At 64.5% G+C, this 55,004-nt stretch carries 59 protein-coding genes and 1 tRNA gene (2 of these 60 only partly in view); 39 read left to right on the forward strand and 21 right to left on the reverse strand.

The window, feature by feature from the left end; translation table 11 throughout:
• A protein-coding gene (locus tag QSV46_RS13175; RefSeq protein ID WP_314951348.1) for a hypothetical protein crosses the window boundary here: on the reverse strand, positions 1 to 594 show its 5' portion. The gene continues 333 nt to the left of window position 1, outside the view; only the first 594 of its 927 coding nucleotides appear in the window; the start codon lies at positions 592 to 594; its stop codon lies beyond the left edge, outside the window.
• 271 nt (positions 595 to 865) lie between these two features.
• On the reverse strand, positions 866 to 1,306 hold the full coding sequence (locus QSV46_RS13180; RefSeq protein ID WP_314951351.1) for a nuclear transport factor 2 family protein: 441 nt from the start codon (positions 1,304 to 1,306) through the stop codon (positions 866 to 868).
• 317 nt (positions 1,307 to 1,623) lie between these two features.
• Here QSV46_RS13180 and QSV46_RS13185 point away from each other — a divergent pair, with 317 nt between their 5' ends.
• Positions 1,624 to 2,010, forward strand: coding sequence for a hypothetical protein (locus tag QSV46_RS13185; protein ID WP_314951353.1), 387 nt, complete (start codon positions 1,624 to 1,626; stop codon positions 2,008 to 2,010).
• Between the two features lie 116 nt (positions 2,011 to 2,126).
• Here the strand turns inward: QSV46_RS13185 and uvrB are convergent, their stop codons facing one another.
• The 4 genes from uvrB to QSV46_RS13205 all read right to left on the reverse strand — a co-directional run bounded on the left by uvrB (position 2,127) and on the right by QSV46_RS13205 (position 6,734).
• On the reverse strand, positions 2,127 to 5,096 hold the full coding sequence (uvrB, locus tag QSV46_RS13190) for an excinuclease ABC subunit UvrB (RefSeq protein WP_314951356.1): 2,970 nt from the start codon (positions 5,094 to 5,096) through the stop codon (positions 2,127 to 2,129).
• 104 nt (positions 5,097 to 5,200) lie between these two features.
• Positions 5,201 to 5,428: a hypothetical protein gene (locus tag QSV46_RS13195; RefSeq protein WP_314951359.1), complete on the reverse strand. Its 228-nt coding sequence runs from the start codon at positions 5,426 to 5,428 to the stop codon at positions 5,201 to 5,203.
• Positions 5,429 to 5,481: 53 nt separating this feature from the next.
• On the reverse strand, positions 5,482 to 5,709 hold the full coding sequence (locus tag QSV46_RS13200) for a hypothetical protein (RefSeq protein WP_314951362.1): 228 nt from the start codon (positions 5,707 to 5,709) through the stop codon (positions 5,482 to 5,484).
• 110 nt (positions 5,710 to 5,819) lie between these two features.
• A complete protein-coding gene (locus QSV46_RS13205; protein ID WP_314951364.1) occupies positions 5,820 to 6,734 on the reverse strand; it encodes a LysR substrate-binding domain-containing protein in 915 nt (304 codons plus the stop codon).
• Positions 6,735 to 6,930: 196 nt separating this feature from the next.
• Here QSV46_RS13205 and QSV46_RS13210 point away from each other — a divergent pair, with 196 nt between their 5' ends.
• The 3 genes from QSV46_RS13210 to QSV46_RS13220 all read left to right on the forward strand — a co-directional run bounded on the left by QSV46_RS13210 (position 6,931) and on the right by QSV46_RS13220 (position 8,749).
• Positions 6,931 to 7,710, forward strand: coding sequence for a sulfite exporter TauE/SafE family protein (locus QSV46_RS13210; protein ID WP_314951367.1), 780 nt, complete (start codon positions 6,931 to 6,933; stop codon positions 7,708 to 7,710).
• A complete protein-coding gene (locus QSV46_RS13215; RefSeq protein ID WP_314951370.1) occupies positions 7,707 to 7,937 on the forward strand; it encodes a hypothetical protein in 231 nt (76 codons plus the stop codon). Before QSV46_RS13210 ends, QSV46_RS13215 begins: the two co-directional genes overlap by 4 nt.
• Before the next feature lie 113 nt (positions 7,938 to 8,050).
• Positions 8,051 to 8,749: a glutathione S-transferase family protein gene (locus QSV46_RS13220; protein WP_314951371.1), complete on the forward strand. Its 699-nt coding sequence runs from the start codon at positions 8,051 to 8,053 to the stop codon at positions 8,747 to 8,749.
• Between the two features lie 87 nt (positions 8,750 to 8,836).
• Here the strand turns inward: QSV46_RS13220 and QSV46_RS13225 are convergent, their stop codons facing one another.
• Complete coding sequence (locus QSV46_RS13225) at positions 8,837 to 9,034, reverse strand: cysteine-rich CWC family protein (RefSeq protein ID WP_314951374.1); 198 nt, start codon at positions 9,032 to 9,034, stop codon at positions 8,837 to 8,839.
• Positions 9,035 to 9,147: 113 nt separating this feature from the next.
• Between QSV46_RS13225 and QSV46_RS13230 the strand changes: the two genes are divergently transcribed.
• From QSV46_RS13230 to QSV46_RS13240, 3 genes are all read left to right on the forward strand, one after another.
• Positions 9,148 to 10,704: a DUF1800 domain-containing protein gene (locus QSV46_RS13230; RefSeq protein WP_314951376.1), complete on the forward strand. Its 1,557-nt coding sequence runs from the start codon at positions 9,148 to 9,150 to the stop codon at positions 10,702 to 10,704.
• Positions 10,705 to 10,706: 2 nt separating this feature from the next.
• Complete coding sequence (locus QSV46_RS13235; protein ID WP_314951379.1) at positions 10,707 to 11,924, forward strand: DUF1501 domain-containing protein; 1,218 nt, start codon at positions 10,707 to 10,709, stop codon at positions 11,922 to 11,924.
• Between the two features lie 74 nt (positions 11,925 to 11,998).
• Complete coding sequence (locus QSV46_RS13240; protein WP_314951381.1) at positions 11,999 to 12,322, forward strand: antibiotic biosynthesis monooxygenase; 324 nt, start codon at positions 11,999 to 12,001, stop codon at positions 12,320 to 12,322.
• Between the two features lie 68 nt (positions 12,323 to 12,390).
• Here QSV46_RS13240 and QSV46_RS13245 read toward each other — a convergent pair whose 3' ends face one another.
• The 6 genes from QSV46_RS13245 to QSV46_RS13270 form a co-directional block, all read right to left on the reverse strand.
• Entirely contained in the window at positions 12,391 to 13,332 is a 942-nt protein-coding gene (locus QSV46_RS13245; protein WP_314951384.1) for an aldo/keto reductase, read from the reverse strand.
• 253 nt (positions 13,333 to 13,585) lie between these two features.
• Entirely contained in the window at positions 13,586 to 14,041 is a 456-nt protein-coding gene (locus tag QSV46_RS13250) for a GNAT family N-acetyltransferase (protein WP_314951386.1), read from the reverse strand.
• A gap of 75 nt (positions 14,042 to 14,116) precedes the next feature.
• Positions 14,117 to 14,926, reverse strand: coding sequence for a PAS-domain containing protein (locus QSV46_RS13255; protein ID WP_314951390.1), 810 nt, complete (start codon positions 14,924 to 14,926; stop codon positions 14,117 to 14,119).
• A 157-nt stretch (positions 14,927 to 15,083) separates the two neighbouring features.
• Positions 15,084 to 15,242, reverse strand: a complete 159-nt coding sequence (locus QSV46_RS13260; RefSeq protein WP_314951393.1) for a hypothetical protein — start codon at positions 15,240 to 15,242, stop codon at positions 15,084 to 15,086.
• Positions 15,243 to 15,315: 73 nt separating this feature from the next.
• Entirely contained in the window at positions 15,316 to 15,492 is a 177-nt protein-coding gene (locus QSV46_RS13265; protein WP_212484302.1) for a hypothetical protein, read from the reverse strand.
• Between the two features lie 156 nt (positions 15,493 to 15,648).
• Positions 15,649 to 16,299, reverse strand: a complete 651-nt coding sequence (locus QSV46_RS13270; RefSeq protein ID WP_314951398.1) for a glutathione S-transferase family protein — start codon at positions 16,297 to 16,299, stop codon at positions 15,649 to 15,651.
• On the opposite strand from QSV46_RS13270, the gene QSV46_RS13275 reads away from it, so the two are divergent.
• The 8 genes from QSV46_RS13275 to QSV46_RS13310 all read left to right on the forward strand — a co-directional run bounded on the left by QSV46_RS13275 (position 16,292) and on the right by QSV46_RS13310 (position 24,972).
• Complete coding sequence (locus QSV46_RS13275) at positions 16,292 to 16,636, forward strand: hypothetical protein (protein ID WP_314951401.1); 345 nt, start codon at positions 16,292 to 16,294, stop codon at positions 16,634 to 16,636. The two genes, QSV46_RS13270 and QSV46_RS13275, sit on opposite strands and share 8 nt — an antisense overlap.
• Positions 16,637 to 16,773: 137 nt before the next feature.
• Positions 16,774 to 17,976 (forward strand): pyridoxal phosphate-dependent aminotransferase, encoded by a 1,203-nt coding sequence (locus tag QSV46_RS13280; RefSeq protein WP_314951404.1) that lies wholly within the window; start codon positions 16,774 to 16,776, stop codon positions 17,974 to 17,976.
• Positions 17,977 to 18,366: 390 nt separating this feature from the next.
• Positions 18,367 to 18,846 (forward strand): DUF992 domain-containing protein, encoded by a 480-nt coding sequence (locus QSV46_RS13285; protein WP_314951407.1) that lies wholly within the window; start codon positions 18,367 to 18,369, stop codon positions 18,844 to 18,846.
• A 153-nt stretch (positions 18,847 to 18,999) separates the two neighbouring features.
• The gene (locus QSV46_RS13290) at positions 19,000 to 21,048 is read left to right on the forward strand and encodes an elongation factor G (RefSeq protein WP_314951410.1); all 2,049 of its coding nucleotides are present in this window, start codon (positions 19,000 to 19,002) and stop codon (positions 21,046 to 21,048) included.
• Between the two features lie 156 nt (positions 21,049 to 21,204).
• Positions 21,205 to 21,477 (forward strand): helix-turn-helix domain-containing protein, encoded by a 273-nt coding sequence (locus tag QSV46_RS13295; protein ID WP_314951412.1) that lies wholly within the window; start codon positions 21,205 to 21,207, stop codon positions 21,475 to 21,477.
• Positions 21,478 to 21,587: 110 nt separating this feature from the next.
• Positions 21,588 to 23,327 carry a SulP family inorganic anion transporter gene (locus QSV46_RS13300; protein WP_314951414.1) on the forward strand — a complete coding sequence of 580 codons (1,740 nt, stop codon included), beginning with the start codon at positions 21,588 to 21,590 and terminating at the stop codon, positions 23,325 to 23,327.
• Between the two features lie 104 nt (positions 23,328 to 23,431).
• The gene (locus tag QSV46_RS13305; protein ID WP_314951416.1) at positions 23,432 to 24,271 is read left to right on the forward strand and encodes a shikimate dehydrogenase; all 840 of its coding nucleotides are present in this window, start codon (positions 23,432 to 23,434) and stop codon (positions 24,269 to 24,271) included.
• Between the two features lie 74 nt (positions 24,272 to 24,345).
• A complete protein-coding gene (locus tag QSV46_RS13310; protein ID WP_314951418.1) occupies positions 24,346 to 24,972 on the forward strand; it encodes a hypothetical protein in 627 nt (208 codons plus the stop codon).
• A 110-nt stretch (positions 24,973 to 25,082) separates the two neighbouring features.
• Here QSV46_RS13310 and QSV46_RS13315 read toward each other — a convergent pair whose 3' ends face one another.
• Positions 25,083 to 26,219: an alpha-hydroxy acid oxidase gene (locus QSV46_RS13315; protein WP_314951421.1), complete on the reverse strand. Its 1,137-nt coding sequence runs from the start codon at positions 26,217 to 26,219 to the stop codon at positions 25,083 to 25,085.
• Positions 26,220 to 26,325: 106 nt separating this feature from the next.
• Here QSV46_RS13315 and QSV46_RS13320 point away from each other — a divergent pair, with 106 nt between their 5' ends.
• The 12 genes from QSV46_RS13320 to QSV46_RS13375 all read left to right on the forward strand — a co-directional run bounded on the left by QSV46_RS13320 (position 26,326) and on the right by QSV46_RS13375 (position 37,614).
• A complete protein-coding gene (locus QSV46_RS13320) occupies positions 26,326 to 26,493 on the forward strand; it encodes a hypothetical protein (RefSeq protein WP_314951423.1) in 168 nt (55 codons plus the stop codon).
• Positions 26,494 to 26,706: 213 nt separating this feature from the next.
• Positions 26,707 to 28,050, forward strand: coding sequence for a phosphoglucosamine mutase (gene glmM / locus QSV46_RS13325; RefSeq protein ID WP_314951425.1), 1,344 nt, complete (start codon positions 26,707 to 26,709; stop codon positions 28,048 to 28,050).
• 315 nt (positions 28,051 to 28,365) lie between these two features.
• A complete protein-coding gene (locus tag QSV46_RS13330; RefSeq protein ID WP_314951428.1) occupies positions 28,366 to 29,616 on the forward strand; it encodes an MFS transporter in 1,251 nt (416 codons plus the stop codon).
• Between the two features lie 226 nt (positions 29,617 to 29,842).
• Entirely contained in the window at positions 29,843 to 30,670 is an 828-nt protein-coding gene (locus tag QSV46_RS13335; RefSeq protein WP_314951430.1) for an outer membrane protein, read from the forward strand.
• 168 nt (positions 30,671 to 30,838) lie between these two features.
• Positions 30,839 to 31,717 (forward strand): outer membrane protein, encoded by an 879-nt coding sequence (locus QSV46_RS13340; protein WP_314951432.1) that lies wholly within the window; start codon positions 30,839 to 30,841, stop codon positions 31,715 to 31,717.
• A gap of 66 nt (positions 31,718 to 31,783) precedes the next feature.
• Positions 31,784 to 32,374, forward strand: coding sequence for a glutathione S-transferase family protein (locus QSV46_RS13345; protein ID WP_314951434.1), 591 nt, complete (start codon positions 31,784 to 31,786; stop codon positions 32,372 to 32,374).
• 16 nt (positions 32,375 to 32,390) lie between these two features.
• Positions 32,391 to 32,855 carry a GNAT family N-acetyltransferase gene (locus QSV46_RS13350; protein WP_314951436.1) on the forward strand — a complete coding sequence of 155 codons (465 nt, stop codon included), beginning with the start codon at positions 32,391 to 32,393 and terminating at the stop codon, positions 32,853 to 32,855.
• 173 nt (positions 32,856 to 33,028) lie between these two features.
• The gene (locus tag QSV46_RS13355; protein ID WP_314951439.1) at positions 33,029 to 33,220 is read left to right on the forward strand and encodes a hypothetical protein; all 192 of its coding nucleotides are present in this window, start codon (positions 33,029 to 33,031) and stop codon (positions 33,218 to 33,220) included.
• Between the two features lie 79 nt (positions 33,221 to 33,299).
• Complete coding sequence (locus QSV46_RS13360; RefSeq protein ID WP_314951444.1) at positions 33,300 to 34,472, forward strand: phosphoserine transaminase; 1,173 nt, start codon at positions 33,300 to 33,302, stop codon at positions 34,470 to 34,472.
• A gap of 134 nt (positions 34,473 to 34,606) precedes the next feature.
• The gene (serA, locus tag QSV46_RS13365; RefSeq protein ID WP_314951447.1) at positions 34,607 to 36,196 is read left to right on the forward strand and encodes a phosphoglycerate dehydrogenase; all 1,590 of its coding nucleotides are present in this window, start codon (positions 34,607 to 34,609) and stop codon (positions 36,194 to 36,196) included.
• Between the two features lie 79 nt (positions 36,197 to 36,275).
• On the forward strand, positions 36,276 to 36,449 hold the full coding sequence (locus QSV46_RS13370; protein ID WP_314951450.1) for a hypothetical protein: 174 nt from the start codon (positions 36,276 to 36,278) through the stop codon (positions 36,447 to 36,449).
• Positions 36,442 to 37,614, forward strand: coding sequence for an acetyl-CoA C-acyltransferase (locus QSV46_RS13375; RefSeq protein ID WP_314951452.1), 1,173 nt, complete (start codon positions 36,442 to 36,444; stop codon positions 37,612 to 37,614). The genes QSV46_RS13370 and QSV46_RS13375 overlap by 8 nt, the downstream gene beginning before the upstream one ends.
• 448 nt (positions 37,615 to 38,062) lie before the next feature.
• Here the strand turns inward: QSV46_RS13375 and QSV46_RS13380 are convergent, their stop codons facing one another.
• Positions 38,063 to 38,269 carry a hypothetical protein gene (locus tag QSV46_RS13380; protein ID WP_314951455.1) on the reverse strand — a complete coding sequence of 69 codons (207 nt, stop codon included), beginning with the start codon at positions 38,267 to 38,269 and terminating at the stop codon, positions 38,063 to 38,065.
• 651 nt (positions 38,270 to 38,920) lie between these two features.
• Between QSV46_RS13380 and QSV46_RS13385 the strand changes: the two genes are divergently transcribed.
• A complete protein-coding gene (locus tag QSV46_RS13385) occupies positions 38,921 to 40,924 on the forward strand; it encodes a BTAD domain-containing putative transcriptional regulator (protein ID WP_314951458.1) in 2,004 nt (667 codons plus the stop codon).
• A 3-nt stretch (positions 40,925 to 40,927) separates the two neighbouring features.
• On the opposite strand, the gene QSV46_RS13390 is transcribed toward QSV46_RS13385, so the two are convergent.
• Both QSV46_RS13390 and QSV46_RS13395 read right to left on the reverse strand, forming a co-directional pair.
• Positions 40,928 to 41,422, reverse strand: a complete 495-nt coding sequence (locus QSV46_RS13390; RefSeq protein ID WP_314951461.1) for an MAPEG family protein — start codon at positions 41,420 to 41,422, stop codon at positions 40,928 to 40,930.
• A 72-nt stretch (positions 41,423 to 41,494) separates the two neighbouring features.
• Positions 41,495 to 44,836 (reverse strand): PAS domain-containing sensor histidine kinase, encoded by a 3,342-nt coding sequence (locus tag QSV46_RS13395; RefSeq protein WP_314951998.1) that lies wholly within the window; start codon positions 44,834 to 44,836, stop codon positions 41,495 to 41,497.
• Positions 44,837 to 45,502: 666 nt separating this feature from the next.
• On the opposite strand from QSV46_RS13395, the gene QSV46_RS13400 reads away from it, so the two are divergent.
• The 5 genes from QSV46_RS13400 (at position 45,503) to tenA (ending at position 48,161) form a co-directional block, all read left to right on the forward strand.
• Complete coding sequence (locus QSV46_RS13400; RefSeq protein WP_314951463.1) at positions 45,503 to 45,937, forward strand: phasin; 435 nt, start codon at positions 45,503 to 45,505, stop codon at positions 45,935 to 45,937.
• 192 nt (positions 45,938 to 46,129) lie between these two features.
• Positions 46,130 to 46,206, forward strand: a tRNA-His gene (locus QSV46_RS13405).
• Positions 46,207 to 46,384: 178 nt separating this feature from the next.
• Positions 46,385 to 46,873, forward strand: coding sequence for a hypothetical protein (locus QSV46_RS13410; protein ID WP_314951466.1), 489 nt, complete (start codon positions 46,385 to 46,387; stop codon positions 46,871 to 46,873).
• A complete protein-coding gene (locus QSV46_RS13415; protein ID WP_314951468.1) occupies positions 46,833 to 47,255 on the forward strand; it encodes a hypothetical protein in 423 nt (140 codons plus the stop codon). The genes QSV46_RS13410 and QSV46_RS13415 overlap by 41 nt, the downstream gene beginning before the upstream one ends.
• 231 nt (positions 47,256 to 47,486) lie before the next feature.
• Entirely contained in the window at positions 47,487 to 48,161 is a 675-nt protein-coding gene (gene tenA / locus QSV46_RS13420) for a thiaminase II (protein WP_314951470.1), read from the forward strand.
• Positions 48,162 to 48,269: 108 nt separating this feature from the next.
• Here the strand turns inward: tenA and QSV46_RS13425 are convergent, their stop codons facing one another.
• Positions 48,270 to 48,674, reverse strand: coding sequence for a nuclear transport factor 2 family protein (locus tag QSV46_RS13425; RefSeq protein ID WP_314951472.1), 405 nt, complete (start codon positions 48,672 to 48,674; stop codon positions 48,270 to 48,272).
• Between the two features lie 255 nt (positions 48,675 to 48,929).
• Here QSV46_RS13425 and QSV46_RS13430 point away from each other — a divergent pair, with 255 nt between their 5' ends.
• From QSV46_RS13430 to QSV46_RS13455, 6 genes are all read left to right on the forward strand, one after another.
• The gene (locus QSV46_RS13430; RefSeq protein WP_314951474.1) at positions 48,930 to 49,595 is read left to right on the forward strand and encodes an antitoxin Xre/MbcA/ParS toxin-binding domain-containing protein; all 666 of its coding nucleotides are present in this window, start codon (positions 48,930 to 48,932) and stop codon (positions 49,593 to 49,595) included.
• Positions 49,596 to 49,604: 9 nt separating this feature from the next.
• The gene (locus QSV46_RS13435) at positions 49,605 to 50,081 is read left to right on the forward strand and encodes an RES family NAD+ phosphorylase (protein WP_314951476.1); all 477 of its coding nucleotides are present in this window, start codon (positions 49,605 to 49,607) and stop codon (positions 50,079 to 50,081) included.
• A gap of 216 nt (positions 50,082 to 50,297) precedes the next feature.
• The gene (locus tag QSV46_RS13440; RefSeq protein WP_314951479.1) at positions 50,298 to 51,287 is read left to right on the forward strand and encodes an ABC transporter substrate-binding protein; all 990 of its coding nucleotides are present in this window, start codon (positions 50,298 to 50,300) and stop codon (positions 51,285 to 51,287) included.
• Between the two features lie 186 nt (positions 51,288 to 51,473).
• Positions 51,474 to 51,644: a hypothetical protein gene (locus QSV46_RS13445; protein ID WP_314951481.1), complete on the forward strand. Its 171-nt coding sequence runs from the start codon at positions 51,474 to 51,476 to the stop codon at positions 51,642 to 51,644.
• 361 nt (positions 51,645 to 52,005) lie between these two features.
• Positions 52,006 to 52,368 (forward strand): hypothetical protein, encoded by a 363-nt coding sequence (locus QSV46_RS13450; protein ID WP_314951484.1) that lies wholly within the window; start codon positions 52,006 to 52,008, stop codon positions 52,366 to 52,368.
• Between the two features lie 351 nt (positions 52,369 to 52,719).
• On the forward strand, positions 52,720 to 53,397 hold the full coding sequence (locus tag QSV46_RS13455; RefSeq protein WP_211377753.1) for a ParA family protein: 678 nt from the start codon (positions 52,720 to 52,722) through the stop codon (positions 53,395 to 53,397).
• 78 nt (positions 53,398 to 53,475) lie between these two features.
• Here the strand turns inward: QSV46_RS13455 and QSV46_RS13460 are convergent, their stop codons facing one another.
• From QSV46_RS13460 to QSV46_RS13470, 3 genes are all read right to left on the reverse strand, one after another.
• Positions 53,476 to 53,640 carry a hypothetical protein gene (locus QSV46_RS13460; RefSeq protein WP_314951492.1) on the reverse strand — a complete coding sequence of 55 codons (165 nt, stop codon included), beginning with the start codon at positions 53,638 to 53,640 and terminating at the stop codon, positions 53,476 to 53,478.
• A gap of 131 nt (positions 53,641 to 53,771) precedes the next feature.
• Entirely contained in the window at positions 53,772 to 53,918 is a 147-nt protein-coding gene (locus QSV46_RS13465; protein WP_008135850.1) for a hypothetical protein, read from the reverse strand.
• Between the two features lie 204 nt (positions 53,919 to 54,122).
• A protein-coding gene (locus tag QSV46_RS13470; RefSeq protein ID WP_314951500.1) for a 4-hydroxy-tetrahydrodipicolinate synthase crosses the window boundary here: on the reverse strand, positions 54,123 to 55,004 show its 3' portion. 27 nt of this gene lie beyond the right edge of the window; only the last 882 of its 909 coding nucleotides appear in the window; the start codon falls outside the window, past its right edge; it ends in the stop codon at positions 54,123 to 54,125.

A 55,004-nucleotide genomic window follows, 5' to 3' on the forward strand; every position in this document is an offset into this window, starting at 1 on the left:
GGACGCCCCGATCTTGCTCTGCTCGGCGCCGGGATCGACGCGGGCTTCCACCGCGGTCCTGTCCCAGATCGAGCCCGCGCCCGGCGCGGTCGCCGCCGCCCAGGCGCTGCCGGAGGATTGCGGCAGGCTGCCGCCATTGGTGGCCTTTTGTGCCAACAGCTCGGACATGGTCCGCGGCTCGCTCGTCACCGTCATGTCGGCGCCAATGCGGGCGTCCCAGAACGACGACACCGACTGCTTCACCGTCACCGCCGAGGAGCCGTTGGCGTTGGTGTTCGTCGACCAGTCCAGGCCGTCCTTGCCTGCGGCCTTGGCGCGCTTCCTGGCGGCCGCGATGTCGTTGCCGGTACCGGCATCGACCGCGAGCTGGCTCCAGTCGAGCTTGTCGACGTCGATGCCCTTGAGCACGTCGGGGTCGTTGACGTCGGGGGTCGCCTCGGCGGTCTCCGCGGCCTCGGCCTCATCGTCGGGCGCAGCCGCGGCGGGGGAGAAGGGCGGAATGATCTGCGCCGAGACCGTCAGAACCGAGCCCAAAATGAATGCCGCCGCGACCGCCGGCAACTTGGTCCAGCCAAAACCTGTCGAGAATTCCATCGTCCTGCCCACGAACCCCAGCACATGCGTGCCGCCAATATAAAGCGGCCTTTGGTGATGACCATGTGCCATTCGGTCCGTTCAAGCCATGGTGATCTATCGTTGCGAAATTGTGGCGGCTCGCCCGGAATAACGAACCAACGGGCCGCGCGAAAGGCGCGCGCCCGGCGACGAGCGTCGCCACGACGGCATCCGGCGGGGCTGGAGGCCAGGACGTGTCGCGGAGAGCATCAGTCATCGGTCCCGACAAGCGGGGCCCGTTGGTGTCCCTTCAGCCGACGCCGGTCATCTTTGGCAGATGAATGGCGCGGCCGAGTGCCTGCTCGACCAGATCGAACGTGTCTAGCAGTACGCGCATGCTGATCAGCTTGCCCGCCTTGAACTGGGCGAACTGCGCGACCCGCAAGCTGATCGGCTTGTCGGAATCCAGCGCGGTGAGCGAATAGCGCAGCATCGAGGCGGCGGAATCGACGCCCAGCATGATGCTCTCGCGGTCGAAGCGGCGGACGCGGAAATTGTCGGCGAGCTGGCGGATGACGTCGAGCACGGCGTCCTTGCCCTGGCGCGAACCGAGGAACGGAAACATGTCGATCGGGCCGTAGATGGCCCATTCGACGTCCTCGTCGATCAGGGCCTCGATATCCTCGAAATGCCGGTCGTTCACCGCGCGGTGCAACGCGCGCGAGAAACGCCAGAGGCTGTGCTCTGTCATTTTGGGGCGTCCTGAAACTGGCTTGCAAGAACGGAAAACTGCCCCCTGCACGGCAATGTGCCAGGGGCGTCCAACTCATTCGTATACAAACAAAGTAGGGGATTTCTGCCAAAACGCAATTCACGTTTTCGCAATGCACAATTGACCGCTCTTTGTGAGATTTACAATAGAATTCCGTATTTTCCCGGTCTCTACCTCCGCCTCTCCCCCAGGGCGAGGAGAGGGCACGAGCCGGCCGCCGGACCGCGTGACCCATCTCACATCACCCCTGTCCCGACGCCGCTATCGTCATCCGCATGTCATCAGGGAGACGTGCCATGGCTGCCACGATCGCCGCGAGAAAGTCCCGCCTGCGCAACGCGCTCGAAGGCCTCGCGCTGACCGCGATCCTCCAGAGCTTCCCGACCTTCGCCGCCGCCGCCTTCCTGCTCAAGCTCGCCGGCAACCACGACCTCTCCGGCGACCCCGGCGTCGCCATCTTCGTCGCCATCGCCTCGCTCGGACACGCGCTGCTCGCCGTGACCCTCGGCCCGAGCTTCCCGGCCGTCTTCAAGACCGTCTACGAACCGAAATTCTTCGAGGCCCATCTGTCGCTATCCAACAAGATCACCGCATGGCGCACCCAGCCGGTCGCCTCGCTCCAGCTCGTGACCATCGTGCTGCTGCTGTCGGTGATGGCCGTGGTGACGGCGAGCGTGGCGTGAGGGGGCTCTCTCTGCCGTCATTCCGGAGCGCCGCAACTTGTTCGCCGAAGCTCGAAGAGCGAAGGCGGAAGCGCGAGCCCGGAATCCATAGCCACGCCTCACGCGGATGATGCCGCCTACCTCTTCTTCCACCCCCCGCGCCGTCCCGGCATCCCGCCCGTCGACTTCGGCGCCGGCCCGAACTCCGGCCCTGACTGCCTTGAATCCGTCGGCTGGATGATCCGGCTCTCGCCGCCGAACGGCTTTGACGGCAGTGCGCGGTCCCCCCGATACGGTAGGGACTCCGGGCCGTGCATCTCGTCGAGATGCGGCTTGTGGATTCGCGAGCCCTTGCTGCCGCTCGCCTTGAGCGCAGTCGCGGCGCTCTTGTTCTTCATCGCGCTGACCGGCAAGTTCGCGGCGTCGCCGTATTTCTTGCTGCCGGCATAGGCACCGGCCTTGCCCTGCACTGTGCGCTGCTTGACGGTGGGGTCGTCGACCACCGCGAGCTCGGTGGCGCGCAGGCGCTTGACCTCGTCGCGCAGGCGGGCGGCTTCCTCGAAGTTCAGATCGGCGGCGGCCTCGCGCATCCTTGTTTCGAGGTCGGCCAGCACGGCCTCGAAATTGTGGCCGATCGAGATGACGTCGTCGGTCATGTCGTGGCCGCCGACCTCGATCAGCACGTGGTCGCGCTCGTAGACGGAGTTGAGGATGTCGCCGATCTGCTTCTTCACGCTCTCCGGCGTGATGCCGTTGGCGGTGTTGTACTCGACCTGCTTCTCGCGGCGGCGGTTGGTCTCGGCGATGGCGCGCTCCATCGAGCCCGTCATCTGGTCGGCATAGAGGATCACCTTGCCATCGACGTTGCGCGCGGCGCGGCCGATGGTCTGGATCAGCGAGGTCTCGCTGCGCAAAAAGCCTTCCTTGTCGGCGTCGAGGATCGCGACCAGCGCGCATTCGGGGATGTCGAGGCCTTCGCGCAAAAGATTGATGCCGACCAGCGCGTCGAAGGCGCCGAGGCGGAGATCCCGGATGATCTCGATGCGCTCGATGGTGTCGATGTCACTGTGCATGTAGCGGACGCGAATGCCCTGCTCGTGCAGATATTCGGTGAGATCCTCCGCCATCCGTTTGGTCAGCACCGTGATCAGCGAGCGATAGCCCGCCTGCGCGGTGGCGCGGACCTCGCCGACGAGATCGTCGACCTGGGTGCGGGCAGGGCGGATGTCGACGGGCGGATCGATCAGGCCGGTGGGACGAATGACCTGCTCGACGAACACGCCGCCGCTCTCGTTCAGCTCCCAGCCGCTCGGGGTCGCCGACACCGCGATCGTCTGCGGCCGCATCATGTCCCATTCCTCGAAGCGGAGCGGGCGGTTGTCCATGCAGGAGGGCAGGCGGAAGCCGTATTCCGCCAGCGTCGCCTTGCGGCGGAAGTCGCCTTTGAACATGGCCCCGATTTGGGGGACGGTGACGTGGCTCTCGTCGGCGAACACCAGCGCGTTGTCGGGCACGTATTCGAACAGCGTCGGCGGCGGCTCGCCGGGGAGGCGCCCGGTGAGATAGCGCGAATAGTTCTCGATGCCGGCGCAGCTTCCGGTCGCCTCCATCATCTCGAGATCGAAGGTGGTGCGCTGCTCCAGCCGCTGCGCCTCCAAGAGGCGGCCCTGGTTGTGGAGCTGGTCGAGCCGCTGTTTCAGCTCCGATTTGATCGACTTGATCGCCTGCACCAGCGTCGGACGCGGCGTCACATAGTGCGAGTTGGCGTACATCTTGATGAATTCGAGCTCGTCCTGCTTGTGGCCGGTGAGCGGATCGAACTCCTCGATGGACTCGATGGTGTCGCCGAACAGATTCACGCGCCAGGCGCGGTCTTCATAATGTGCCGGGAAGATGTCGATGACGTCGCCGCGCACCCGGAAGGTGCCGCGGGTGAAATCGGCCTGGGTGCGCTTGTACTGGAGGGCGACGAGGTCGGCGATGAGCTGGCGCTGGTCGATGCGCTCGCCCTTCTTCAGGGCAAACGTCATCGCGGTGTAGGTTTCGACCGAGCCGATACCGTAGATGCAGGACACCGAGGCAACGATGATGACGTCGTCGCGTTCGAGCAGCGCGCGCGTCGCCGAGTGGCGCATGCGGTCGATCTGCTCGTTGATGGACGAGTCCTTCTCGATATAGGTGTCGGTGCGGGGGACATAGGCCTCCGGCTGGTAATAGTCGTAATAGCTGACGAAATACTCGACCGCGTTGTCCGGAAAGAAGCTCTTGAACTCGCCATAGAGCTGGGCGGCGAGCGTCTTGTTCGGCGCCAGGATGATGGCGGGCCGCTGCGTCGCCTCGATCACCTTGGCCATGGTGTAGGTCTTGCCGGAACCGGTGACCCCGAGCAGCACCTGCGAACGGTCGTTGCGGTTGATGCCCTCGACCAGCTCGGCGATCGCAGTCGGCTGGTCGCCGCGCGGCTCGTAGTGCGACTTGATCTCGAAGCGCACGCCGCCTTCGGACTTTTCCGGGCGCGGCGGCCGGTGCGGAGTCCACACCTTGGTGGAGCCGTCGTTCTTGCGGAACTCCGGCCTGCCCTCGCGGATCAGCGATTCCAGCGCGTCGGCGGTCGCCTTGACGCCGAGCGCCTCCATCTTGGAACGCGGCGGACGCGCCAGCGCTTCGGCGTCATCCTCCTCGGTGGGAAAGCCGAGCTGCCGGGCCAGTTCCGGATCGAGCGTCGGGATCGTGGCCGCGGTGCCGTAATTGGCCTGCGGTGCCTCGTCAAAACCTTCAGTCGACGTGCGCGCCCCCGGCGGCTGCGGGTTCGGCCGCAGCGGCATCGGTTTGGCGTTATCCTGCGGAAACTCCTTCGGCGTCGAGGCGCGCGCCCGATGCGCGGCGGCCTCGCCCCCGGCGCGGCGATCGCGCGAATTGTCCGGCGGCGGCTGCAGGCCGGTGCCCGATCCAAGCCCGGCATCGCCGCGATTGATCGCGGGATTGAGCAGCTCGGCCAGCGCCGGCCCGATCGGCTGCACGTCGGGGCGTGATGCCTTGGAATTTGGCGCCTTCGGGTTCGAGGTCTTGGATTTGGAGGATTTCGGGGGAGCAGGTTTCTTCGCCATGGGACGAATATGGGACGAGTCCGCCCCTCAGAAAAGGGCGAAGCTACGTCCCTGCGCAGGCTGCTGACAGCAGGTTGGCAGCAGCCTTGGATCGTGCCTTGGGATCACGCCGCCGGCGGCGAGGTCTCGTCGTCCTCGCTCGCCTGATACGGCTTGAGGATGTCGAGATGGATGCCGCCGCAATCGGTGCAGCGCATGGTCCAGTACTCGCATCCGGCACGGCCACTGATCACGCGGAGCACGGTGAGATCGCCGTCGCATTCCGGGCAGTTGGACAGCACAGCGCGGGCGTAGATCCGGCGCGGCGTGCCTTCGAATTCGATGACGGACATGACCGGTTCCCCCTCTTAAGCTGCGCCGTCCCTTGGCTCGCCCGCAGTCCGGCTTATTCGTCGTCGCTCTCGTCCGCCCGCCGGCGGAAGCGATCGATGTGGTGCTTGGCATCGGCGATCGCGGCGTCAGGATCGGGCCAGGCGAAGCCGACTTCCATGGCCGGAAACAGCACGCCGTCGATGGCAACCGGGCTGAAATCGGCGCGCCGGATGCGGGCGTGCCACAGCCCCTTGCCAGCTTCGAAGGATTCGATGTCAAAGCCGTCGTAAAGGGTCGTCATTGGTAGTCCCCAAATGCTCTCTTGTCGGAGGGTTAGAGGACCACGTTTGCTGTTTTTGAGATGTGAAGCCGTTCACAAGCGGCCGGCTTTTTCACCCGAAAGGGTGATGGTCAGCCCCGGCCGGCGGCGCGCCCGGCCCGCCGCGGCCGGGCCGCGGGTTCCGCCGCCGCGCGCATGATCCAGCGGCGGAACGCAGCAAAATCGCGCTGTTCGGTCTGGAAGCTGCGATAGAGCAGGTACCAGCGCATGCCCTTGGGCACGGAGAGGTCGAACGGCGCCACCAGCCGGCCTGCGGCGAGATCGTCGTCGATATAGGGCCGGATGCCCATGGCGATGCCGAGTCCGTCGGCGGCGGCCTGGAGCGCCTGGCCGTAGAACTGGAACTCCGGCCCGCGCGGATGAATGCGGGTGAGGCTCGCGGCCTTCAGCCAGATCGGCCAGTCCTCCTGCGAATGTTCGACGCGGATCAGGCTCGGCCCCTTGAGGTCAGCCGGCCGCTTCAGCGACGCAGCGAGGCGGGGCACGCAGACCGGGGTGAGGTCGCCGGCGAACAGCGGCTCGGCCACCAGCCCCGGCCAATCGCCGGTGCCAAGCTTGATGCCGCAGCTCCAGTCCTCGCCGAACGGCACCGACGCGCCGCCGGTGGTGAAGCGCACCTCGATGTCGGGCTCCTCGCTGCGAAATTCCGACAGCCGCGGGATCAGCCAGCGCATCGCAAACGTATGTCCGACGCCGATGGTGAGCACGCGGACGCCGGAGGGCGCCGTCACCTGCGCGGTGAGGCTCGCCAGCGCGTCGAAGATCGGCGTCAGCCCGCCTTGATAGGCGCGCCCGGCCTGCGTCAGCACCAGCCGGTTGGCCTTGCGCTCGAACAGCGCGACGCCGAGCCGCTCTTCCAGCAGATGCACCATGCGGCTGACGGCGGCCGCCGACACGCTCAGCTCGAGCCCGGCCGCAGCAAAGCTGCCGGTCCGCGCCGCCGCCTCGAATGCCTTGATGCCGTTGAGAAACAGCAGCCGCCGCAAATGCCCGACCCTCAGGAAAGCTGATGCCAGGGCAAGATAACTCAGTTTGCAGGGGAGGAGCAAGCGGGCCAGAATTTGCAGCGTCAATCCAGGCTGATTTGTTGAAGGGCGGGCGCGGCTTCTTCGCCTCTCCCCTGCTTGCGGGGCGAGGGGGAATGAGCAGTCTGCGTCCCTTATCGCCCTTACAGGAGACCCCGTGACGCCCATCATGATCGCTGCCCTTGGATTGCTGATGGTCGGCACCGCGTTCCTGTCGGGGCTGTTCGGCATGGCGGGCGGGCTGATCCTGATCGGCGTGCTGCTGGCGCTGATGCCGCTGCCGACCGCGATGGTGCTGCATGCGATCACGCAGATGGCCTCGAACGGCTGGCGTGCGTTCCTCTGGCGCGCGCATATCCGCTGGCGGCCGGTCGCGAACTATATGGTCGGCGCTGCCGTCGCGCTCGCGGCCTGGTCGCTCACCCGCTACGTGCCGGACAAGCCGATGGCGCTGCTGCTGCTCGGCATCACCCCGTTCATGGCGCGGCTGCTGCCGTCGAACATCAAGCCGGATCCCGATCGTCTCTGGCAGGGCACGGTCTATGGCACGATCTGTATGGGCCTGATGCTGATGACCGGCGTATCGGGCCCGCTGCTCGATACCTTCTTCCTCGGCGGCGACTTCGGCCGGCGCGAGAAGGTGGCGACGAAAGCGATGTGCCAGCTCGTCAGTCACTTCACCAAGCTGATCTATTTCGGCGGCATCATCGACCAGGCGGCGAGCCTCGATCCCGTGCTCGCCGGCGTCGCGATTCTCACCTCGATGCTCGGCACCACGCTGGCGCGGCGCATCCTCGAGGCCATGACCGACCAGCAATTCATCGCCTGGTCCAACAAGCTGATCACCACCATCGCCTGCTACTACATCGCCTATGGCGGCTGGCTGCTGGTTCGAACCCCGGTGCTGGCCGCCTTCGACAAGGGAGGTTTGCAATGAGCGATAACGCCGACCCGCTGGTGCTGGATTTCGTCGAATGGGTCGCGCGCGAGCCACGCGCCTATGCCGAAGTGATCGCGACCTGGAAGACGTCGTGTCCGCGCCTCACCATCTGGGAAGACGCCACTGAGCGCGGCTACGTCGCCCGCGAGACGATCGCCGGTCTCGGCCTGGTCATCGCGGTGACGGAAGGCGGTGAACGGCTGCTGCGCACGAACGGCCGGTAGCAGCCACCTCTGCCTCCACATCGTCGTTGCGGGCGCAAGCGAAGCAATCCAGAATGTATCCGCAGCGGCAGACTGGATTGTGTCGCTGCGCTCGCAATGACGGAACACCATCCATGTCGCTCAAACTGTTCGAACTCGTCGGCACCGATGCCTCGCGCCCCTTCAGCCCCTATTGCTGGCGCACGCGCATGGCGCTGGCGCATAAGGGGTTATCCGCAGAATCGCTGCCCTGGCGCTTCACCGAGAAGAGCGCGCTCGCGCCGCACGGCTCGGAGAAGGTTCCGGTGCTCCTGCATCACGACAAGCCCGTAGTCGATTCCTGGGCGATTGCGAACTATCTCGAAGACAATTTTCCGGGCCAGCCGTCGCTGTTCGGCGGTGAGGGCGGCCGTGCCATGGCGCGCATGATCAATTCGTGGGGCGACATCGCCATCGTCGGCGGCATCTTTCCGCTGATCATTGCCGACATCCCGAAGAATCTGGGCGAGGTCGATGCCGCCTATTTCCGCCAGTCGCGCGAGGCGCGCTTTGGCGGCAAGACGCTGGAAGAGGTGATGGCGAGCCGCGACACCGGCGTGATCGCGTTCCGCAAGTCGCTCGAGGTGATGCGGCAGACGTTGAAGAGGCAACCCTTCATCGGTGGCAGCACGCCGAACTATGCCGACTACATCGTGTTCGGCGGGTTTCAGTGGGCGCGCGTGACGAGCCCGTTCAGGCTGCTGGAAGCCGATGATCCGGTTTATGCCTGGCGCGAGAAGCTGCTCGATGCGTTCGATGGCATGGCGCGGACCTCGCCGGGACACGCGGTGTAGCTTCGTAAGGTGGGCAAAGGCGCAAAGCGCCGTGCCCACCATCTCCCCACACACGCAAAATGGTGGCCACGCTTCGCTTTGCCCACCCTACGATACGGCCTGCGCCGCCGCTTTCCTTAAACACTCCCGGCACAAACAATCCTCGCCCTTCACCGGCATCGGCAGCCGCGCGGTCTCTTCCGCGCACCAGCAATTGCCCGAGAGGTCGCAGCCGAACTCGGCGCCGCAGCGGGAGCAGGTGAGGCTGCGCGCTTGCTGTAGCGGAAATTCTTTCGGATTTGTCATGATCTGTGCGGAAGCTTCGCCGTCATTTTCATGTCGGGTTCATCAGTTGCTGCGGTATATTATGCGACGCACGCAAGCTCGGAAAGCGCTTCAGGACGGCGAAGGACAGATCGATGGCCCGCGATTCGCAAGCCGCCCTCGTTGCGCTCAACCGTTTCGGCTTCGGGGCGCGCGGCGGGGCATCCGGCGATCTCGTCAACGCAGCCTCCGATCCTCGCGGCTTCGTGAAGGCGGAACTCGCCCGCCCCAGCGGTGTGCTGCTGGAGGCGCCGGGCCTGCAATCGACGCCGCAGCTCGGCCAGGCCGTGTTCGCCTATCAGGACCAGATCAAGCAGGCACGCGAGGCTGCGAAGGCCGCAGCGCCCGCTGAAGCGTCGCAGCCGGCGCCAGCCGATCAGAAGCCGGGCTTGCGCCGCAATCTTTCGCTGAATGCGGTCGCCACCGAGATCGCCGGCCAGATGAGTGGTGCGAAGCCGGCGGACGACGCGCCGAAGCCGGACACGATGCAGCCGGGCGCGTCTGCGCCGCCTGCCGCAAAGCCCGCCCCGCAGCCGCTCAATGTCATCCAGAAGACGTTTCGCGCCGAGGCGCTGGCGCGGTTGCAGCGCGCGACGCTGGTCGAGTGCGGCTTCACCGAGCGCCTCGTCGTGTTCTGGTCCAACCATTTCTGTATCTCCGCCAGCAAGGGCGAGCTGGCGCGGATCTGGGCCGGCGCGTTCGAGCGCGAGGCGATCCGCCCGCATGTGCTCGGGCGCTTTTCCGACATGCTCAAAGCGGTCGAGCAGCATCCGGCGATGCTGTTCTTTCTCGACAACCAGCAATCGCTCGGACCGGATTCGCGCGCCGGGCAAAACCGCAAGCGCGGGCTGAACGAAAATCTCGCGCGCGAGATCATGGAGCTGCATACGCTCGGCGTCGGCGGCGGATACACGCAGGAGGACGTCACCTCGCTGGCGCGCATCATCACCGGCTGGACCTTTGCCGGCCGGCAAGGGCAGTTAGGGGCGCCCGGCTCCTTCGTGTTCAACGCCAATGCGCACCAGCCGGGACCGCAGACTCTGCTCGGCAAGACCTATGAGGCAACGGGCCTTGCGCAGGGCGAAGCCGCGCTCGCCGACATCGCGCGCCATCCCTCGACCGCGAATTTCGTCGCGACGAAGTTCGTCCGCCATTTCGTCGCCGACGAACCGCCGCCGGCGCTGGTGGCCCGGTTGCGTGACGTCTTCGTCAAGACCGACGGCGATCTCAAGGCGCTCGCGACGGCGCTGGTCGATTCCGACGAGGCATGGAAAGCGCCGCTGACGAAGATGCGCTCGCCTTACGAATTCCTGGTCGCGAGCGGCCGGCTGCTCGCGCGCGTGCCCGAGGATCCCGGCTTCTATCTGAACAACCTCAACCTGCTCGGCCAACCGCTGTGGTCGCCGGCGGGACCGAACGGTTTCCCGGATAGCAGCGCCGCATGGGCCGCGCCCGAAGGCATCAAGCTGCGGCTCGACATTGCCGCGCAAATGGGCGCGCGGCTCGGCAACAACATCGACCCGCTCGACTTGCTCGAATTCGCTGCCGCGGATGCGGCGTCGATTGAAACGCGCAAGACCATCGAGCGCGCGGAATCGCGGCAGCAGGCCCTGGCGCTGCTGTTGATGTCGCCGGAACTACAGAGGAGATGATGATGATCGACTGTGTCGAGAACCGGCTCCTCACCTCGCGCCGCGGCCTGCTGCTCGGCGGCGCGTCCTTTGCGGCCTGGGCCTATTTGCCGAAGTTCGCGCGGGCGGCGAACGGGCGCGACCCGCGATTGATCGTCGTGATTTTGCGCGGCGCGCTCGACGGACTCTCGACCGTTGCGCCGGTCGGTGATCCCGATTATGCCGGCCTGCACGGCTCGATCGCGCTCGCGGCGGACGGCGCGCATCCCGCCATCATGCTCGATTCCTTCTTCGCGCTGCATCCGGCGATGCCGGAATTTGCGCGCATGTATCGCGACAGGCATGCCGCGGTGATCCACGCGGTGGCGACGCCCTATCGCGACCGCTCGCATTTCGACGGTCAGGACGTGCTCGAGAGCGGCTATGCCGGCCCCGGCCGCGTGCAGTCCGGCTGGCTCAACCGCGCGCTCGAGGCGCTACCGCGCGGCGAGCGCGTATCGAGCGGTCTTGCGGTCGGGCCAACCACGCCGCTGGTGCTGCGCGGCAATGCGCCGACGGTCGGCTGGGCGCCGGCCGCACTGCCGCAGGCCGACGACGACACCGCGATGCGCCTCGTCGAACTGTACCGCCACCGCGATCCGGCACTGGCCTCGGCGCTGTCGCAAGGCCTCCGGCTCGAGAAGGCCGCGAGCGGCGACGACGTGAAGCCCAAGCCGGGCAACGCGGTGGCGCAGATGCGGCAGGTGGCACGCGGCGCCGCAAAGCTGATGGCGGCCGATGACGGTCCGCGCATCGCGGCGCTCGCCTTCGACGGCTGGGACACGCATGCCAATGAAGGCGGTCCGGTCGGGCGTCTCGCCTTCCTGCTCGGCGGGCTCGACGGCGCGCTCGCCGAGTTCGAAAGCGGCCTGGGTGATCGCTGGCGCGACACCGTGGTCGTCGTGGCCACCGAGTTCGGCCGGACCGCGCGGATCAACGGCACCGACGGTACCGATCACGGCACCGGCACGATCGCGCTGCTCGCCGGCGGCGCCGTGAAAGGCGGCCGCGTCATCTCCGACTGGCCCGGCCTCAAGCTCGCGAACCTGCATGAGGGCCGCGACCTCAAGCCGACGACGGACCTGCGCGCGGTGATAAAAGGCGTGCTGCAGGGCCAGTTCGGCCTGTCCGATCGCGTGCTGGCCGAGTCCGTGTTCCCCGACAGCGCGGGAGCGAGGCCGATGAAGGGATTGGTTGTGTAAGCCGTCATTCCGTGCGCCTTGCGGCGCATACCGGAATGACGACATGATTGCCTGAGCATCAGGAGAGACCACGCATGTACATCGCCATGAACCGCTTCCGCGTCGCCAAGGGCTCCGAGTCTGCCTTCGAGCAGGTCTGGCTTTCGCGCGATACCTATCTGGACAAGGTGTCGGGCTTCGTCGAATTCCACCTGCTGCGCGCGCCGGAAGCCGAGGACCACACGCTCTACGCCTCCCACACGGTCTGGGCGAACCACGCGGCGTTCGAGGCCTGGACTAAGTCCGAGGCGTTTCGCGCGGCGCATCACAAGGCGGGCGACAACAAGCCGCTTTATCTCGGCCATCCCCAGTTCGAAGGTTTTGAAGTGATGCAGACGGTCGGACGCGGCGCGAAGTAGCGCCGCGCCGGTTATTGTCTGAGCATGATCTTTTCGGAAAACCGCTTCACACTTTTCCGGATCATGCTCTAGCCCAGCATGACCTTGTCGATCTCCGCCATTTCCTCCGCGCCGAGCTTCCATGCGATCGCCTTCACGTTCTCCTCGATCTGCTCGACGCGGGTAGCGCCGGCGATGACGCTGGAGACCTGCGGGCGGCAGGCGAGCCAGGAGAAGGCGAGCTCGAGCATGCTGTGCCCGCGCGCCTTGGCGAACGCCGTGAGCTTCTCGACGATTGCCTCGTTGCGCGGCGTGACATAGCGGTCGCGCAGTCTCGGAGTCTGGCCGAAGCGGGTGTCGCCCGGCGCGGCCTCGCCCTTCTTGTATTTGCCGGTCAAAAGTCCGCTTGCGAGCGGGAAGAACGGCAACAGGCCAAGCTTGTATTCCGTTGCTGCCGGCAGCAGGTCCTTCTCGATGTCGCGCACCAGGAGGGAATATTCGTCCTGGCAGGAGACGAAGCGGCTGACATTCATCGCGCGCGCGACATACTCCGCTTCCGCGATCCGCCAGGCCGGAAAATTCGAATTGCCGATATAGCGGACCTTGCCCTGCCGGACGAGGTCGTCGAGCGCGCGCAGGCTCTCCTCGATCGGCGTCAGCGGGTCATAATCGTGTTGCTGGTAGAGGTCGATGTAATCGGTCTTGAGCCGCTTCAGGCTCGCTTCCACGGCGTCCATGATGTAGCGGCGCGAGGCGCCCTGCCTGGTTCCGTCTTCGGCCATCGGCTTGGAATATTTCGTCGCCAGCACAATGTCCTTGCGGCGATCGCCCAGGACAGTGCCGAGCACGTTTTCCGAGCCGCCCATGTTCGAATAGATGTCGGCGGTGTCGAACAACGTGATGCCGAGATCGAGCGCGCGATGGATCACCTTGCGTGAGGTCTCCAGATCCGTGCGCTGGCCGAAATTGTTGCAGCCGAGCCCGACCGCAGACACGCGAAGGCCGGAGGCGCCGAGATTGCGAATTTCCATGGGAGATCCTGTCAGATGGGCAGCGCACATTGTGACCACCGTGCGCCGCGCCAGCAAGCTGCTCACCGCGCTGCTGCCATGCTGACGGAGCAGACAAAAAAATGCGGCCCCTGTCAGACGCGGCGACTGACGGGGACCGCTTTGGGGCGCTTGATCGGTGACGGGGGGCCTGATCAGACGCAGGTGCAACTTAATCCCGGAGTGTTACGCGCCGGTGACAGGCAAAGTTATCCACAGGGCCTCTTCGTGAGGCTCAGAATATCTTCCGATAGACGATGAAGCCGGAGCGCTCGGCCACCTTGTCGTAGAGGCGCTGTGCCGTAACGTTGGTCTCGTGCGTCTGCCAGTAGACGCGCGGCGATCCCGCCAGCTTCGCACGCTCGTAGACGCCATGGATCAGCGCCGCGCCGACACCCTTGCCGCGCGCGGCCTCCAGCGTGAACAGGTCCTGCAGATAGCAGGACGGCTCGATCGCGGTGGTGCTGCGATGAAACAGATAGTTTGTCATGCCAAGCAGCCTGCCGTCGCTCTCGGCGACCAATCCGTGCACCGGCTCATAGCCATCGAAAAAGCGCTGCCATGTCACATGTGTAATCTCGGGTGCGAGCGCGGTCGGGCCCGAGCGGCCGTAGAAGGCGTTGTAGCCGTCCCACAGCGGCAGCCATTGATCGTAGTCCTGCTTGGTGACGGAGCGAATGGTGAGCGACATGTGAAATCCCGCGATCGATCGGTGAGGCGTCCTTCATACGTGATGGCGGCCGTTCCGATCAATCGCGCAGTCGCATCACTCGGCGACGCGCAAGTAACGGATCAGCCTGCGGCCCGTCGGATCGCGCAGCGAGCGGTAGTAGTCGGCGCGCGCCGGCGCATCGGTGTGGCGCACGAGGTCGGTCACCGGCGTGTAGCTCAGCATGCGGCCGCCATTGGGCAGCGCGGCGCAGACGAAGCGCAGCACCTCGCCGTTGCGCAAGGCGATGTTGATCGGCGTGGCATCGCCGGTCCGCACCATCTCCATGCGCTGGGCGATGAAGGTGCCGAACTCGTCCTCGGGCAGCTCGAACGCGCCGGTGTCGCGGCCGTGATACATCAGGGCGATGAAGGGCGGCTTGCCGTCGGCCACTTCGTCCGGCAGGGCAAAATAGTCGCGGAACGCACGGTTGATGAATTCGGCGCGGGTCTCGGCATCGAGCAGCACAATGCCGATGTCGACCTGGTCGAGCGCCGCCGACAGCCGCGCGGCGGTGGCGTGGCCCTGGCGCTCGGCGGCAAGCGAGCCGAGCAGCCGCTCGCGCATCAGGCCGGTGATGCCTGCGGTGCCGATCGCCGTCACAGCCAGGAGGCCGAGCCGGACGAGATCCGCCGGCATAAACGAAACGCCGCTGCGGTTGAGGAAGAACAGCGCCGCGCCCGTCACCGCAAGCGCTGCACTGGTGATGGCGGACGAAAAGCCCGACAGCGCGCCGGCGAGCGCTACGATGCAGACGAGCAGCGGTGCGGGCGAGGGGACGGCGACGTAACGGTCGAGCAGGATCGCCAGCAGCAGGGTCGCTGCCGTCAGCACGGGACCGCAGATCGCACGCCATCCGAACCGCATGGGCCTGTCTCGTTCCTCCCTGAACGAGGTAAGGTGGCAACACTGGCTGATTGTTGCGATGACGCAGTGCGAAATCGTGCCGAGCGCTTAAGGGGCGCTTGCTACGGCGCGCCAAGTTTTCAGATGATTTTAGGCCAAGTGTTTTAGGCCAAGTGTTTTAGGCCAAGTGCACGTGCCTGACGCGCTGCTGGAGCGTTGGCGCATTCAGCGTCGAGGTCCCCGAGCTCTTGCGCATGCCGGTGAAAATCAGAAGCGACGCCGCGACCAGGATGGCCGCAGTCAGGGTGATTGCAACGACGACCACAGGTGATTTCATCGACGTCCCATCGCGATGCCGGCCGGCGCGGGCGGCGCGGCACCTTGAAGGCTGGTCCAGGATGAAACGGGGATCAGACCGGCAGACCCATCGCCATGGTCGCCTTGGTCGACAGCACCGTCAGGGTGACGATCAGGCACAGCGAGAGTGCGGCGACGGCGAGCGAGGCCGCGACCGCATTGGTCAGCCGGGAAGACGAAACGGTGGCGGTTTGGCCCTGAAAGCCTGCCGTGCCGGACGCCCGAATCATGGTCTAAATCCTTCAACGTGCGAGCGAATCACCCGCGACGTCGAACAATTTCCCTGTTTCAACCGGCAACATTGCGGCGGCGGCCATGCCGAAAATGGCGGGATTGCGGCAAAGACGTTCCTTATGCCCGCTATTCGCCAGAACGGGGCCGCGCCATCAGGCACCCGCCGCGATGCTGGCGGGGTCGTCGACGTCGGCCGGCCGCCAGTCCATCGGCACGAAGCCGGGCGCGGCCTCCACCCGTTTCAGCCAGTCCCGGACGGCGGGGAATGGCGACAGGTCGAAGTCGCAGCGGTCGGCGAGGTGGGTGTAGCCGTAGAGCGCGATGTCGGCGACGGTGAGCTGCCGGGCCGCGAAATAGGCGTTGGTCTTGAGGTGGTTTTCCATCACCTGGAGCGCGCCATAGCCGCGTTCCATCCAGTCTTCCAGCGAGTGGGTCTGGAGATCGCGGCCGCCCTTGACCAGCGACAGCCAGAAATAGGCGGCACCGATGTTCGGCTCGAGCGCGTGCTGCTCGAAGAACATCCATTGTAGCGCCTCGGCGCGATCGATGCGGTTTTCCGGCGCGAGCGGCGTGCCGACGGCGACGTACCAGAGGATGGCGTTGGACTCGGCAAGATAGCGGTCGTCGCCGACCTCGAGCAGCGGCACCTGGCCCGACGGATTCTTGGTCAGAAAGTCCGGCGTGCGGCTCTCGCCGCGCAGAATGTCCACCTCGATCGCTTCGTAGGGCAGGTTCAACAGGGCCAGCGCAAGGCGGACCTTGTAGCTGTTGCCCGAGCGTTGCATCGAATAGAGCTTGTACATTCTGGGAGTTCGATTCCGAGGATGGGAAGGCGCGGCGCATCCTGCCCACGCGCCGCGGCTAAACAATGATGCCGATGCGAATCCGCCGCAAGGGCTGGCCAATAGAAAAACTCGAAAACCCTACTGCACTGCAATGCCGCGGAAAGATCATTTCCTTGCGACCATGCAACTTGGTTCACGCTTGCGTCAGCGCGCGAAAGCGTCGCCCGACAATTTCAGCTGGCCGTCAGTTTCGCGACGTGTCGAGCGGGCAAAATTGCTCCGAGGACAAGGCTTCCCGGATATGAGCGATTCCGACCGCAAAGTTGCCAATTATTATGGAAAATCGCGCCTGTAAGCGCTCGAATCCCGTAAACTTTTGCGGGATCGAGCCGAAGTTTCTTGCGGCGCAGCGGCACACGTTTTAGGGTGTCGCTATTCCCACAATTGGAGTCGTGAGGCCAAAGGGTTCACGACGCTTGTCAGGAGATGACGATGTCCTTCCTTGCCGCTGCGCTCGACCGTGTGAAGCCGTCCGCGACCATCGCGGTCACGGATAAAGCACGCGCGCTGAAAGCGGCGGGCCGCAACGTCATCGGCCTCGGCGCCGGCGAGCCCGACTTCGACACGCCCGCCAACATCAAGCTGGCCGCGATCCACGCCATCGAAGCCGGCAAGACCAAGTACACCGCGGTCGACGGCATTCCCGAACTGAAGGAAGCCATCATCGCGAAATTCCAGCGCGAGAACGGCGTCACCTACAAGCCGAACCAGATCATCGTCGGCACCGGCGGCAAGCAGGTGCTCTACAACGCGCTGATGGCGACCATCAATCCGGGCGACGAGGTGATCATCCCGGCGCCCTATTGGGTCAGCTATCCCGAGATGGTGGCGCTCGCCGGCGGCGAGCCGGTGCCGGTGGTCTGCACCGCCGCGACCGGCTTCAAGCTCGGGGCCGAGGCGCTCGAGCGCGCGATCACGCCGAAGACCAAATGGGTGATCCTGTGCTCGCCGTCCAACCCGACCGGCGCAGCCTACACCAGGGCCGAGCTGAAGGCGCTCACCGACGTGCTGGTCAGGCATCCGCATGTGTGGGTGATGACCGACGACATGTACGAGCATCTCGTCTACGACGACTTCCAGTTCACCACGGTCGCGCAGGTCGAGCCGAAACTCTACGACCGCACGCTCACCGTGAACGGCGTGTCGAAGGCCTATTGCATGACCGGCTGGCGTATCGGCTATGCCGGCGGCCCGGCCCAGCTCATCAAGGCGATGTCCACGATCCAGTCACAGTCGACCTCGAACCCGTCGTCGATCGCGCAATGGGCTGCGGTCGAAGCGTTGAACGGTCCGCAGGATTTCATCCCCGCCAACAACAAGGTGTTCAAGGAGCGCCGCGACCTCGTCGTCTCCATGCTCAACCAGGCCAAGGGCATCGAGTGTCCGCGTCCCGAAGGCGCGTTCTATGTCTATCCATCCTGCGCCGGCACGATCGGCAAGACTGCGCCGTCGGGCAAGGTGATCGACAACGACGAGACCTTCGTGACAGAGCTCCTGGAAACCGAAGGCGTCGCGGTGGTGCAGGGTTCGGCTTTCGGCCTTGGACCCGCGTTCCGTATCTCCTACGCGACCAAGACCTCGGACCTCGAAGACGCCTGCAAGCGCATCCAGCGCTTCTGCGGCAATCTGCGCTGAGGCTGGCGCGACAAGAATTGCAAAGGCCCGCTTCGGCGGGCCTTTTTTATTGGTGCTTCGACGGGGTCGAGCCGGATGGACTTTGGCCTTGGTGGACATCCTGCCTTGCCCCTCACCCGAATTGCTGCGCAATCCGACCTCTCCCGGCAGAAGGGCGGGGAGAGGTGTTAGCAACGCCGGCGGTCGTTTCGCTTGCACCGTGAGGGACGCACGGCTCTCTCGCTTCCTCGCCCGTTCTTACGGGCAGAGGGTGGGGTGAGGGGCTCCCTCCGCGAATCCGGTTTTGGATCCGTGCGATCTGGTACCCACAAAACTCTTGTGGCATAGACCATGGTGCCGCTTGCAGTGCGCTCTCTCTGCTCGCACCACATCATTCGCCGGAGATATTTCATGCGCCGTCCGTTCTTTCTCGCCGGCCTCACTGCGGCCAGTCTCGTTGTCTCCATCGCTGTTGCCGGCGCGCAGCAGCGGATGGCGCGGGTTGGCGTGCTCGAATGCCGCGGCGGCGCCAGCGTCGGCTTCATCGTGGGATCGGTGACCAATCTCGGCTGCGTGCTGCGCGCCGACGGCTTGCCGGATGACCGTTACGTCGCGACCATCCGCAAAGTCGGTCTCGACATCGGCATCACCCAGGAGACGGCTCTGGCGTGGGGCGTGTTCGCGCCGGTCGACCGGCTCGGCCCCGGCGACCTCTCCGGCAATTACGCCGGCGCGCAGGGCAGCGCCTCGATCGGTGTCGGCCTCGGCGGCAACGTGCTGGTCGGCGGCTCCAACAATTCGATCGCACTCCAGCCGCTCAGCGTGCAGGGCCAGGTCGGCCTCAACATCGCCGCCGGCCTCGAGAGCCTGGAACTCCGTCCGGGCCGTTAACGATTTCGTGTGCGTCGATCGCGCCGTTCAAACCGGCGCGATCACGACGACGCACCGCAGCGACGTTTGATGCTTGCCAAATTGTTGGGACGGGCAGAGCATCTGCACTTGCCGACCCAATCATGGGCCGAGCTCCACAAAAGGAGGCGGCGAATGGGACAAGACGTCAGAAGTCCCCGAGGTCCACGGTGCATCGCGCTGGTGGGCCCATTCCAAAGCGGTAAAACCACACTTCTCGAAGCAATACTGGCGCGAACGGGCTCGATCCCGCGCGCCGGCAGCGTCGATGCCGGAACTTCCGTCGGCGACGCCTCGCCGGAGGCCCGCCATCACAAGATGACCGTTGGCCTCACTGCCGCCACCACGAGTTTCATGGGTGACAGCTACACCTTTCTCGATTGTCCCGGTTCCGTCGAGTTCGCCCACGACATGCGCGCCGCGCTGCCTGCGGTCGACGCAGCCATCGTGGTCTGCGAGGCCGACGAGAAGAAATTGCCCCAGCTTCAGATCATCCTGCGCGAGCTGGAGGAGCTGAAGATCCCGCGCTTCCTGTTCCTCAACAAGATCGACCGCGCCAACGAGCGTATCCGCGAGACGCTCGCGATGCTGCAGCCCGCCTCCCGCGTGCCGCTGGTGCTGCGCCAGATCCCGATCTGGAAGGGCGAGCTGATCGAGGGCTTCGTCGATCTCGCGCTGGAGCGCGCCTTCATCTACCGCGAACACAAGGCCTCCGAGGTAGTCGCGCTCGACGGCGGCAATCTCGATCGCGAGAAGGAGGCCCGCTTCTCGATGCTGGAGAAGCTCGCCGACCACGACGATGCACTGATGGAGCAACTGCTCGAGGACATCCAGCCGCCGCGCGATGCGGTGTTCGACGATCTTGCCCGCGAATTACGCGACGGGCTGATCTGCCCCGTGCTGCTGGGTGCCGCCGCACGCGAGAACGGCGTGCTGCGTTTGATGAAGGCGCTGCGCCACGAGGCGCCCGGTGTTGCGGAGACCGCAAAGCGTCTCGGGGTGCCCGAAAGCAAGGACGCGCTCGGCTTCGTCTTCAAGACGCTGCATTCGCAGCACGGCGGAAAGTTGTCGCTGACGCGGCTGCTCGCCGGCCGTCTCGACGACGGTGCGACCTTGCAATCCTCCTCCGGCGGAGCGGGCCGCATCTCCGGCATCCTCGCTGTCAATGGCGCCTACGACACCAAGCGCGCCGCGGCGGAGGCTGGCGACACCGTGGCGCTCGCCAAAGTCGATCCGATCAAGACCGGTGACACGGTCTCGAGCGGCAAGACCCCGCCGGCGGCGCTCGCCGCGCTCGAGCCGACGCCGCCGGTGCTCGCGATCTCGGTTGCGGCCACCGACCGCAAGGACGACGTCAAGCTTGGCCAGGCGCTGAGCCGGCTGCACGAGGAGGATCCCTCGCTCGTCATCGTGATGAACGCCCAGACCCACGACACCGTTCTGTGGGGACAGGGCGAGATGCACTTGCGCGTCGCCAGCGAGCGGCTGCGCGACCGCTTCGGCGTCAAGATCACCTCGCATCCGCCGGCGATCGGATACCAGGAAACCATCCGCAAGCCGATCGTCCAGCGCGGCCGCCACAAGAAGCAGTCCGGCGGCCACGGCCAGTTCGGCGACGTCGTGCTCGACATCAGGCCGCTGCCGCGCGGCGAGGGGTTCAAGTTCGCCGAGAAGGTGGTCGGCGGCGCCGTGCCGCGCAACTATATCGGCGCGGTGGAAGAAGGCGTCGTCGACGGATTGACGCGCGGCCCGCTCGGCTTCCCCGTCACCGATGTGCAGGTGACGCTGACCGATGGCTCCTATCATAGCGTCGACTCTTCCGACCTCGCCTTCCGCACGGCGGCGCGGGTCGGGCTCAACGAAGGCCTGCCGCAGTGCCAGTCGGTGCTGCTGGAGCCGATCCATGTGGTCGAGATCGTCTGCCCGACCGACGCCACCGCCAAGATCAACGCGATCCTGTCGGCGCGGCGCGGCCAGATCCTCGGCTTCGACACCCGCGACGGCTGGAGCGGCTGGGACTGCGTCCGCGCCATGATGCCGGAAGCGGAGATCGGCGAGCTCATCGTCGAGCTGCGCTCGGCGACGGCCGGTGCCGGCAGCTTCACCCGTCAGTTCGACCACATGGCCGAAGTCACGGGGCGCGCCGCCGACCAGATCATCGCCGCGCACCAGCACGCGGCGTGATGTAAGGGAATCACGCTGAGAGCACTACCCTCTCACTCCCTCTCCCCGCGAAGAGCGGGGAGAGACTAAGGGCTTGCGTTCGGCCTCAGATGATGTATTTTACATCATTGTACATAGCTCAGATATCACTTATAAGTTTTGATACGTGAGGCCAAGGTGATCACGTCGTTCCAGATGCGGGCAGCCCGGGCGCTGCTCGGCATTGACCAGAGAACCCTGGCCGAGCTTGCGGGTGTTTCGCTGCCGACCATCCAGCGGATGGAGGCTTCCACCGGCAACGTTCGCGGCGTGGTCGAGACCTTGATGAGGGTGGTCGACGCGTTCGAGCGGGCCGGCGTCGAGCTGATCGGCGAACAGGCGCGCAGCGAAAGCGGCGGACGCGGCGTTCGGCTGAAGGAGCCGGGGCCGCCGCGCCGGGTGGGGGCGTGATCCTGCGATGGTCATGCTCGAAAGCAGGCTGAACTAACGCACCGTCGCGCCGAAGCACGCGGCCGCACGATGCATCGGAGCGTTGTGGGGCAGCGGAGCACTTTGCTGAAATGAGCATCACGGGCGAACACGCGGGCAAGCTGGGCCGGCTTCGTCAACCGACCTTTACCGAACTCTATCTTCCCAAGCTCGTCACCGTCTGGCGCGAGGGCTACGGCGTCGCGGATTTCCGCGCCGACGTCTTCGCCGGCCTCACGGTCGCGATCGTCGCGCTGCCGCTGTCGATGGCGATCGCGATCGCCTCGGGCGTGACGCCGGACCGCGGGCTCTACACCGCCGTCGTCGGCGGCTTCATCGTCTCGCTGCTCGGCGGCAGCCGCTTTCAGATCGGCGGGCCTGCGGGCGCCTTCATCGTGCTGGTCGCGGTGACGGCGGAGCGGCACGGCGTCGACGGCGTCATCCTCGCCACCATGATGGCGGGCCTGATCCTGATCGCCGCGGGCCTGTTGCGGATCGGCACCTACATCAAGTTCATTCCCTATCCCGTCACGGTCGGCTTCACCGCCGGCATCGCCGTGATCATTTTCGCGAGCCAGCTCCGCGATCTCGGCGGAATCGCGCTGGTTGGGAAGGAGCCCAGCGAGTTTGTTCCGAAACTCGTCGCGCTCGCCGGGGGCCTCAACACAATCAATCCGTCCGCGGTTGTCGTCGCGATGGTCAGCATTGCCATCATCGCCGCGTTGCGGCGCTGGCGGCCGTCCTGGCCTGGCATCCTGATCGCGGTCGTGCTCGCGGCAGTCGCGTGCGCTGCATTGTCGCTGCCGGTCGAAACCATCGGGTCGCGCTTCGGCGGCATTCCGCGCGAATTGCCGTCGCCGGCCTTGCCGGCGTTCTCGTTCGCCAAGGTGCAGGCGGTGCTGCCCGACGCGATCTCGTTCGCGTTGCTCGCCGCAATCGAATCGCTGCTTTCGGCGGTGGTGGCCGACGGCATGACCGGTCGCCGTCATCGCTCCAATTGCGAGCTGGTGGCACAGGGCGTCGCCAATATCGGCTCGGCGCTGTTCGGCGGCATCTGCGTCACCGGCTTGATCGCGCGCACCGCCACCAACATCCGCGCCGGCGGCCGCGGGCCGCTCGCCGGCATGCTGCACTCGGTCTTTCTGCTGCTGTTCATGCTGATCGCGGCGCCGCTGGCGAGCTACATCCCGCTCGCCGCGCTCGCCTCCGTGCTCGTGGTGGTGGCCTGGACCATGGCCGAGAAGCACGAATTCGCCACGCTGCTGCGCTCGTCATGGGGCGATGCCGTCGTGCTGCTCGCGACCTTCCTGCTCACCATCTTCCGTGATCTGACCGAAGGCATCCTGGTCGGCTTCGCGCTCGGCGCGGTGTTGTTCATCCATCGCATGGCGGAAATGACGGGCATCGAGGAGCGCTCGCCGCTGGTGGCGGACGACCGTCCCGATGATGGCAACGGCGAACGCATGCCTTACGATCCCGCGCTCGCGGTCGACCGTGACGTGCTGGTCTATCGCATCACCGGAGCGTTCTTCTTCGGTGCTGCATCCGCAATCGGAAACGTGCTCGACGGCATCGCCGACCAGCGCAAGGGTCTTGTGGTCGACTTCGCCGGGGTGCCGTTCCTGGATTCGACCGCGGCCAACGTGCTCGGCCGCGTCGCCGTCAAGGCCCGCCGCCAGGGCGTCCGGCTGTTCATCACGGGAGCGTCGCCCGCGGTTCGCCGCGCATTGCTGACCCATGGCGTGACGCCGCCGCGCGCGCGCTATCGCGAGACGATCGAACGTGCGGTTGCCGACATCAAGGCCGGCGCGGCGCGGGCCCGTGATCGGTGAGGGGGGCACGACCTGACGTCGAGCCCCTGCCGAGGCGTCGCGCGCTTGACAGAGCCGGCGGGACGCGAAATGGATCGCCCTCGGACACACGACCCGAGGAATAGATGATCGCGCCCAAGACGCCCGCAGCCTGTCTGATCGGATGGCCGGCCGCGCATTCGCGCTCGCCGCTGATCCATCACTACTGGCTGCGCACGCTCGGGATCGAGGGCGGCTACGTCATCGAGGCCGTGCCGCCCGATGATCTCAGAGATTTCGTGCTGCGGCTGCCGCTGCGCGGCTTCGTCGGCGCCAACGTCACCATCCCGCACAAGGAGGGCGTGCTGGCGCTGTCGATGCCCGATGGGCGCGCGAAAGCCGTGGGCGCGGCCAACACGCTGTGGTTTGCAGACGGCGAGCTGCGCGCGACCAATACCGACGTCGAGGGTTTCATCGGCAATCTCGATGCCGGCGCGCCCGGCTGGGACAAGGCGGACGAGGCGCTCGTGCTCGGTGCGGGCGGCTCCTCGCGCGCGGTCGTGTTCGGCCTGCTCGAACGCGGCGTCAAGCGTATCCATCTCGCCAATCGCAGCATCGCGCGGGCCGAGACGCTTGCAAGACAGTTCGGACCGAACGTGCATCCTGTTACGTGGGACGCGATCGGGGATGTGCTGCCGCGTGCAAAACTTCTCGTGAACACGACGTCGCTCGGCATGCACGGCCAGCCTTCGCTCGATGTGGACGTCGCGCGCCTGCCGCAAGCGGCCGTCGTCGCCGATCTCGTCTACGCTCCCCTGGTGACGCCGCTGCTGGCGGCTGCGCAGGCGCGTGGCCTGAAGACCGCCGACGGGCTCGGCATGCTGCTGCATCAGGCGGTGCGCGGCTTCGAGCTGTGGTTTGGCCAGCGGCCGCAGGTCACGGCCGAATTGCGCGCACTGGTCGAGGCCGATCTCACAAAGACTTGAGAGAATAGCGCGTAATCTCCGGAGTTCTATGTCCGTAGGGACCATAGGGACCATAGGGACAATCGGAGACCACCATGTCTGTTCAACGTGCAACTTTCACACGTCCGCTCATCGCCGTCGCGATGGTGGCCGTCTCGACCCTCTCGGCACTTGCGCAAAGGGCGCCGGTGCCAACGCGCGTGCGCGGCACGATTGAAAGCGTCAATGGTGACACGATGCAGGTCAAGTCGCGCAGCGGTGAGGACGTCAAGCTCCACATCGCTCCCGACGTGAACGTCTCCGGCATTACCAAGATTTCACTCGCCGACATCAAGGCCGGCTCGTTCGTCGGTGCCACCACCGTGCCGGGCCCGGACGGCGCCGCGAACGCGGTCGAGGTCCACGTGTTTCCGGAAAGCATGCGCGGCACCGGCGAGGGCTCGCGGCCCTACGACCTCAAGCCCAACTCCAGCATGACCAACGCGACAGTGTCGGAGAGCGTGGTCGGCAATGACGGCCATACGCTGCTGGTGAAGTACAAGGACGGCGAGAAGAAGGTGTTCGTACCCGACAATACGCCCGTGGTGACCTTCGTGCCCGGCGACAGATCCGACCTGAAGGCTGGCGCTAAAGTCATCGCCTTCATGAAGCAGCTGCCGGACGGCTCGTTCGAGACCAACCGCGTCAGCGTCGGCCGCGACGGCCTGACCCCGCCGATGTGAGGTGTCAGCGACGCTGCTGCCCCATCCTCGATGTCGTCCCGGATCAGCGCTCCGCTTCGCTGCGCTTGTCCGGGACGACAGCTGCTATTGCCGCTCGATCCCGGCGCATCTCACACCGCAATGATGTGATCGTCGATCTCGTCGACCTTGTTGACGCCGCACAGCCCCATCGTGGTCAGCAGCTCCTTCTGGATGATCTCGATCGCCTTGGCGACGCCGGCCTGGCCGCCGGCACCGAGGCCATAGGCATAGGCGCGGCCGATCATGCAGGACTTGGCGCCGAGTGCCAGCGCGCGCGTCACGTCCTGGCCGGAGCGGATGCCGCCGTCGAACATGATCTCCATCCTGTCACCAACCGCGTCGACGATCTCGGGCAGCACCTCGATCGAGGACGGCGCGCCATCGAGTTGCCGGCCGCCATGGTTGGAGACCACGATCGCCTGCGCACCGGTCTTGGCGGCAAGCTCGGCGTCCTCGACGTCGAGAATGCCCTTCAGCACCAGCTTGCCCGGCCAGATCGAGCGGATCCAGTCGATGTCGCTCCAGTTCAGCGAGGTGTCGAACTGCGAGTTGATCCAGGTCGACAGTGAGGTGATGTCGTCGCTGACCTTCAGATGGCCGGCGAGGTTGCCGAAGGTGCGGCGCTTGCCCTGCAGCACGCCCGACACCCAGGCCGGCTTGGTGGCAAAGTCGATCAGCTTCGACAGCGACCATTCCGGCGGTACCGTCATGCCGTTCTTGATGTCCTGGTGGCGCTGTCCGATCACCTGCAGATCGACGGTCAGCACCAGCGCCGAGCATTTCGCCGCGATCGCGCGCTCGATCAGCGCCTTGATGAAGCCGCGGTCCTTCATGACGTAGAGCTGGAACCAGAACGGCTTCTCGACATTGGCAGCGATGTCCTCGATCGAGCAGATCGACATTGTTGACTGCGTGAACGGGATGCCGGCGGCCTGCGCGGCGCGGCAGGCGTGGATCTCGCCGTCGCCATGCTGCATGCCGAGCAGGCCGACGGGCGCGAGGATCAGCGGCATGGTCGAGGGCTCGCCCAGGATCGTGGTCGAGGTGTCGCGCCTGGAGACGTCGACCAGGATGCGCTGGCGGAACTTGATGTTCTGCATGTCGTCGCGGTTGGCGCGCAGCGTTTCCTCGGCATAGGAGCCGCGGTCGCAATAGTCGAAGAACGCCTTCGGCACGCGTCGCTGATGCAGCGCGCGAAGGTCGTCGATACAGGTGATGTGCTTCATGGACGTTTTCCCCGGCCCGTCTTTGTCGGAAAGTCTTGCATCGGAAGTTTGAGGGGTCATCTAGCATGGTTGGATGCACAGCCAAATCGTTTGCGGGGAAGGCACCATGACCAGGCGGCACAGCGAGCCGACACCGGAGGAGATCAAGGAGAAGCAGGCCCTCGAGGACGCCCTTGAAGAGGGGCTTGAAGAGACCTTTCCGGGCTCCGATCCAGTCAATGTCATCCAGCCGGCGCCGAGCCGCGGGGACGGTCATGTGAAGCGGACGGACTAGGAGGGATTACCTCCCGCTCGACGTTCCGTCGGAAATATAATGTTAACAATGAGTTACTTGAGCGAAGGCAAGCCCGGTTCCGTAATGATTCATCATATTTTTTGAAGCCAAATTAGCCGCGATGGCTTTATAACACCTCAGCAAATCAGGGATGCGGGGCCCGTTCGGGCCAGGTTGCAACGAGGATTCCTGGTTGTTGCGCTGGGGGACGATATGAGCCGCAAATATTTCGGGACGGACGGGATTCGGGGCCGCGCCAACGGACTGATCACGCCGGAGCTCGCGCTCAAGGTCGGCCAAGCCGCTGGCCTTGCGTTTCAGCGCGGCGAACACCGTCACCGGGTCGTGATCGGCAAGGACACCCGCCTGTCCGGCTACATGATCGAATATGCGATGGTCGCGGGCTTCACCTCGGTCGGCATGGACGTGCTGCTGGTCGGCCCGATGCCGACGCCGGCGGTCGCGATGCTCACCAAGTCGATGCGCGCCGATCTCGGCGTGATGATCTCGGCCTCGCACAATCTGTTCGAGGACAACGGCATCAAGCTGTTCGGTCCGCAGGGCTTCAAGCTCTCCGACGACGTCGAGAAGCAGATCGAGCAGCTGCTCGACGAGCCCATCGACAAGCGGCTTGCGCAAAGCGCGAGCCTCGGCCGCGCCCGCCGCATCGACGGCGTGCATGACCGCTACATCGAATTCGCCAAGCGCACGCTGCCGCGCGACCTCTCGCTCGACGGCCTGCGCGTCGTGATCGATTGCGCCAACGGGGCCGCCTACAAGGTGGTGCCGGAAGCGCTGTGGGAATTGGGCGCCGACGTCGTGCCGATCGGCGTCGAGCCGGACGGTTTCAACATCAACAAGGAATGCGGCTCGACCTCGCCCGAAGCGCTGTCGAAGAAGGTGCGCGAGATGCGCGCCGACATCGGCATTGCGCTCGACGGCGACGCCGATCGCGTCATCCTGGTCGACGAGCGCGGTCATCTCGTCGACGGCGACCAGCTGCTGGCGGTGATCGCGCAGAGCTGGAAGGAAGACGGACGCCTCTCGCGTCCGGGCATCGTCGCTACCGTGATGTCCAATCTCGGTCTCGAGCGTTTCCTGAACGGGCAGGGGCTCGATCTCGTGCGCACGCCGGTCGGCGACCGCTACGTGCTCGAGCAGATGCTGAGCGGCGGCTACAATCTCGGCGGCGAGCAGTCCGGCCACATCATCCTGTCCGACTACGCCACCACCGGCGACGGCTTCGTCGCCGCGCTGCAGGTGCTGGCCGTGGTGCAGAGGTCGCGGCGTCCGGTGTCGGAAGTCTGCCACCGCTTCGATCCGCTGCCGCAGATTCTCAAGAACGTCCGCCACAAGGGCGGCAAGCCGCTCGACAATTCCGACGTCAAGTCGGCCATCTCCGACGGCGAGAAGCGCCTCAACGGCCACGGCCGCCTGCTGATCCGATCCTCCGGCACCGAGCCCGTGATCCGCGTCATGGGCGAGGGCGAGGACCGCATTCTGGTCGAGGACGTCGTCGACACCATCGTCTCCGCGCTCGGCCAGGCTGCGGCTTGAGCCGCGTCGCGACGCGCCCGTAGTATGGTAGGGTGGGCAAAGCGAAGCGTGCCCACCGCTTCTGTTGCAGTCTTCGATCGATGGTGGCACGGCGCAAGCGCGCCTTTGCCCACCCTACGATTCCTGCTTCTCGGCGACATCCTAAACCCTCAGGGCGAGGACCCCGCGAAAGCGGGCGTCTCGAACCCATGCAGGCCGTGCTGTTCCGCAGAAGAACCGGCCGCGCATTCCAGCCATTTGCGATTGGCGGTGGTTCCACCACTCCTTGCATCGTAATCAGCTTGTCGCGGCAATCTGCCGCGCCGGATCGCTGCCTTGAACAAGCCAGTCGTCGTCTCACAGGAAACGCTGACCGAGCCGGTCGTCGTCAGCGACGTCGCCCCCGCTGTCGCCAAGGCCGCGGGGCCGGCCTATGTCGTGCTCGCCGGCATCAGCTTCTCGCACTTCCTCAACGACACCATGCAATCGCTGATCGCCTCGGTGTATCCGATCCTGAAGGATACCTACGCGCTCGACTTCGCGCAGATCGGCATGATCACGCTGGCCTTCCAGTTCACCGCCTCGCTGCTTCAGCCGATGGTCGGCCACTACACCGACAAGAAGGCGCAGCCTTATTCGCTGGCGATCGGCATGGCCTCGACCTTTTTCGGCCTCTTGCTGCTCAGCGCCGCGCACCAATATCTCGTCATCCTCGTCGCCGCCGCGCTGGTCGGCCTCGGCTCCGCGGTATTTCATCCGGAGTCCGCGCGCATCGCGCGGCTCGCCTCCGGCGGCCGCTACGGCTTTGCGCAATCGGTGTTCCAGCTCGGCGGCAGCTTCGGCACCTCGATGGGGCCGGTGCTGGCCGCGCTGATCGTGGTGCCGTTCGGGCAGGGCAGCATCGCCTGGTTCTCCTCGATCGCGTTCCTTGCGATACTCATCCTCTGGCGTATCGGCCGCTGGTACGCACCGCAGATCACGACGAGGACGGCCGCGCCGGTTCATACCCAGCCCGGCGCGCCGAGCTCGCGCCGAGTCGCGGTCGCCCTGCTCGTGCTGGTCGCGCTGCTGTTCTCGAAACAGCTCTATGTCTCCAGCCTGTCGAGCTACTACATCTTCTACCTGATCGACCGTTTCGGCGTGTCGACGCAGGCCGCGCAGATCTATCTCTTCATCTTTCTCGCGGCGAATGCGGTCGGGGCGTTTCTCGGCGGCCCCCTTGGCGATCGCTTCGGCCGCAAGATCGTGATCTGGATTTCCATTCTCGGCGCGCTGCCGTTCACGCTGGCATTGCCCTATGCCGGGCTCTATGCCAGCGCAGTGCTGTCGGTCGTCATCGGCCTGATCATCTCCTCGACCACGTCGTCGATCATTGTGTTCGCGCAGGAACTGGTGCCGCATCGCTTCGGCATGATCTCCGGCGTGTTCTTCGGCGTCGCCTTCGGCATCGGCGGCCTCGGCGCGGCCGCGCTCGGCAAGCTCGCGGACCACACCTCGATCGCGTTCGTCTATCAGGTCTGCGCTTACCTTCCGGCGATCGGCCTGCTCGCGGTGTTCCTGCCCAAGCTGCCGCGGCACACGCGTTAACAAATCTTCTTTCGCTGCATTGCGGCTTCATACATCGTTAGTAATTGCCCTTCGCGAACGCCGCATTTTTGCAACGCTTACGCCGCATCCGCGCGAGTAGTCAGAAAAAATCAACCTTAAAAATTAGGGTTAAGTGGCGCTTAAACATTTGGTGCCATCGTCCCCCCGTGAGTTTCCAGAACGTGAGGCCTGCGTGTTTGCCTCACCGGCCAAAAGGACGAAGCCAATGCGTAGCGTTAAGTCTCTCCTTGCCGCGGGTGCGGCATCCCTGATCTCGTCGATGGCGTTCGCCGCCGATATGCCGATCGCGGCGCCCCCTCCGATGTACGCGCCGCCGGCCCCGCCCGCCGATTTCGGCGGCTGGTATCTCCGCGGCGACGTCGGCATGACCAACCAGAGCGCCAAGCGCATCGACAGCGCCCTGCCGGCTGGGTACACCAAGTCGACGGAGGGCCTCGGCTTCGACTCTTCGCCGCTGTTCGATCTCGGCGTCGGCTATCGCTTCAACAATTGGTTCCGTGCCGACGTGATCGGCCAGTACCGTGGCAAGGCCAATCTGCACGGCAGCGACAACGTCGTCGGACCCGGCTTCGTCGGCGTCAACAACTACACCGGCAGCAAGTCCGAGTGGGTCGTCATGGCCAACGCCTATGTCGACCTCGGCACCTGGTGGTGCATCACCCCGTTCATCGGCGCCGGTGTCGGCGGCTCCTACAACAAGATCAGCGGCTTCCGCGACGACGGCGTGTCGTACAACCCAGGGCTCAACAACAGCGTCGCTTACTTCGCCGATAACGGGAAGTGGAATCTTGCCTGGGCGGCCCATGCCGGTCTCGCCTACAAGGTCAACCCCGGCTTCACCGTCGAACTGGCCTACAGCTACATGAACCTCGGCGACGCGGCCCCCGGCAACTATCGCTTGTTCGACAACAGCGCCTCCGGCCCGACCTCGATCAAGGTCAGGGACATCACCTCGCACGACGTCAAGCTCGGCGTGCGCTGGGATCTCAACAGCCCGCCGGCCTACATGCCGCCGCTCGTCACCAAGGGCTGATCGTCCGCTTCATCGCTTAACGTCTCTTAACGGCGCGGGGTCATCCCGCGCCGTTTTGCTTTGCGAATTTTTCATGGCGAGTGGCGACGAAAGCCTCCGGCGCAACCATTGGTTAAGGTTAACGAGCCATGATCAGCATCGAAAGTTCGAGTTCGATGGAGCGTTGCGATGCGTGGGCTTTTGTTGGCGGCGGCGATGTTGGGGACGGTGTCTGCTGCGCACGCGGCCGACATGCCGGATCTACCGTTCCTGCGCGGCAGCTTCACCGACGGCCTGTCGAAGACGTCCCATAACTGGGACGGCTTCTATGTCGGCGGCCAGTTCGGCTTTGCCACGACCGACGTGGATTTCAGCCATGCCCCGAAGTCGATGACCGACTTCATGCTTCGCAACAGCATTCTCCAGGCGCCGGTCGGCGGATGGTCGCTGCTGCCTAAGAACCACGTGCAGTCGACCGGGTTCGGCGCCTATGTGGGCAAGAACTGGCAGCTCTACGACGCCGTGATGGGCATCGAAGCCAACTACAGCTACATGAACAACATCTCGAGCTCGGCCAGCGACTCCATGGTGCGAATTCTCCCGGGTGAGGAAGGTCCAGCTGGCCATACCTATACTTATAACACCTGGCTCGGTGGCGGCGCTTCGCTGAAGCTCAAGGATTACGCCACCTTCCGCGGCCGGATCGGCTGGGACGGCGGCGACTTCATGCCGTATGGCTTCGCCGGTCTGGCGATCGGGCGCGCCGAAGTCTCGCGATTTGCGGTCGTGAGCTGGCAGAAATACGACGACTTTGACGAGACCGTGGTCAGCGGCGGCGTGGCCACGACGGTTCACCGTCATCTGCCCATCGACTCAGACACGCTGTCCAAGACCGAGCAGCGGACGAACAGCTTCATGTACGGTTGGACCGCCGGCATCGGTGTTGAATACGCGATCTACGGCTGCATCCTCCTTCGCGCCGAATGGGAGCATGTCGGCTTCTCGAACGTGAAGGACATCACTGTCGGGCTGAACAATTTCCGCGTTGGCGCAGGCTACAAGTTCTGAGCCCGCTCCCTGTTGACAGGTTGTTTCCGTCCTGATGCTCTGTCGCTCCAAAATGGGGCGGCGGCGATGCAGATCTACGGCGATACCAATTCCGGAAATTGTCTCAAGGTGAAGTGGGTCTGCGACAAGCTCGCGCTGCCTTACCAGTGGATCGAGATCGACACCCGCAAGGGCGAGACGCGCACGCCGCAATTCCTGAAGATGAACGGCGCCGGCCAGGTGCCGACCGTCACGTTCGACGACGGCCGCACGCTGGCGCAGTCCAATGCCATCATCCGCTATCTCGCCCGCGACAGCGCGCTGATTCCGGGCGACGCCTTCATTGCTGCCAAGATGGACGAATGGCTGTTCTGGGAGCAGTACAGCCACGAGCCCTATATCGCGGTGTGCCGCTTCCAGCTGGTCTATCTCGGCAAGGATGCATCCGAGCTCGACCCCGACAAGGTCAAGCGCGGCTATGCGGCGCTTGACCGCATGGAGCAGCATCTTGCCGCAAGCCGCTTCTTCGCCGGCGAGGCGGTTTCGCTCGCCGACGTCTCGCTGCTCGCCTATACGCGCGTGGCGCACGAAGGTGGCTTCGATCTCGGCCGGCACGCCGCTATCCGCCGCTGGATCGGCGAGCTGGAGGCCTGGCTCGGCCTTCCGCCGGCGCGCTGAGCCGGGAGTTTCCTGCATGAACAACAAGTCCGTTTCCATTCGTCCGGCACGCCGCGAGGACGTCGCGGCGATGGTCGCGATGCTGGCCGACGATCATCTCGGGCGCGCGCGCGAGCGCGTGGAGGATCCGCTGCCTGCCGTCTACTACGAAGCGTTCGAGCGGGTTCAGCGCGATCCCAATCTCACGCTCGTGGTCGCCGAGAGCGAGGGCAGGGTGGTCGGCTGTTTGCAGCTCGCCGTTCTGCCCGGCATCAGCTCGCAAGGCGGCATCCGCGGTCTGCTCGAAGATGTTCGCGTTGCTTCCGATTGTCGCAGCCGCGGCATCGGCGAGCAGTTGGTGCAGTGGGCCGTCACGGAGGCGAAAGCGCGCGGCTGCAATCTGGTCGAATTGCTGACGCATCAGACGCGAACAGATGCGCAGCGCTTCTACAAGCGGCTTGGATTCGCTGCGAGTCATGTGGGCATGACTGTTCGCTTTTGAGGCAGCTCGTCGCGGCCGTTGCGCCATCAGCACAAACAGATCGCGCGTTCGTTCATATTAAGAGCTGATAAACTACCCGTCCGTCGTTTGCGTTGTTCCGGGAACGAACGGTGCTACGGCAGCTTCTGCAACCGGGCTCGGTCGGTTCGGGGATTTCGATGACAAGCTATTCCATGATCAAGGTCGGCAACGACTACGTTGTGCAGGCCAACGACAAATGCATTTTGAAAGTCGGCAGCCGCCGCCGCGCCGCGCAATTGATCAGCGATGCCACGGACTTGCTGAACGCGCTTGCCGTGGTGGATTCTCCAAAAATCGCGCCCGAGGCGCCATCACTGAGGCGTGAGCCCCCGGAACTTCCTTGACGACTCTTCCTGTTTCCCGTATCAGCCGCGGCGGGACACCTCCCCCCAACGGGAGGCTTACTATCTGGAAGGGTAGATCATGACTGTAGCGAAGCCCGCTTCGCGGCCGAACGTGCCGCATTTCTCCTCCGGTCCCTGCGCCAAGCGCCCCGGCTGGAACGCCCAAAATCTCAAGGACGCGGCGCTCGGCCGTTCGCATCGCGCGAAGGTTGGCAAGACCAAGCTCAAGCTCGCGATCGATCTGACCCGCGAGGTGCTCGAAGTGCCCGCCGATTATCGCATCGGCATCGTGCCGGCCTCCGATACCGGCGCGGTCGAGATGGCGCTGTGGTCGCTCTTGGGTGCGCGGCCCGTCACCACGCTCGCCTGGGAATCCTTCGGCGAGGGCTGGGTCAGCGACATCGTCAAGGAATTGAAGCTCAAGGACGTCACCAAGCTCAATGCGGCCTATGGTGAGCTCCCCGATCTCTCCAAGGTCGATCCGAAGTCGGACGTGGTCTTCACCTGGAACGGCACCACGTCAGGCGTGCGCGTGCCGAACGCCGACTGGATCAGTGCGACCCGCGAAGGCCTGACCATTTGCGACGCGACGTCCGCCGCATTCGCGCAACCCCTCGACTGGGCCAAGCTCGACGTCGTCACCTTCTCCTGGCAGAAGGCGCTCGGCGGCGAAGCCGCGCACGGCATGCTGATCCTGTCGCCCCGCGCGGTGGAGCGGCTCGAGACCTACAAGCCGGCCTGGCCGTTGCCGAAGATCTTCCGCATGACCAAGGGCGGCAAGATCAACGAAGGCATCTTCGTCGGCGAAACCATCAACACGCCCTCGATGCTCTGCGTCGAGGACTATCTCGATGCGCTGAACTGGGCCAAGTCGATCGGCGGTCTCAAGGCGCTGATCGCACGCGCCGACGCCAACACCAAGGTGCTCGCCGACTGGAAGGCGAAGACGCCCTGGATCGACTTCCTGGCCAAGGACGCCGCGATCCGCTCCAACACCTCGGTGTGCCTGAAGTTCACCGATCCCGCGATCACCTCGCTGTCCGAGGACGCGCAAGCCGACTTCTCCAAGAAGCTGGTCGCGCTGGTCGAGAAGGAGGGCGCCGGCTACGACTTCGCGTACTACCGCGATGCGCCGGCCGGCCTGCGCATCTGGTGCGGCGCCACCGTCGAGGCCAGCGACGTCGAGCTGCTGACGCAGTGGATCGACTGGGCCTTTGCCGAGACCAGGGCCGCGCTCGCCAAGGCGGCGTAAGCAAGCTTCGCTCGTCGCGTTATCTCATCTCGTCATGGCCGGGCTTGACCCGGCCATCCATCGAAGACAATGGATCCGCGGGTCAAGCCCGCGGATGACGGTCTCAGATTTATCGACCATCAGGGATCATCCCCATGACCAAACCCAAAGTTCTCATTTCCGACGCGCTCTCTCCCGCCGCCGTTCAGATCTTCAGGGATCGCGGCGTCGACGTCGACTTCCAGCCCAATCTCGGCAAGGACAAGGACAAGCTCGCCGAGATCATCGGCAATTACGACGGCCTCGCGATCCGCTCCGCGACCAAGGCGACTGCGAAGATCCTGGAGAAGGCGACCAATCTCAAGGTGATCGGCCGCGCCGGCATCGGCGTCGACAATGTCGAGATCCCCGCGGCCACGGCCAGGGGCATCATCGTGATGAACACGCCGTTCGGCAATTCGATCACCACCGCCGAGCACGCGATCACCCTGATGCTGGCGCTGGCGCGCGAGATCCCCCAGGCCGACGCCTCGACCCAGGCCGGCAAGTGGGAGAAGAACCGCTTCATGGGCGTCGAGATCACCGGCAAGGTGCTGGGCGTGGTCGGCTGTGGCAACATCGGCTCGATCGTCGCCGACCGCGCGCTCGGCCTGCGCATGAAGGTCGTCGCGTTCGATCCGTTCCTGTCGCCGGAGCGCGCCAAGGACATCGGCGTCGAGAAGGTCGAGCTTGACGACCTGCTCAAGCGTGCCGACTTCATCACGCTGCACACCCCGCTGACCGAGAAGACGAAGAACATCATCGACGCGGCAGCCATTGCGAAAATGAAGAAGGGCGTGCGGCTGATCAACTGCGCCCGCGGCGGCCTCGTCGACGAGCAGGCGGTGATCGATGCGCTCAACGCCAAGCACATCGCGGGCGCTGCCTTCGACGTCTTCGTCGAGGAACCCGCGACCAAGAACGTGCTGTTCGGCCATCCCAACGTGATCTGCACGCCGCATCTCGGCGCCTCTACCACGGAAGCGCAGGAGAACGTCGCGCTCCAGGTCGCCGAGCAGATGTCGGACTATCTGCTGACCGGCGCGATCTCGAACGCGGTCAACTTCCCCTCGATCACGGCGGAAGAGGCGCCGAAGCTGAAGCCGTTCATCACGCTCGCCGAGAAGCTCGGCTCGTTCGCCGGCCAGCTCACCGAGAGCGGCATCCTCAAGGTCGAGATCACCTATGAGGGCCATGTCGCCGAGATGAAGATCAAGGCGATCACCTCGGCGGTGCTGTCGGGCCTGCTGCGGCCGATGCTGGGCGAGGTCAACGTGGTGTCCGCGCCCGTCGTTGCCAAGGAGCGCGGCATGGTGGTGGACGAGATCGTGCGCGCCGCCCAGAGCGACTATGAAAGCCTGATCACCGTCACCGTCACCACCGAGCGGCAGGAGCGGTCGGTCTCCGGCACCGTCTATGCCGACGGCAAGCCGCGCCTGGTCGACATCAAGGGCATCCGCGTCGATGCCGAGTTCGGCAAGTCGATGATCTACGTCACCAACGAGGACAAGCCCGGCTTCATCGGCAGGTTCGCGAGCCTGCTCGGCGATGCCAAGCTCAACATTGCCACGTTCCATCTCGGCCGCGTCGCGCCAGGCAGCGACGCCATCGCGCTGGTCGAGGTCGACGGCGCCGTGCCGGCGGACCTGCTCGCCAAGGTGCAGGCCCTGCCCCAGGTCAAGCAGGCCAAGGCGCTGACGTTCTAGCAATTGTCATTCCGGGGCGATGCGAAGCATCGAACCCGGAATCTCGAGATTCCGGGTCCGCGTTTTCGCGCGCCCCGGAATGACGCTGATCATATATTCCGATCTGCGGAACAATGCCGCCCTTCTCGCGATGGCGGCGTTTTTGTTGATGCTGCGCGACGCTTTATTTCTCCCGCAGCCTTCCAACTTTGTGTACCAATGGCGTCCAGAACGCTCCGTACCAATCGTTCGAAAGGGAGAAAACAATGCGTGAAGCCGTCATCGTTTCCTATGCACGCACGGGCCTGGCCAAGTCCGGCCGCGGTGGATTCAACATCACGCCGCCGATGTCGCTGGCCGCGCATGCGATCAAGCACGCGGTGAGCCGCGCCGGCGTCGAGAAGGACTATGTCGAGGACTGCTATCTCGGCAATTGCGCCCATGGTGCGCCGAACATCGGCCGTCAGGCCGCGCTGCTCGCCGGACTGCCGACCACCACGGCCGGCGTCTCGGTGAACCGCTTCTGCTCCTCGGGTCTGCAGACCATCGCGATGGCCGCCAACTCGATCCGCTCCGACGGCGCCGACTGCATCGTCGCCGGCGGTGTCGAGAGTATCTCGATCCCCGGCGGCGGTACGCCGAAGGAATCGATCGATCCCGAATTGCTCAAGGTCGCGCCCGATATCTTCATGGCGATGATCGACACCGCCGACATCGTCGCCGAGCGCTACAAGCTCAGCCGCGAATACCAGGACGAGTTCTCGCTGGAATCGCAGCGCCGCATGGCGTCAGCGCAGCAGGCCGGCAAGTTCAAGGACGAGATCGTCCCGATGAAGACCAAGATGAAGGTCGTCGACAAGGCGACCAAAGCGGAATCGATTGTCGATTACGTCGTCGATCGCGACGAGTGCAACCGGCCCGAGACGACGCTGGAGGGCCTTGCCAAGCTCGAGCCGGTGAAGGGCCCCGGCAAGTTCGTCACCGCCGGCAATGCCAGCCAGCTCTCCGACGGCGCCGCCGCCGTGGTGCTGATGGAAGCCAAGGACGCCGAGAAGCGCGGGCTCAAGCCGCTCGGCCGCTTCGTCGCCTGGGCGACCGCCGGCTGCGAGCCCGACGAGATGGGCATCGGCCCCGTGTTCGCGATCCCGAAGCTGCTCAAGCGCACCGGCCTGAAGATCGACGACATCGATCTGTGGGAGCTCAACGAGGCCTTCGCCAGCCAGTGCCTCTATTCGCGCGACAAGCTCGGCATCGATCCCGCCAAGTACAACGTCAACGGTGGCTCGATCGCGATCGGCCATCCCTTCGGCATGACCGGCGCGCGTCTCACCGGCCACATCCTCCAGGAAGGTGCGCGCCGCAAGGCGAAGTGGGGCGTCGTGACCATGTGCATCGGCGGCGGCCAGGGCGGCGCGGGGCTGTTCGAGATTTATAGCTGAGACAGACGGCAGGGCTGCGAAGGGCACGGCGCCGCGGCGCCGTGCCCTTTTGTTTGAGCGCCGGGCCCGGCTGTGTACTCTCTGGGTCACCGGTTTTGTGGGATGAAACGGCTGAAGGACGGTACTCTAAGACAAAGCTTGATGATGAGGGGAAGCGCGAGGACCGGGATATCAGCTGCTCAGGGCTTACGCATCGACGACGATGCTCCTTCAGATTTCAGTCATGGCGCCAACCATTGCGAACGTCAGAAGAATCCGGCGCTCAAATCCAGGCCGTGGGTTCGCGAGAGCACGAACACGAAGGCGCACGCTGCGCACAAAAGGAGCGAGTGTTTCGCCAATTCGGCGCCGGTGACCGAGAGGACCGTGCGGGAAATCGCGCGCATGATTGCTGGCATGTCGCCTCCTGGTCCTTCAAATCCCATGAATCGGCTGCATGCGGCGGCCGTCAGTCGGTGTGCGAAGCGAGGATCAAGGGCGGATCACCTCGCTCGGTTGACGCGCGCTGAATGAGCATGGCGCCGATCACGTGAACGAGGCCGAAGCCCAGAAGAACGAGGATCATCAGGCGCGTCTCGCCGGCTGCTCGCTTTCTGTCATGCGATGCTGGAGATCTGGCTCGAATTGGAGACGCAGCACGGATGCGATTGTTCACGGTCTTCCTCATACGCTTTGGTGTCGCTCATCCCGATCGCCTACGGCGCCGGCGGGTTTGAAATGTAGTGGGTGACGAAATCGTCGGAGGCTGGATCCGCTTGGGGCGCTCGGGGCGGTTATCTCATTGCCGCGAAGGCAAGCACCAGCGCCAGGAGCGTGCCATAGAAGGCGACCACTCCAAGTCTCCATCTCGAAACAAGCCGCCGTTCTTGCTCGGACGCGAGAAACCTGTGCGATTGTCTTTCCAGCTGTGCGATGTCGGTCAATGCGACCTCCTGTTTGATGGCTGTTGTGAAGCCGGCGTGCGATCAATCGCCTCCGAAAAGGAGCGGCGCGACGGGAGGTGCCGGTTGCGAAGCGGCCCTGAGTGCCGGGTGTGCAAAGGTCGTCAACGCTGCGTCGAACCCGGCGAGGACCACGAACAGGCTCACGACGATGATGATGAGGTGATGTGCGCGCACGTTCGCTTGCCGGATGAAATTGCTCCGCGTCGATCAACCAACCGGCATCTCGTCGCGATACGATCTGAACCCACTGTCGTCATCGCCGGCGTTACTCAGTCGTCACTGCGGCGTTAATATTGTTCGCTAAGTCGGCAATTCGTGTAGGATGTATATCCGCGAGCGCATCTGCTCAATTTTGAGGCGGAATGACCGACTCTCCATCTGCGCCGCGCCCGAGTTTTGCGCTCTCGCTTCTTGGACGTTTTGAACTGACTGGGCCGGACGGCGCCGTCAGCTTGCCGAACAAGAAGCTCGCCGGATTGCTGGCCTATCTGGCCTGCACGGCACCTCAGCCTCAGCACCGCGAAAAGCTCTCGACGTTGCTGTGGGGATCTCACTTCGACGCGCAGGCGAAGCAAAACCTGCGACAGGCGCTGTTCAAGCTGCGTCAAGTTCTTGGTCACAGTGCTCTCAGCAGCGACGGCGAATTCATTTCGTTGAATGCCGCTGTGATCACCTGCGATGTGCTGCAATTCGAGCAGCTTGTCAGACGGGGCAGCCGTGACGCGCTGACCGCGGCGGCGGACCTCTATCGCGGGCGCCTCGCCGATGACATCGGGGTCAACGAGGAGGGCTGGACCGAGTGGCTGGCGGGCGAACGTGAGCGGTTATCGGAGCTGGCTGTCGGCGCGATGGTGGCGCTCGGCGAGCATGAATTGTCCGAGGGGCGCACCGGCGATGCCCTGCTCGCCGGCCAGCGTGCCAACGCGCTCAACAGCATGCGCGAGGATGCGCACCGCTTGATCATGCGCGCGTTGTCCGCAGCCGGCCGCAACGCCGAGGCACTCAGATACTATCAGTCCGTCGTTGCCCTGCTGAAGCAAGAGCTTGGCACCGGGCCCGATGCGACAACCAACGCCCTGGCTGCGGAATTGCGCAAGGTTCAGGAGCAGAAGATCGTTCCGGCAGCAGGGGAGGTCGCGACAGAAATTTCGCATCAGGCGGAGCAAATGATCGGCAACGACAAGCCCCGCGTGGCGGTGCTTCCGTTCCGCAATATGGGCGGTGACACCGAACAGGAATACTTTGCCGATGGCGTCACTGCAGACATCATCACCGCTCTATCGCGCTTTCGCGAGCTGGTGGTGATTGCGGCCGGATCGAGCTTTGCCCTTCGGGACAAGGGAATGACCAGCCGGCAGATTGCGCAACAACTCGGTGCCCAATACGTCCTGAGCGGAGATATACGCAAGGCGGGCAACCGCATTCGCGTCTCGGCCGAGCTCACTCATGCCGGCAGCGAAGCCCAGGTCTGGTCCAGTCGCTACGAGCGTCCCCTCACCGACATCTTCGACCTGCAGGACGACGTCAGCAGCAGTGTTGCCGCAGTCGTCGATCCTGCAGTTCGCGGTGCCGAGATCGAACGCGCGCGCCGCAAAGCGCCAACTGATCTTTCGGCCTATGATCTGTATTTGCGCGGCCTTCACTATTTATGGGGCGGCACCCGCGAAGGTGTGATCAAGGCCATCGATCTGCTTCGGCGGTCTCTGAACCTCGATCAGGAGCGAACGGCGACGCTGGCGGCGCTGGCGTGGGGACTCGTCATGGCTCCGCCGCTCGGCGCCAACACGTCTGCGGATGCCACAGCCGAGGCGCTCGGTCTGGCGCGTCGCGCCGTCGAGCAGGATGGTGGGGACGCTTTCGCCCACGCGGTCTATGGCTTCACGCTGTTTGGGCCCGCCGGCGACAACGACCAGGGGCGTATTCACGCCAGCGAAGCCGCAAGGCTCAATCCGAGTTCGGCTTTCGCATGGGGTGTACTCGGAATGATCGACAGCATGGGAGGCGATTATGCCAACGCCGTCGCATGCCTGCATCGGTCTCTCGTCCTCAGTCCCGACGACAGGATGCTGCATTTGTGGATGACGGGATTGACCGCGTCCTGCTTTGCCCTCGGGCAGTACGAGGAGGGCGTTGCCTGGGCGCGCAAGTCGGTTCGGCACAATCCGAGCAACGGCACCGGCCATCGCATGCTCGCGGCCAATCTGGTCGGTGTCGGCCGGCTGGAGGAAGCCCGCGAGGTGACCCGGATCCGCGATGCGGCACAAAAGACGACGATCCGCGATCTGCGCGCCATGCGCTTTTTCAAGCAGAACGAGGCGCTTGAACGCTATCTTTCGGCCCAGCAGGTAGCCGGCGTGGCCGACTGAGCCTCAAGCGCCGAGTGCGACGAGCAGCGTGCGAATGGTCATGAAGACCAGGATGACCGAGCCGACGGTCCACAGAATTGCGCGAACGTCGTGAATTTGCCCGGTGAGATAGGCAAGAAAATGCAGCAGGCGTGAGGCAACGTAGCCGTAGAGCAGGCACTGCGCGAGAAGCAGCGACGGCTTTGTGAGAACATAAAGAAAGCCCGCGACGAGGAAATAGGGCAGGCTCTCGAGATCGTTCATCTGGATCCGGCGGATCCGCTCCACATCTTCGTTGGGAAGAAGCTGCGCTGGATCGGGCGCGGGATTGATTGGTGTCTTCTTGATGTCCTCCGGCGAACGGTAGCCGCCTTGGGCCCTCACCATCCGGAATACGGTGAGCCACGACATCGCCACGGCCTTCAGGATGATCAGGCTGGCGGCGATGACGTAGGTGGCGAAGAGGGGGTCGTGAAGATTGATTCCGTCCAATTTGGTACCCCGCTCCGGCAGGGCCATACTACATGTCCGAGCGGGGTGCGCCACTACGTAAAGGCCGCCGCCGATCCCCAGTCCCGATCTGATCTCGACTCACGCCCCCGCCAGCGCCGGTGCGAACACCACTTCGATCAGCGTGCCGTGTCCTGCGTTCTTGATGTTGAACCGGGCGCGGTTGGCTTCGACCAGCGCCTTGGTCAGCGACAGGCTCAGCGCCGAACTGTCCGAGGCGTCGCCGGGCGGCGGGGTGCGGAACGGCTCCATCGCGGCGGCGACCTCTTGTTCGCTGAGGCCATGGCCGGTGTCGCGGATGCGAAGCGCAATTTCGCCGCGGTCGGACAGCGCGGTGGAGACGATGACCTGGCCGCCGGCGCGGGCCAGCCGGATCGAGTTCGAGATCAGATTCATGGTGATCTGCCGCATCGCGCGCGCATCGGCCGTCACCTGCGGCAGCGAATGGCCGAGCGAGGTGCGGATGATGATGCGCTCGCGATTGGCCTGCGGCTGCATCACCGTGACGCAAGCCTCGACCAGATCGTTGAGGTTGAGGTTGGCGAAGCTGAGGTCGAGCTTGCCGGTCTCGATCCGCGACAGCTCCAGGAGGTCGTCGATGATGGCGATGACGCGCTCGCCGGAGGCGCGGATGTCCTTCATGTATTCGCCGTAACGCTCGTTGCCGAGCGTGCCGAAGCGCTCGGAGATCATCACCTCGGCAAAACCGATGATGGCGTTGAGCGGCGTGCGGATCTCGTGGCTGATCCGCGCCAGCATGTCGGCCTTCGCGTTCGCCGCGCCATCGGCGAGACGCCGCGCGTTCGTCAGCTCGCTCTCGCCCTTCTTGCTCTGCGAGAGGTCGCAGAACACGGCGAAGAAGTTCGGGCCGTCGGGCCGCGTCCGGCCCATGATCATGGCGAGCGGAATGACGCCGCCCTTCTTCTCCCGTCCCAGCACCTCGCGGCCGTGGTCGAGCAGGCTTGCGATGTCCTGGCTCTTGAGGTTCTCGAAATAGTCGACGACGATCTGCCGGCTCTCGGGCGCGAACAGCGTCACCAGATTCTGCTGCATCAAGGCTTCGCCGTCATAGCCGAACAGCGCCTCGGCGCTGCGGTTGCAGGCGTGGATGTTGCCTTCGGCGTCGAACATGACGATGCCCTCGGCGGTGGTGTCGAGGATTGCGGCGAGATCCTCGGCCTCCGCATCGCCCGCTTCCAGCTCCGGCTCGACGGCGTAGGGGAAGGATTCCGCGACAACAGGCGCGGCGACCATGGAGGGCGCGGTAGGCGGCGGCGCAACGACGCTCGCCTGCGGCAGCGCGCAGATCAGCGCATGCGCGCTCGCGCCGTCCCAGTCGATCGTGTGCAGATGCGCTTGCGTGGTCGGAAACGGTTCTTCGCCATTCGCAACCGTCGCGCTGATCGTCACCGGCGTGCCGCCTTGCGACGTGCTGCTGGCGGACGACACGCCCGGTTCGACATAGAGCGCATCGAGCCCGCCGGCATTTTCGAGTGCGGCAAGGCCGGCATAGCCCATCCGCGCGAGGAAGGCGGGATTGGCGTAGAGCAGCCGGTCGAGCCGGTAGATCAAAATGCCGGTCGGCAGCAGATCGAGCAGTGCGCGGTCGCGCAGGCTGTGGCCGTGCGCGGGCGGCGCGGGCTCGGTCAGCCATTCGGCCGGTGCGTGCGGTGCTTCCGGCTCCGGCAGCGGCGGTTCGGGCGCGCTCTGCGCGTCCGGCGCCTCAGCCGCGCCGGATGCGATCGTCTCGCGCTCGCGCTCGAGCCGTTCGGACAATTGCCGGGCAAGCTCGTTGAACGCGCTGTTCTCGACGGGCGTCAGCGTCGGCTGGCGCGCGTCGCCGGACGGGCGGAACGGCACGACATTGGGAGGCGTTTCCACTGGCGTTTCCGGATCGGTTGGGTGTGAATTCACGTCGGTTGCGGGTTCGGGCAGTTCGGCGGCAGGCTCGGATGCGGGCTCAGGCAGCTCGATCGGCGGAGGCGGAGCCTCCGGCTTGGACTCTGGCTTGGACTCTGTCTCGGGCTCGGGGGCATGCTCCGGCTCGACATCGGCGCACAGGCCGTGCGGCGCGGACGGCTCGACGAGCAACTCGTACCGCCTCAGCGCATCGAGCCGGTTGAGACCGTCGAGATCGCGGCAGACGCCAAAGCCCCTGAAGCCCGCAAAGTTGCGTTCGCGGTCGTAGACGGGGAGGCCTGCGAGCTCGACCGCTAGACGCTCGCCGCCGTCGGCCGGCCAGTTCACGGTGATCCCGGCCCAGGTGTCGTGGCTTTCGAGCGCCTGCGCGACGCGGCCATCAGGATCGAGCGAAAATTCCTCGGCGATCTCGCGCCAGGGGCGGCCGAAGCCCGCGGCGGTGTGCGGGCCGATCAGGCCGATGAACTCGTCCGAGAGAAGCACAAAGCGGCCCTCCGCATCCATCTGCCAGAGGAAGCGCAGCGGATGCTGACGCGGTGCGGGCGGCTCCGCTGAGTGCGGTTCGACCATGCCTGACGTGATCGGCGCGGCCTGCGGCGAGACGATGGCGTTGCCCGGGTTTTCAACCGGGGTTTTGGGCGCGGCATCGGCGGTTTCTTCGGCGGTTTCTGCGACCGGCACGATCTCTAGCGTCGGCACGCGCGCGGGCGGCGCGGGCGCGATCGTCTCTGCCGGCGGCGTTGCCTCGACCTGCTCGGCAAAGGCATCGAACAGCGTGAATTCGGATGGCGCCTCGTTCGCCTGCGCAGGCTGCGCAGCCTCCGGCACCGCGACCGCAGGCGCGGCCTGCTGCACGGCCGGCTCGATCAGCGCGATCAGGCCGACATCGGCGCCCGTGCCGACCCGTTGCAGCACCATCTGGCCGATGCCGATCGGCATCTCGGCGCGGCCGCAGGCCAGCGCATCGCTGCGCGCCCTTTCGAGGCCGCCGTCGGTGAGATCGCGAAAGCCGAGCAGGGAACGGGCGGCCTCGCTGGCGCCGGCGAACATGCCGTCGGGTGCGAACGCCGCCATCGGCACCTTGGCGCCGTCGACGAGACGGTGCAGCCGCTCGACCAGCGACATGGTGCGCAAGCCGGGGTCCATCGCGGTGACGAGCACAGCGGAGCTTCCATCGGCAAAGTCGAGCCGCGCGCAGGCGCAGGTCATCAGCGTGCCGAGCCGGGCGCCGAAGCCCTGCAGTTTTTCCAGCCGAATGGCGCCGTTCGCCGGCAGCCGGCGGGCGAGCCGGACGATTTGGCGGCGATGGCTGTCAGCGGGGCCGAAGCTCCGCTCCGCAAGCGCCGTCGCATGAGGCGCGCCGAAGAACCTCGCGCCGACCGGATTGGCCCAGAGCACGCGCGTGCCGTCGAGCGACCAGAGCCAGGCGGGCAGGGATGAGGTCGCGTGCACGGCCAGCCGCGGATCGCCGACGCCTCGCAACTGGAAATCCGAACTCGTCATCCGACCGGCTTGTGTCTCGCTGTCACGCATCTGGCAGTCCGGCTGCCGGGAATGACAGCCTTAAGAAAGGGTTAGTATCGCGCGGGGGCGCGGGCAGGTCCACGGCCCCAGCCTAGGGCGCAGAGCCTAAAGCCGCGATAACCTTAATGGTGCCGGCCCCGCAAGCCGCAGCCCGGTTCATCCAAGGGATTCAAGGTGAGAGTTCGGGGCGATGAAGCTTCCACAGCGTCATGGCTGGACTTGTCCCGGCCATCCACGCGCCTTGCTCCGCAGCACAAAGAACGTGGATGCCCGGGCCTTCGCCTCGCCGAAGCGGCTTCGGCCGCGCAGGCGGGACAGGCCCGGGCATGACCTCTCGTGAAGGTTCATGCGCGATCGCCCTGCCACAAGGGGGAGGGAACCGAGAGAATGCTGCTCCTCAACCACGGGTTCCCCTCGCCCGGAACCTCATCCTAACCTAGATTAAATTTCGCGCCGCACCCGTTTGGCGCGCTGCGTTGCACAATGTTGACATATTAGGCAGAGATGGTGCTCGTGCTGGGCGAGCCATCTCATGTCGTTTTGCGTTTCCAGTCTTCGTACCCGCTGAATTGAAGGCCCATGATCGGGGCCGGCGGGCGCGCCAGAAGGCTCACTCCGCTTTTTCATTAGTGTGAGGGACCAACCATGACAGGTGCGACTGATCCGTTTTCTGCCTCGATCATTCCGTTCGAGGTTCCTGAGCAGATGCGTGCGTTCGCCGAAAAGGGCGTGTCGCAGGCCCGCGAGAGCTACGCCAAGTTCAAGGACGCCGCCGAGACCCACAACGGCACCGTCGAGGCCGTGTTCACCTCCGCCCACAAGGGCGCGAGCGAATACACCGCCAAGCTGATGGAGTTCGCAAAGGCCAACACCACGGCCCAGCTGGACTTCACCCAGGAGCTGCTCGGCGTGAAGTCGCCGTCGGATGCCTTCGCGCTGTGGACCGGCCATGCCAGGAAGCAGCTCGAGACCTTCCAGGCCCAGGCCAAGGAGCTGGCCGAGCTGAGCCAGCGCGTCGCCGCCGAAACCGCCGAGCCGATCAAGGCCTCCGCCTCCAAGCTCTACACGCCCGCCGCCTGAGCGGACCGGACTTGAATTGATTAAGAAACCCGGGCCTAGAGCCCGGGTTTTGCTTTGGAAATAACGTTGTCCGGGGCGTGATTATCGGGTTTTGCGGCCTTGCCAAAAACGCCCGTTGCACCTAGTTTCCGCCCCGTCCAGCCCCCTCGGTGACCGGCCCGTCCAAGGCGCCCCGCGGCGGCTCGCAAGGATGCAGTTGTAGCTCAGTTGGTTAGAGCGCCTGTCTGTGGAACAGGAGGTCGGTGGTTCGAGCCCACCCAACTGTACCAATGGTTTCAATTATTTACCGTCGTGACTATTCTGCTCGTTCCACCGAGGAATCGAGACTGGGTATCGTGCCGACTAGACCGCATGGGTGGGATTGGATCCATCGGTGGATCGCACCGGCCTTGACTGGATTGCCGTCTCACGCCCGCGTAGATTGCAGGTTGGGCAGAGGGAGCGCGTATGAGTCAAGAAAACGGGAACGAGCGGGAGACGGCTGTCTCTACGAAGAAAGTCGCGAAAAAGAAAAAACTGAAAACCGCGAAGAAGAGATTGAAGGGTAAAGCAGAGGCTATTGGCGCTACTGCCAAATTCCCACGGCATTCAGTTGAGAAGGCCTTGCGAATTCCACGCGCGATTATCGAGCAGAATGCCGGACACGCGTGCTCGGACAAGGATAGCGCGACTTATGTCGGCGTAGGCTTTAATGGCCCCTATAGGGTCGAAATCAGCTCGTCGATCAAATACGGTTTCTTGGATCGGCCAAGCGCCGGCATGATTTCCGTGACTGATCGTGCGCGACAAGCTATTCGCCCTCAAAAAGTTGGTGACGATATCGAAGCCTTGCGCCAGGCTGCTCTCATTTGCCGCCGACGATCCGTTGTTCTGGGTACAGCGGTCGATATGCACTATGAGCGATCGGCAATTCGAGATTTCGTTCCGCTTCATTGAAAATGCCTATGGTTTGGCGAAGCTCCGTATGAACTGGGATACCTACCAGATCGACAATCACAAGGCTCGGGTGCTACTGACCGAGTCTCGTGAGATCGGCGTTAGCGCTGATGGCAGCCGGGAAAGAGATGCGATCCTGTTACTGCAGTCGGTATTGAGCAGAAAAGGCGACGATCTCTATCATCCGCTTTCTGTAATGCGGATTTTTGCGGAAATTGTTGATAAGTACTCACACACTATGACCCCGCAGCAAAAGGCTTCCTTGAAGCAATCCATCGAGACAGCCATTCGCAGTATCTCAAAATTCAAGCATCTTGGTCGCTTTCGGAACCTGGCTGAATTGCAGAACCGGCTAACAGGAGCGGTCAATGTGCTGAGATGATTGGCGTAGAAGCCGTTGTCAGGGCGTCGCCCTAATCAACTCGTTAGCTGTCTCGTCGGGTGCCGGGAATTACGGTGACAGTGCACAGAACTCTCGACGCGGAGAGTGCCCCCATCCGCAACGCTGCCCAAAGCCTATTTTGTGCCAGTCACCGTAGCTCCCCGGTTCGCAACGCGCTATCGGTAGCGTGCCAAAGCCATTCATGGAAAACCAAGCCAGGCAAAAAACATCGTGACCTTCTTCGAGCGTCTCAAGACAGCAGCATCCGTTGAGTGGCGGGCTTACACCGAGCATCCCTTCACGAACGGGTTGGCAGACGGCTCGCTCCCCGAAGCGGCGTTTCGTCACTACCTCGTTCAGGACTATCTGTTCCTCATCGAGTTTGCTCGCGCCTACGCGCTCGCGGTCTACAAGTCGCCCCGGCTTGCCGACATGCGTGAAGCAGCGGCCGGCCTTTCGGCCATCCTCGATGTCGAGATGAACCTGCATGTGAAGCTCTGTGCCGATTGGGGTCTGTCCCCAACAGAGCTTGAACAGGCCCCTCCGGCGGCCGAGATGCTGGCCTACACACGCTACGTGCTCGACGCGGGAATGCGCGGCGACCTGCTGGCACTCAAGGTGGCGCTTGCCCCCTGCGTGATCGGATACGCGGAGATCGCCACGCGACTCGCCTCGCTCCCCCTCGCGGATGTTGCGACGAACGCCTATCGCGTCTGGATCGCCGAGTATGCCGGCGCGCCGTACCAGGAGGTCGCTGCCAAAGCCCGGGCGCACATGGAGCGTCTCGCCGATCGCTACGCCACGCCGGCCCGCGAGGCAGAGCTGATTGCGATCTTCAAGGAAGCCACCCGACTCGAGGCAGACTTCTGGGAGATGGCCTGGCGCGCGGGCCAGCGTGTTCAATAACCCTTTCGGCAGTCAGGTTCATAACCTGAAGGTCATACAGCTACGAATGACGGTGACAGTGCACCAAACTCGCCAACGTCAGGCGACACCAACACAACTTCATCGCGCTCAAGAGATCATCGCCTTGATCTGCGCAGTGTCGGCAAATTCAATCAGCTCGACAATCTTGCCGTCCTGAAATCTGAGCAGGTCCAGGATCTCGGTGCTGGAAGTCTGCCCGCTCGGACGGTAGCGAACGTCCACGCGGGAATGGACAGCAACGCGATCTCCGTCGACCAGCTCAGCCAGGATTTTGCGACCTTCGAAGCCGAATTCATCGATCAATTTACTAAAGGCCCCGCGCAGGGTCGGGTGCCCCTGCATGCTCCCGGTCAGTGCGAGCGCGCTCTTGTCGCCCATCAAGGTGAACAGACCTTCGGGGTGGAAGGCTGTCACCAAGCCCTCGGCGTCACCGCCGTCGCGCGCGGCGTAAGCGCTTCTGATCAATGCCAGCATCTCTTCACGCTGTGTCATGTCACCCTCCCTGCAGGACGTATCAGAGCAGACTAGCGACCTTTGCGTGTAGACGCAAAATCATCGAGATGAGGGGCGAGGGCTCGGCGACCGGCGGCAATCCGGGAATTGCGGTGCCAGTGCATGAAAACCCCTGCCAGCGGCCAAGACATTCCTGAACTGTAGCACCGTGCTTGAATTTCCAAACCCATGAGTTAAAATGCCATTTGGTCAATGTTTTTAGGCATTTGGCATTACGATGCCGAGGCGGGTCCAATGGCAAAAAATGAGCGTACCCGTAAAGGCGTTGGGTCGATTGCTTCGCAAGGACTTCGTGGCTCCGCCTCGCTGACCGACAAGCAGATCAAGACGGTCGCGGCGGGAGCCCTTGCCCAGCGGCCCTCGGCAAAACGCGAACGCCTGTCCGTCGCCGAGCCGGACCAGACCTATCAATCTCAACCCGGCGCGATCGTCGTGCGGGGGCATTTCGATGCGGTCACGGGGCTCTCCACTGTCACCGATGCGCCTTCGCTCGGGCTTGGCAGGAAAGCCTCTGTTGAATCCAAGCCCGCGGCCGAGCTGTTCAATGTCGTCATCGACGCCAACAGTCTGTTTCGCATCGAGCCCGCGGCGCTCAAGCGCCTCGCCAATTACAGCGACGACGAAATTTTCGCGCTGGTCGTGCCAAAGCGCACGCTGGCGCGGCGGCTGTCGGATGGCGAGCCGCTGACGGTCGAGGAGACCGACAAGGCCGTGCGGCTGGCGCGGGTCGACCGGCTGGCCGCCAACGTGTTCGGCGAGCCTGCGAAGGCGCACCGTTGGCTGCGCAAGCCCAAGAAGGCGCTGGCAGGGGAAACGCCGCTGGCTTACCTCGCGACTGAGGCGGGCGCGCGTGTCGTCGAGGACATGTTGCATCGGATCGATCACGGCATCCTTGCCTAAGGATTCGGCGTGAGGATCTGGCGGATTTCCAATTTCGATGATCTGTCGGGCATCGGAGGCCTGAAGGCCGACGGCCGCTGGCATGATCGCGGACGGCACGCGGTTTACGCTGCGGACCATCCGGCGTCGGCGCTGCTCGAAGTGATGGTGCATCTGGAAATCGACTTCGAGGACCTGCCGACGACCCACCAATTGCTCGGCATCGACGTGCCGGACAACCTGGCCGTTGAAACGGCGCGCGTGAGCGATATTGAAAAAACATCCAAGACCTGGGCTGACGATCCCAGGGTGACGCGTGGTTTATTACGGCCATGGTTCGATGAGGCGCGCACGGCGATGGTGTCCGTACCGTCGGTCATCGTGCCGTTCGCGCAAAACTACATCATCAATCCGAGACACAAGGATGCGGCGCGCATCCGCGTGTCCCATGTCGGGCGCTATCCTCATGATCCGCGGCTGTTCGGACAAAGGACGGGCGGCGGTTAGAGTTCGGTGGGACGATCCGACGCGAGAACATCGGCCGGCTGCAATGATTGGCGACCACGGCAGCGTGCCAGCCTATCCGTTTGCACACAATCAAGACCCAAAGCAGACGCCGCGGCTCGTCTGCGTTTGGTCCCTCATCAATCCACCGCCGCCAAGGCGCATGTGCTATGTCTTCAGCAGGCATCGGGCAGGCCATGATCGTCTGGGGCAAGCAACATGCGACGGCGCGAATTCATCTCCCTGGTCGGCGGCGCGGCCGTATGGCCGGTTGCTACGCAAGCGCAGCAGCCGAAAAAGATTCCTAAAATCGGAATCCTGTGGCACGCGGGGACCGCGGAGGAGGAAGATGCGCTCGGCTTCCGCCCTGCGATGTTTGCCGGCTTTGCCGAGCTCGGCTATGTCAGCGGAAAAAGCGCAAGGTTCGAGGAGCGGTACGCCAACGAGGAAGCTGAGCGCTTTCACAGCTTGGCCGCCGAACTGGTGCGCCTCAAGGTCGATGTCCTGGTGGCTGTGACCTTTCCGTCCGCTTCGGCGGCTCAGCGCGCGACGTCGACGATACCTGTTGTTTTCATTGGTCCTTCCGATCCGGTCGGGCTCAAGCTCGTCGCCAGTCTCGCACGGCCGGGCGGAAATCTGACGGGCTTGTCAGCCCTTGCGACGGACTTGACGGCCAAACGCGTTGAACTCGTCAAGGAGGCTATCCCGGGCGTATCTCGCGTGGCCCTGATCTATGATCCAGCGGTTCCCAACTTCAAATTCGAGATCTCTGAAAGCGGAATCGCTGCTGAGCGGCTGGCCCTGTCTTTCGAAGCATTCGAAGCCCGCGGTGCCCATGATCTGGAGCACGTATTCGCGCAACTGGCCGGGCGCGGTTTCGGAGCCGTCATCCTCGGCATATCCCCTGTGATCTCCAGGGAAAAAAAGCGCATCTCGGACCTCGCGCTTGCGCATCGGCTTCCCGTGATGGGTTGGACGGACCCATTCGTCGCGGCGGGTGCCTTGATGTCTTACGGGCCGAACTGGCCCGCGCTGTTTCGCGCCGTCCCGCCCTACGTCGACAGAATCCTGAAGGGCGACAACCCTGCCGAGATGCCAGTGGCGCAGCCGACGAGATTCTACCTGGCCTTCAACCTGAAGACCGCAAAGATGATCGGCGTTGATCTCCCGCAAACCATGGTGACACGCGCCGACGAGGTGATCGAATGAATGGAATGACGGTGACAGCGCACGAAATTCCATGGGGAAGCATCGATCGGTTGGCCAAGCAGGACGGACGCTGCCGAACGATTTCAGTCCCGCCACGCTTTGGGTCTGCCGGCTGCGTCTGGCTGGATCATATTCAGCATTTGGAGTAGGCTCTTGGGCACAGCAACATGTTGGCGGAGGTCCTCCGTGGAACATCGCGGCGTCAGCTTCTCGATTGTTGAGATGAGCTATCTGTCCGGCTGGCAGTGGACTGTCGGCAAAGGCCGAACCGTGTCGGTCGGTGTCTGTGCGACGAGGCGGGACGCGATCCGCCAGGCTCGGACGTTCATTGACGCGATTGTGGACTGGGCTGCCTGAGGTGATGATTCACCGGCTCTCGGCGTAGCGCTATCTCGCCGCGCCACCACCATCACCTCGCCACCCACGCATTTTTCGACGATGCCATTATGCCCCTGTTTTGCCCGACGAGTCAAAAGCAGATTCGTAAAATCCGCAAGAGCGCCTGGAAACCGTAGCGTTCGCTTGGGCTTGGCTACTGTGCATGGGGTTGTTTTCGCGTTTTTGTTCTGGAGGCACCGGCGCCGTGGGCCCACCGGCCTGTTGTCGCCACCCTCCCTGTTGCCGAGAGCGCACACGTCCGGGGTTTCGCCTCCGCCCTCGTTGCCAACCAACGGCGGTTCACCCACACTCCGCCCCGACCAGACATTTGGGGGGATCGATGCCGGCGTTTCTGTTGAGGAAGTCTGTTCTTGCGGCCATGTCGGGGCTGGCCCTGGCCGTTCTGGTCCATCCCGGCGCCGGCTTCGCCTACACGCAGGAAGAGCAGCAGGCCTGCACGCCCGACGCGATGCGGCTGTGCGGCGAGTTCGTCCCGAACGTCGATGCCATCACCGCCTGCATGATCCAGAAGAAGTCGCAGCTCTCGCCGCAGTGCCGCGCGTTCTTCCGCCCCAGTCCGGAGCCGGGCATGGCAGCCGCGCCGCGCGCCGGCAAGCCGACCAGCATCGCGCCCAAGAGCTCAGCCAAGGCCGCGAAGAAGAGCACCAAGCCGGCCAAGAAGAAAAAGACCGAGCCAAGCTGAGCGCGTTCGGCGCGTTCCTGCTCTGAAACTCTGTGGTGCCCGGGCGAAGGCGCATTGTCGCGCTGGACGTCCCGGGCATTTGCGTTTGCGGAATCAGCTCCGCGACAGCCACCGGACTCCTTTTGTTCGCGCAGCTCGCATCCAGGCTTGCGACAATGATGCCCACGCGTGATGGAAACGAGCCGCGAGACGGTTTGCGCGGCGAGGTTGCGTCGCTCACGGCAGTGTGACTCAAAAGCCAACGCGCTTTGTTATTTCATGTCTGCCGCATAACTTATGATAAATTTTTCTTTCACGAATCAGCGCGCTGATTCATTTTCAGGCCACGGGGTCAATCTGGAGGCCAAGGGTATGAACGTTATTGTTTTTGCATCGCGTAAAGGCGGCTCGGGCAAGAGTACCCTCGCCGCACATCTTGCTGCGCAGATCAAGGCGAGCAAGCAGGTCATGCTGGTGGACGCGGATCCGCAGGGCTCGCTGACGCTGTGGCACAAGCTGCGCGGCACCAACGAGCCGCCGATCAAGGCGGCCGTAAACTCCGTCAGCGGCATCGTCTCCGCCGCCAAGCGCGACGGTTACGAATGGGTGTTGATCGACACGCCGCCGAATCTGTCGGCGGTCGTCGACGACGCCATCCGCAATGCGACCATGGTGGTCATTCCGGCGCGTCCCGGCGTGTTCGACGTCAACGCGGTGCAGGAAACCATCCAGATGTGCCGCGCGGCGCGCAAGCCCTACGCGGTCGTGCTCAACGGCGCGCCGGCGCGCCGCGACGAGTCCGAAAGCCCGATCGTCACCATCGCCCGCGAGGCGCTGGCGAAATTCCGCGCTCCGGTGTGGGGCGGCCAGATCACCAACCGTTCGGATTTGCTGATGGCGCTGAGCCACGGCGAAGGCGCGCGGGAATATCAGGCCGAGAGCCGCGCGGCTCAGGAAATCGGAAGGCTGTGGGCGGCGATCGAGCGTTCGGTCAAGGCTATTCGCGGCACGGCGTCGGCATCCGGCGCAATGCACAAGCAGGCGGCATAATTTTTCATAAATCATTCCCCGGACGAAAAACGCGCGGATGTCCGCGCGTTTTGCGTTTGCGGGGTCTGCCGTCGCGCCCTACGCCACCATCAGCATGTAGAACACGATGACCGGCGACAGCGTCAGGATCACCGACCAGATGCCGGCGGCCCAGAGGATGTCCTCGGTGGTGAAGCTCTCCTCGGCGGTCAAGCCCTGCCGTCCGGCGTCGTAATGCGACACCACTTCGTTCCGACTATTCATAAACGCCCCCGCGATTTCTTCGCTTAGGGGCATCACGCTAGGCGGGATGTTTTAAATTTCCGGCTCGCAACTGCCTGTGTATTTTGAACGCATTTGTGACCTCGGTTTAACCATCCGCGCGAAGAGCCGGCTCAGGCGAGCCAGACCCGGAACAGCAGCACCGGCATCAGGCCGAGCATCACCGCCCAGAACCCGAATGACGAGACGACAAGAATTCCCTGCAAGAGATCGGCGGGCGCGAACTGGCTCGCGGCCGTAGGCCGGGTGCGATGCCCCATGGTTATTCCCCCTCTGGAAGACTTTGAACGAAAACGATAGCGGCGGATGCGTAAACGAGACGTGGATGCGCCATGCGGCAACTGCGAAGGCTGTTCGCGTGCGGTTAACCACGGCGACGCTCCATCACTCCCTCGCCCCGTTCTTACGCGGCGAGGGAGTGACGAAGGCTGTCCGGGCAAGGACGGTGAGAGGCGAAGAGGAAACTACGCCGCGGCCTGCATCCGGCGCTCGATCTCGCGATCAATCGTCGCGGCAAGTTCGCTGCCGATTTCGACCATCGGCAGGCGCACTTCGGGGCTGTCGATCAGGCCGGATCGCCACAGCCAGTACTTCGCCGGCGCAGGGCTCGGCTCGGTGAACAGCAGGCGCGTCAGATCAATGACCTCGTGCCAGCGCGCCAGCGCCGCATCGTGGTTGCCACGCCTCAGCTCGGCATATACAGCCGCAAAGGTCGCGGTCTCGACATGGGCGGAGAGCACGATGCCGCCGTCGGCGCCGTCGGTGAGCGCCTCGAAATAGTTGGCATCCTCGCCGGTCAGCACGCGAAAGCCCTCCGGCCGGTCGCGCAGCAGCGCGACGGATCGCTCGCGGCTCGCGCCGCAATCCTTCAGCCCGACGATGTTCTGGTGCTCGGCAAGCCGCAGCATGGTCTGGTTGGTGATGTTCACCGAGGTGCGATAGGGGATGTTGTAGAGCGCCAGCGGCCATGCGGCGTGATCGGCGAGCGCCTCGAAATGCGCCAGCAGCCCGCGCTGCGAGGGGCGCACGTAATAGGGGCTCGCGATCAGATAGCCTTCGATCGGCCAGTCCGCGGTCTCGTCGAGACGATCCTTCAGCCGCGAGGTGTCCGCGCCCGACAGGCCGAGGCAGATCGGGATGCTGCGCCGGCCCGCCGCGATCTCGTCGCGTACCACGGCAACGAGCCGCTCGAGTTCGTTCTCGCGCAGCGTCATGCCCTCGCCGGAGGTTGCCCCCAGGATGAAGCCGTCGACGGCCTGTGTGCCGTAGTGCCGCGTCAGCCGCCGCAGCGACGCCTCGTCGAGACGGCCGTCGCGAAACGGCGTCACCAGCGGCAGCCAAAGTCC

It is taken from the genome of Bradyrhizobium cosmicum (genome assembly GCF_032290525.1).
Classification (GTDB): domain Bacteria; phylum Pseudomonadota; class Alphaproteobacteria; order Rhizobiales; family Xanthobacteraceae; genus Bradyrhizobium; species Bradyrhizobium cosmicum_A.

Excerpts from the sequence above, each read along its gene's own strand:
- QSV46_RS13280 (WP_314951404.1), top strand. The coding sequence starts at position 16,774 with ATGTCCTTCCTTGCCGCTGCGCTCGACCGTGTGAAGCCGTCCGCGACC.
- QSV46_RS13245 (WP_314951384.1), bottom strand. The coding sequence starts at position 13,332 with ATGGAAATTCGCAATCTCGGCGCCTCCGGCCTTCGCGTGTCTGCGGTC.
- QSV46_RS13260 (WP_314951393.1), bottom strand. The coding sequence starts at position 15,242 with ATGAAATCACCTGTGGTCGTCGTTGCAATCACCCTGACTGCGGCCATC.
- QSV46_RS13385 (WP_314951458.1), top strand. The coding sequence starts at position 38,921 with ATGACCGACTCTCCATCTGCGCCGCGCCCGAGTTTTGCGCTCTCGCTT.
- QSV46_RS13180 (WP_314951351.1), bottom strand. The coding sequence starts at position 1,306 with ATGACAGAGCACAGCCTCTGGCGTTTCTCGCGCGCGTTGCACCGCGCG.
- QSV46_RS13395 (WP_314951998.1), bottom strand. The coding sequence starts at position 44,836 with ATGACGAGTTCGGATTTCCAGTTGCGAGGCGTCGGCGATCCGCGGCTG.
- QSV46_RS13375 (WP_314951452.1), top strand. The coding sequence starts at position 36,442 with ATGCGTGAAGCCGTCATCGTTTCCTATGCACGCACGGGCCTGGCCAAG.
- QSV46_RS13255 (WP_314951390.1), bottom strand. The coding sequence starts at position 14,926 with ATGCGGTTCGGATGGCGTGCGATCTGCGGTCCCGTGCTGACGGCAGCG.
- QSV46_RS13400 (WP_314951463.1), top strand. The coding sequence starts at position 45,503 with ATGACAGGTGCGACTGATCCGTTTTCTGCCTCGATCATTCCGTTCGAG.
- QSV46_RS13390 (WP_314951461.1), bottom strand. The coding sequence starts at position 41,422 with ATGGCCCTGCCGGAGCGGGGTACCAAATTGGACGGAATCAATCTTCAC.
- QSV46_RS13350 (WP_314951436.1), top strand. The coding sequence starts at position 32,391 with ATGAACAACAAGTCCGTTTCCATTCGTCCGGCACGCCGCGAGGACGTC.
- QSV46_RS13430 (WP_314951474.1), top strand. The coding sequence starts at position 48,930 with ATGGCAAAAAATGAGCGTACCCGTAAAGGCGTTGGGTCGATTGCTTCG.
- QSV46_RS13200 (WP_314951362.1), bottom strand. The coding sequence starts at position 5,709 with ATGACGACCCTTTACGACGGCTTTGACATCGAATCCTTCGAAGCTGGC.
- uvrB (WP_314951356.1), bottom strand. The coding sequence starts at position 5,096 with ATGGCGAAGAAACCTGCTCCCCCGAAATCCTCCAAATCCAAGACCTCG.
- glmM (WP_314951425.1), top strand. The coding sequence starts at position 26,707 with ATGAGCCGCAAATATTTCGGGACGGACGGGATTCGGGGCCGCGCCAAC.
- QSV46_RS13310 (WP_314951418.1), top strand. The coding sequence starts at position 24,346 with ATGTCTGTTCAACGTGCAACTTTCACACGTCCGCTCATCGCCGTCGCG.
- QSV46_RS13270 (WP_314951398.1), bottom strand. The coding sequence starts at position 16,299 with ATGTACAAGCTCTATTCGATGCAACGCTCGGGCAACAGCTACAAGGTC.
- QSV46_RS13305 (WP_314951416.1), top strand. The coding sequence starts at position 23,432 with ATGATCGCGCCCAAGACGCCCGCAGCCTGTCTGATCGGATGGCCGGCC.
- QSV46_RS13345 (WP_314951434.1), top strand. The coding sequence starts at position 31,784 with ATGCAGATCTACGGCGATACCAATTCCGGAAATTGTCTCAAGGTGAAG.
- QSV46_RS13450 (WP_314951484.1), top strand. The coding sequence starts at position 52,006 with ATGCCGGCGTTTCTGTTGAGGAAGTCTGTTCTTGCGGCCATGTCGGGG.
- QSV46_RS13265 (WP_212484302.1), bottom strand. The coding sequence starts at position 15,492 with ATGATTCGGGCGTCCGGCACGGCAGGCTTTCAGGGCCAAACCGCCACC.
- QSV46_RS13215 (WP_314951370.1), top strand. The coding sequence starts at position 7,707 with ATGAGCGATAACGCCGACCCGCTGGTGCTGGATTTCGTCGAATGGGTC.
- QSV46_RS13290 (WP_314951410.1), top strand. The coding sequence starts at position 19,000 with ATGGGACAAGACGTCAGAAGTCCCCGAGGTCCACGGTGCATCGCGCTG.
- QSV46_RS13250 (WP_314951386.1), bottom strand. The coding sequence starts at position 14,041 with ATGTCGCTCACCATTCGCTCCGTCACCAAGCAGGACTACGATCAATGG.
- serA (WP_314951447.1), top strand. The coding sequence starts at position 34,607 with ATGACCAAACCCAAAGTTCTCATTTCCGACGCGCTCTCTCCCGCCGCC.
- QSV46_RS13315 (WP_314951421.1), bottom strand. The coding sequence starts at position 26,219 with ATGAAGCACATCACCTGTATCGACGACCTTCGCGCGCTGCATCAGCGA.
- QSV46_RS13285 (WP_314951407.1), top strand. The coding sequence starts at position 18,367 with ATGCGCCGTCCGTTCTTTCTCGCCGGCCTCACTGCGGCCAGTCTCGTT.
- QSV46_RS13220 (WP_314951371.1), top strand. The coding sequence starts at position 8,051 with ATGTCGCTCAAACTGTTCGAACTCGTCGGCACCGATGCCTCGCGCCCC.
- QSV46_RS13455 (WP_211377753.1), top strand. The coding sequence starts at position 52,720 with ATGAACGTTATTGTTTTTGCATCGCGTAAAGGCGGCTCGGGCAAGAGT.
- QSV46_RS13415 (WP_314951468.1), top strand. The coding sequence starts at position 46,833 with ATGAGCGATCGGCAATTCGAGATTTCGTTCCGCTTCATTGAAAATGCC.
- QSV46_RS13240 (WP_314951381.1), top strand. The coding sequence starts at position 11,999 with ATGTACATCGCCATGAACCGCTTCCGCGTCGCCAAGGGCTCCGAGTCT.
- QSV46_RS13465 (WP_008135850.1), bottom strand. The coding sequence starts at position 53,918 with ATGGGGCATCGCACCCGGCCTACGGCCGCGAGCCAGTTCGCGCCCGCC.
- QSV46_RS13440 (WP_314951479.1), top strand. The coding sequence starts at position 50,298 with ATGCGACGGCGCGAATTCATCTCCCTGGTCGGCGGCGCGGCCGTATGG.
- QSV46_RS13300 (WP_314951414.1), top strand. The coding sequence starts at position 21,588 with ATGAGCATCACGGGCGAACACGCGGGCAAGCTGGGCCGGCTTCGTCAA.
- QSV46_RS13360 (WP_314951444.1), top strand. The coding sequence starts at position 33,300 with ATGACTGTAGCGAAGCCCGCTTCGCGGCCGAACGTGCCGCATTTCTCC.
- QSV46_RS13185 (WP_314951353.1), top strand. The coding sequence starts at position 1,624 with ATGGCTGCCACGATCGCCGCGAGAAAGTCCCGCCTGCGCAACGCGCTC.
- QSV46_RS13340 (WP_314951432.1), top strand. The coding sequence starts at position 30,839 with ATGCGTGGGCTTTTGTTGGCGGCGGCGATGTTGGGGACGGTGTCTGCT.
- QSV46_RS13230 (WP_314951376.1), top strand. The coding sequence starts at position 9,148 with ATGGCCCGCGATTCGCAAGCCGCCCTCGTTGCGCTCAACCGTTTCGGC.
- QSV46_RS13410 (WP_314951466.1), top strand. The coding sequence starts at position 46,385 with ATGAGTCAAGAAAACGGGAACGAGCGGGAGACGGCTGTCTCTACGAAG.
- QSV46_RS13320 (WP_314951423.1), top strand. The coding sequence starts at position 26,326 with ATGACCAGGCGGCACAGCGAGCCGACACCGGAGGAGATCAAGGAGAAG.
- QSV46_RS13195 (WP_314951359.1), bottom strand. The coding sequence starts at position 5,428 with ATGTCCGTCATCGAATTCGAAGGCACGCCGCGCCGGATCTACGCCCGC.
- QSV46_RS13335 (WP_314951430.1), top strand. The coding sequence starts at position 29,843 with ATGCGTAGCGTTAAGTCTCTCCTTGCCGCGGGTGCGGCATCCCTGATC.
- QSV46_RS13355 (WP_314951439.1), top strand. The coding sequence starts at position 33,029 with ATGATCAAGGTCGGCAACGACTACGTTGTGCAGGCCAACGACAAATGC.
- QSV46_RS13225 (WP_314951374.1), bottom strand. The coding sequence starts at position 9,034 with ATGACAAATCCGAAAGAATTTCCGCTACAGCAAGCGCGCAGCCTCACC.
- QSV46_RS13235 (WP_314951379.1), top strand. The coding sequence starts at position 10,707 with ATGATCGACTGTGTCGAGAACCGGCTCCTCACCTCGCGCCGCGGCCTG.
- QSV46_RS13370 (WP_314951450.1), top strand. The coding sequence starts at position 36,276 with ATGACGCTGATCATATATTCCGATCTGCGGAACAATGCCGCCCTTCTC.
- QSV46_RS13425 (WP_314951472.1), bottom strand. The coding sequence starts at position 48,674 with ATGACACAGCGTGAAGAGATGCTGGCATTGATCAGAAGCGCTTACGCC.
- QSV46_RS13460 (WP_314951492.1), bottom strand. The coding sequence starts at position 53,640 with ATGAATAGTCGGAACGAAGTGGTGTCGCATTACGACGCCGGACGGCAG.